We start from the raw sequence: 49,890 nt of genomic DNA, 5'->3' as shown, positions 1-49,890 counted from the left end.
ATCCCGGCCCCGCAAAGCCGCCGCCCATCATCCTTAGGGATGACGACAGCCCTTTTCCGCCTCCCTAGCATGACCTGGCAGTCCGCGACCGGCGGACTGCATCCCCTCGTCATCCAGGAGCCTCCCCCATGGCAGAGACGCCGGATTCCAGCCCGAATCCACCCGCCAGCCTGAGCGCAAAGGAAAAGACCGCGCTCGGCTTCGATACCCGCATCACCCGCCGCGATTTCCTCGGTGCCAGCCTGCTCGGCGCCGGCGGCGCCCTGCTCGGCATGGCCGCCCCCGGCCTGATGCGCAGCGCCCACGCGCAGACTGTGCCGGTGCCGCTCACCGGGCTGACGCGCGAATGGAGCGGCTGGCGCAGCGACGCCGGCATCGGCATCGGCGACTATGCCCGCGCCAACGGCAACACCTGGAACGTGGTGAACGACTCCAAGGCGGCGCTGCGCAACCGCGAGATGGATGCGCTGATCGCCGGCGCCGCCGACTCCGGCGAAAGCTACGACCTCATCGTCGTCGGCTGTGGCATCGCCGGCCTCTCCGCCGCCCACGTCTATCACAAGGAAAGGCCAGGCAGCAGCGTGCTGATGCTGGACCAGCACGCCATCTTCGGCGGCGAGGCCAAGCAGAACGAGATCGAGGTGGACGGCACCCGGTTGATCGGGCCGCAGGGCTCCACCGGCATGGTGTTCCCGCTGCAGCGGGCCAAGGCCTTCGGCTTCTACAGCGGCTTCTACGAGGAACTGGGCTTTCCCGAAGCCTTCGACTTCCAGGAGCCGCAGAACCTGCGCAGCGACATGCTGATTCCGCGCGACGTCTGGTCGCCGATGCACATCGGCTGGGAGCAGTCGGACATCGGCTATTTCTTCGAAGGCCAGGGCTTCGTCAAGAACGCCTGGCACAACGGCTGGAGGGACGCGCCGCTGCCCGAGGCGCAGAAGCAGGACCTTACCCGCCTGGAACTCAGCCACACCGCGCCCCGCCGCGCCGACTGGGCGCAGTGGCTGGACTCCATGACCTATCGCGACTACCTGAGCAAGGTGATGGGGCTGGGGCCGGAGGTGAGCAAGTACATCGACCCGGTGGCGGCGGCCATGGGCTGCGGCGAGGGCGCGGACACCATCTCCGCCTTCTCCGCCTACAACTTCATGCAGCCGGGCGTGGTGAATTACAACCGCGATCCCGCCCAGGGCAAGGGCGATGGCACCGACGACCTCTACCTGGTGAGCTTCCCCGGCGGCAATGCCACCATCGCCCGCCGGCTGGTGAAGCACCTGATTCCGGACGCCTTCGCCGGCGAGCGCCTGAGCGAGCTCATCCTCGGCAGGCTCAACTGGAACGCGCTGGACCGCGCCAGCCAGCCGGTGCGCATCCGGCTGTCATCCACCGTGGTCGCCGTCAGCCACGACGGCCCGGCGGACTCGGCCAAGGGCGTCACCGTCACCTGGCTGCGCGAAGGCAAGCTGTACAAGGCCCGCGCCCGGGCGGTGATCATGGCCGGGCAGCAGCATGCCAACAAGCACGTCTGCCGCGACCTGCCGCGCGCCTATTACGACGCCATGGCCACCTTCCACCACGCGCCCATGCTCACGGTGAACGTGGCCCTGCGCAACTGGCGCTTCCTCGACAAGCTGGGCATCGCCTCCGCGCGCTGGTTCGAGGGTTTCGGCTGGTGGACCAGCCTGCGCCGCAACGTGCTGGTGGATGGCCGCGAGACCATGCCGCTGGACCCGGACAAGCCGGCGATGATGGTGCAGTACAACCCCTTCATCGTGAATGGGCTGAACGACGTCGCCCAGACCTGCACCGCCGCCCGCATGCAGCTCTTCCACCTGCCCTATGCCGACATCGAGGCCGGCGTGCGCACCCAGTTCCAGAAGATGTTCGGCGCCGCCGGTTTCGACGCCAGGCGCGACATCGCCGGCATCGTCGCCAACCGCTGGGGCCACGCCTACGTCACCGCGCCGCCGGGCTTCTTCTTCGGCAAGGACGGCCAGCCGGCGCCGCGCGAGATCATCCGCACCCGTTTCAACCGCATGGCCTTCTGCCACGCGGAACTCACCGGCGCCCAGATGTGGGAAACCGCCGCCGAAGAAGGCGACCGGGCCGCCAAGCAAATCCTGGAGATCATCTGATGAAGCACACGCTTTCCCGCGTTTTCCGCGTTTTCCGCGTTTTCCACCCTCCGCGCCTCGCCGCCAGCCTGCTCGCGGCCAGCCTCCTCGCCACCACGCTGCCGGCGGGCGCCGCAACGGCAAGCGCCGAACTGAAAGCCTTCCAGGCCGCCATCCGCTCGCTCTACGACCTGAAGGAAAAAGCCTTCGCCAGCCAGGATGCGGATGCCATCGTCGACCGCTTCTACGCCCCGGATGTGATCTCCACCGGCGAGGAAACGCCGGTGAAGGTCGGCCGCGAGCAGTTGCGGCCGATGTACCGCGAGCTGGTGAAGTACGGCGATGTACGCATCGAGTCGGTCCACACCAAGGTCAGCGGCAACATGGGCTGGGACTGGGCCAACTTCCATGTGAAACCGCGCGACCCCGCGGAGAAGCCCTTCACCTTCCGCATCCTGTTCCTGTGGGAGAAGGTGGACGGCAAGTGGATGTCCGCCGGCGACATGTATGTGCACGGCACCATGCAGGACCGCCCCTGACAGCGGAGCGGGCCCGGCCGGCCGCGCCTCAGAGCAGCGCCGGCCGGCGCGCCTGCACCCAGCCGGTGGCCTGCTCGTAGGCATGGCCCAGCTGCAGCACGGCGAGGTCCGCCTGGGCCTTGCCCATCAGCTGCACGCCCATCGGCAGCCCCTGGGCGTTGAAACCCACCGGCACGTTCAGAATGGGCAGGCCGGCCAGGGTTCCCCCCGTCACGACCTCCATCCAGCGGTGATAGGTGTCCATCCGGCGGCCGGCGATCTCCGCGGGCCAGTGCTGGCCGGCATCGAAGGGGAAGACCTGGGCCGAGGGCAGCACCAGGTAGTCGTAGCGCTCGAACAGCTTGCGCAGCGCCTCGTACCACTTGCTGCGCTGGACGGTGGCGCGCCACACATCCGCGCCGGTGAGATTGAGCCCGCCCTCTATCTCCCACACCGCTTCCGGCTTCAGCAGCGCGCGCTTGGCCGGGTCGTTGTAGAGCGGCGTGGCAAGCCCGGCGACCAGCCAGTGGCGCAGCGTGAGCCAGGTCTGCCACAGCTGCTCCATCGGATACTCCGGCATCGCCTCCTCCACCGTGCAACCCACGGCCTCGAAGCCTTTCAACCCCTGGCGGCACAGCTCCAGCACGCCAGCCTCCATCGGCAGATAGCCACGGAAGTCGCCCAGCCAGCCGATGCGGGTGCCACGGAAATCCCGTTGCAGCGAGCCGGCGAACACCGCCGGATCTTCGCTGCTGGACATCGGCACCCGGGCGTCGTGGCCGGCCTGCACCGACAGCAGCATCGCCAGATCCCGCACCGTGCGCCCCATCGGCCCTTCGTAGCCGAGTTGCTGGAAGAAGACCTCGCCGGTGGGGCCGAAAGGCACTCGGCCCTGCGACGGCCGGAAGCCGAACACATTGTTCCAGGCCGCCGGATTGCGCAGCGAGCCCATCATGTCGCTGCCGTCGGCCACCGGCAGCATCCGGGCGGCCAGCGCCACCGCCGCGCCGCCGCTGCTGCCGCCGGCGTGGCGGCTGGGATCGTAGGCATTCAGGGTGGTGCCGAACACGGTGTTGTAGGTGGCCGAGCCGAGGCCGAACTCCGGCGTGTTGCTCTTGCCGATGAGGATGGCGCCCTGCCGGCGCACCCGCTCGACGATGATGGAATCCTGCCGCGGCACATAGTCCTTGAACAGCGGCGAGCCCTGGGTAGTGGGAATGCCGGCGGTGGCGGTGAGATCCTTGGGCGCCTGCGGCATGCCGTGCATCCAGCCGAGGTACTCGCCACGGGCGAGCTGGGCGTCGCGCTCGTCGGCCTGCCGTAGCAGACCGTCGCGCTCCTGCAGCGATACCAGCGCATTCACCTTGGGGTTGATGCGTTCGATATGGTCGAGGAAGGCGCTCATGACCTCGCGGCAGGACACTTTGCGCGCCTTGATCCAGGCCGAAAGCGCCACCGCGTCCGCCATCACGATGTCGGACGGCGCCTGGGCGGCCATCGCGGTGCCGGCCGCACCGAGGCCGCCGGGAAGCAACGCCGCCGCGCCCAGCAGACCGGCGTTGCGCAGGAAGTCGCGCCGGCTGCCGGCGGCCGGGTCATGGGGCTGGTCGTCAGGCTGGGGAAAACTCTCGGGAAACAGCTCATCGCGCGTCTGCATTTTGTTCTGGTCTCACCGGATTGGGGGTGAGGACGATTCTAGGAAAGCGCCCGCGCAGGCGTTATCCAGAAACAGCAAGGGCCGCAAGTGGCTGAGCGGGTAGGCAGCAAGCCCACGGTCAGCCCCCCTTGGGCAGTGTTTGCCTGCTTTTGCGGACGAAAGCACCCATCGGGCTGAGGCAATGGCGCATTTGCCAACGCAAGTCCCTGCTGCAAACCCATTGCCAAAGCCCTCGCCCTGGCCAGATTCGGCAAGCCTTCAGCTTCAAGCGCGAAAACGTTCTTCCCTCAGCCATGCCGTCACGCCACTCCGGCGAAGCGAAAGCCCGCCCCCGTGCGGGGCATGAAAGCAGAGAAAGGCACCGTTTGAGGGCATTACCTCCCCTGCCCGAACCACCCCAAGGTGACCCTTCCCATCGCCTTGGAACCCGCAATTCCCCATGAACACTCGCTTTCCAGCCGGCCAGACTCAGCGGGCCAGCAATTGGCACAGCTTCTGCTACTACCGATCTGACTGGTCTGACCAGTCCGAACTGTCAGACCGCAACCGAAGGCACCCATGCCCAGCATCTCCGCCATTGCCGCCCAGGCGCTGCAGCGCCGCATCGCCGAGGGAGAATTTCCCAGCGGCTCCGCCCTGCCCTCGCAGCGCGAACTGTCCGACCAGCTGGCGATCAGCCGTGCCTCGCTGCGCGAGGCCATTTCCACGCTGGAAGCGCTGGGGTTGGTGCGCTCGCAGCCGGGCAAGGGCGTGTTCGTGACCGCCGGCAGCCGGCCGGACCCGGCGCGGCCGCTGCCCGGCGCCGGCTCGATGACGCCGCAGGCGCTGATCGAATTCCGTCTGGCGCTGGAGCCGGCATGGGCGGCGCTCGCCACCCGCCACATGAACACCGAAGGCCGCCAGGCGCTGGAAGACATCCAGCGCGGCATGGAGGACGCGCTGCGGGTGGGCGACCTGGTGATGGCGGCGGACTGGGATCTGCAGTTCCACCTGCAGTTGGCCGAGTCCTCCACCAACCCGGGGTTGATCACCATCGCCCACCAGTTCCGCGAGCAGATCGGCCACAGCCTGCGCCTGCCCTTCTCCAACCCCGGCGGCATCTGGGAGCCGGCCGATGAACACCGCGAGATCCTCGCCGCCATCGATGCCGGCGATGCCGCCGCCACCGCCGCCGCGATGCGCCGCCACCTGGCCGCCGCCGCGCGGCGGGTGGGCCTGGAATTGCAGATCGAATGAGTCTTTGAAGATACACGCCGTTCCCAGCAGACCGAAACCGTAGAACGCAGCACAGCCCGCAATAACCCACCTCTGCACTTCCTCCCGGAGATCCACCATGACCACCAGCCGCCGCCCCTTCCTCCGCAGCCTCTGCGCCCTCGCCGCCGGCATTGCCGCCAGCGCCACCCTGGGCCTGGCCAGCGCCCATGCCGACGTGCTCGCCAACGTGCACAAGAACGGCACCCTGCGTGTCGCCGTGCCGCAGGATTTCCCGCCCTTCGGCAGCGTCGGCCCCGACCTGAAGCCGCGCGGCTACGACATCGACATGGCCAACCTGATCGGCAAGGAGCTGGGCGTGAAGGTGGAGCTGATCCCGGTGACCAGCACCAACCGCGTGCCCTTCCTCACCACCGGCAAGGCCGACCTGGTGATCTCCAGCCTGGGCAAGAACGCCGAGCGCGAAGCGGTGATCGACTTCTCCACCCCCTACGCGCCCTTCTTCAACGGCGTGTTCGGCCCCACCGACGTCAAGCTGGCGCAGGCCGGCGAGCTCGCCGGCAAGACGGTGGGCGTGACCCGCGGCGCGGTGGAAGACCTGGAGCTGACCAAGATCGCCCCGGCCAACACCACCATCAAGCGCTTCGAAGACAACAACGCCACCATCTCCGCCTACCTCACCGGCCAGGTGCAGTTCATCGCCACCGGCAACGTCGTCGCCGCCGCGGTGAACGACATGACCAAGCTGCGTCGCCTGGACGCCAAGTTCCTGATCAAGAACTCGCCCTGCTACGTCGGCATCGCCAAGGGCGAGACCGCGCTGACCGCCAAGGTGAACGAGATCATCGCCAAGGCGAAGCAGGACGGCAGCCTGGACGCCATCGCCCAGCGCTGGCTGAACGCCCCGCTGCCCAAGGACCTGTAAGCGCCTGCGCCCCGCCGCCGCGGCTCCCGGGCGGCGGTAGCGGGGCAAGCAGCCCCGACAGCCCCGACCCGCCCCTCCCACAGCGCCCCGCGCGGCCACGAGCCGGCCCGGCGCCGGCCATGGAGACCCTGGATGGCCTATCAGTTCGACTTCGCCCCGGTGCTGCAGCACACCGACCTGCTGCTCACCGGCGCCGCCTTCACCCTGGCGCTGACCGCCGTCGGCGCGGTGCTGGGCATCGGCCTCGGCATCGTCGGCGCGCTCTGCCGCGCCTGGAAGATCAGCCCCTTCGACCGCCTCTTCGGGCTCTATGTGGAGGTGATCCGCAACACCCCCTTCCTGGTGCAGCTCTTCTTCATCTTCTTCGGCCTGCCCTCGCTGGGCGTGAAGATGACCGAGTGGCATGCCGCCGTGATCGCGATGGTGATCAACCTCGGCGCCTATTCCACCGAAATCATCCGCGCCGGCATCCAGGCCACGCCGCGCGGCCAGATCGAGGCCGCCTCCTCGCTGGCGCTCACCCGGCTGCAGACCTTCCGCCACGTGGTGCTGCGCCCGGCGCTGACCCGCGTGTGGCCGGCGCTGGTGAGCCAGGTGATCATCGTCATGCTCGGCTCCTCGGTCTGCTCCCAGATCGCCGCGGAGGAACTCACCTTCGCCGCCAACTTCATCCAGTCGCGCAACTTCCGCGCCTTCGAAACCTACTTCGTCACCACGGCGATGTACTTCGTCATGGCCCTGCTGATCCGCCAGCTGCTGATGCGGCTGGGCCAGCGCTTCATCGTCGGGAGGCCGCGCTGATGTTCGTCCAATTCACCACCTGGGACATCGTCCGCAACCTGCTGGAAGCCGGCAGATGGACGCTGGCTCTGTCGCTCATCGCCTTCGTGCTCGGCGGCCTGGTCGGCCTCGCCATCCTGTTCGCCCGCATCTCCAAGAACCGCCTGCTGCAGGCGCTCACCAAGGGCTACATCGAAGTCTTCCAGGGCACGCCGCTGCTGATGCAGCTCTTCATCGTCTTCTTCGGCCTGTCGCTGGTCGGCCTGGACGTGTCGCCCTGGATCGCCGCCGCCGTCGGCCTCACCCTGTTCACCAGCGCCTACCTCGCCGAGATCTGGCGCGGCTGCGTGGAGTCGGTGCCGCGCGGCCAATGGGAGGCCTCCGCCAGCCTGGCGTTGTCCTACACCCAGCAGATGCGCTACGTGGTGCTGCCGCAGGCGCTGCGCATCGCCATCGCGCCCACCGTCGGCTTCTCGGTGCAGGTGGTCAAAGGCACCGCGGTGACGTCCATCATCGGCTTCGCCGAACTCACCAAGACCGGCTCCATGCTGGCCAACGCCACCTTCCAGCCCTTCCTGGTGTTCGGCCTGGTCGCCGCCGGTTACTTCATCCTTTGCTACCCGCTCTCGCTGTACGCCAAAAGCCTGGAGAGGAAATTCCATGTCGCTCGTTAAGATCACCGGCCTGCACAAGCACTTCGGCGCCAACCACGTCCTCAAGGGCATAGACCTGGAAGTCGCCCAGGGCGACGTCGTCGCCCTCATCGGCCGCAGCGGCTCCGGCAAGAGCACCCTGCTGCGCACCATCAACGGCCTGGAAACCATAGACAAGGGCGAGCTGGTGGTGGACGGTGCCGCGCTGCACGACGGCAAGGGCGACCTGCGCGCCCTGCGCCAGAAAGTCGGCATGGTGTTCCAGCAGTTCAACCTCTTTCCCCACCTCACCGCCGGCCAGAACGTCATGCTCGCGCCCACGGTGGTCAAGGGCAGCTCCAAGCGCGAGGCCGAGGACATCGCCAAGGAAATGCTGCTGAAGGTCGGCCTCTCCGACAAGTTCAGCAGCTTCCCCGACCAGCTCTCCGGCGGCCAGCAGCAGCGCGTCGCCATCGCCCGCGCCCTGGCGATGAAGCCCAAGGTGCTGCTGTGCGACGAGATCACCTCGGCGCTGGACCCGGAGCTGGTCAACGAGGTCCTCGCCGTCGTCCGCCAGCTCGCCAGCGAGGGCATGACGCTGATCATGGTTACCCACGAAATGCGCTTCGCCCGCGACGTCGGCAACAAGCTGATCTTCATGCACCAGGGCCGGATACATGAAAGCGGCGATCCGAAGACGGTGTTCGCCGCGCCCCAGACGCCGGAACTGGCGGGCTTCATCGGGGCAGTGCAGGAAGCCTGAGGGCGGGTGTTCCGCTGAATGAAATCGGGCCGCGGCGAGGAGACTCGCCGCGGCCCGATTTCATTCAGTGCCAATGCCGTGCTCAAACCGGCTAACGTCGGATCTAAAGAGCGAAGAAGCTCAAATCCGGTTGAGCCAAGGGTCGGGCTGCCTTAGCGAATACCCTTCCGTTCCATGTAAGGAACCAAGGCGCGCGTTGTCTCTGGCGAGCGCTCGAAGTCAGCAACTCTGTCATTAAGCAGTTGCGCTAGGCCGTAACAGGCACGCTCAGGCGGGACGATAGCGTTGTCAAGGTTTGCACCGTCCAACTGTCGCATTACTCGCCGATTGGCTTCCTTCACTGCGGTCAGCAAGATCATCTGGGAATACTCCTGTTTGGCCGATTCGCCACCAACCTGGAGATAACGATCGCCGAATTCGTTCAGCACGCTTGAGGCACCACGAATGAACGCATCGTTTCTTGCTCTCCATTTCTCGGCCTCCTCCTGTGCCTCGCCTCCCGTAGCGTTGCTCAATCGTGCGCACAATTTCCCGGCGAAATCATGCATAAGGCTACGAACCATGACCGTTACGGCATCTGTCTCCAATAATTGTGGAAGATCATCAGTAAATCGGTTGAAGGAAACCGTTTGAGCATGAACACTGGAAATGAAAAGCCCAATAACAACGAATGCATACCGAATGCGCATGTGCGACCTAACCTAGCGTTAACCAACGCCGCGCAGCTTTATTGCGCAGCGTCCAATGACCAAAGGGAGCGCCTTGACCAAGATTCTGGGCAACAAGCGCTAGAAAATTACAAACTACTCTGACCTGCTAGAGAGAAATTTAAAGGAGAGGTAGCAGGGACCGCCGATGAGCACGATCAAGGAATAACGACCCAGTGCATTGAATCCAAAAAGATAAAACAAAAGACCTGCAATGAACCAAGCTCCAATCGCAAGCCCCAGCCATTCATTTCGAGTGAAAGGAGAGGTTTTTTCTCTGGCGTTGTTGACACTGTCTGACCTTTTACGTGAGGGGCACCGAAACATAGTCATCGGCCTTCCAGTATTTCAATAGCCGCAAGATGCTCGCGTGCGCCCTTGGCCACCCGGCAATTGACCGGGACATCCTTGTCACCCGCCCTGATCTGCCCTTCCACATGGAGGATGTTTCCCCTCTCGTAATGGCGCCCACTCCACTGGTCGAAACGTCCTTACCGGCAAAGTGGGCCTGGGCTTCCTCTTTGCACCATTGCATCAACTCGCTGCCGTGCAGGAACTGGATTTCCGGTTTCCTTTCGGCGGAAGCCGATGACGAGATGATGAGCGCCACAATTGCTGACGCGAGTCGCAGTTGAGTTGTCATCCGGTTTCTGGCTGGCACAGGGAGGCTTCCGTCATGGAGCTGCAAGGCTTTGCGTTAACCCGGGGAGCATAAACCATATGACTATCCTTCCCGGATGACGTAGATCATGACGCGAGCCTGCCGCTGGGCCGCCTTCAGACGAAGCAGCCGTATTGCAGACATGAAAAACGGGCCTTACGGCCCGTTCTCGTCCAAGCATTCGCCGCCACCGCCACATCAGCGGCGGGTGGTATCAGCTTTCAGCCCAGGTCCAGCAAGCGCCCCAGGTTGTCCAGCGAGAACATCTGCGCGTACAGCCGGCCCAGCGTGCCGGTGCGGATAAGCATGCGCAGGTCGTCGGCGCGCAGCTTGTCCAGGCGGCCTTCGTCGCCGCGGAACAGCCCAGTGATGTTCATGGTGTCGCCGCTCTTGCTCACCGCCTGGGCGGAGAACGGTACCAGCAGGCCGAACTTGCTCAGGGTGTCGCACATGCGGGCGGTGCGCAGCAGGTCGGCCTCGAATTCCTGGGTGAGCTTGAGGCGCTCTTCCCACCAGGCTTGCGGCTTGCCGGATTCGTCTTCCAGCGCGCGGCCGCCGTCGCCTTCGGCCAGCGCGCCGCGTTCCACGCACACGACCCGCTCGTCGCGCTGCTGGCCGTTGTCGGTGACCGAGGCCATGCAGAAGGGGTAGCGGCGGATGTAGGCGGGCACGTACCAGCCTTCGCGCCAGCGGCCGGCGTCGTCCACCAGGCGGTTTTCGCCCTGGCGCAGGCCGAGCAGCGCGATGACGCCGAAGCGCTTGCCATCCGGCGTGCCGCTGAAGGCGATGGGGTAGTCGCGCGCGGCGCGGCCCATTTCGCTCATGGAGATGGGCACTGCCTGCACATTGCGCAGGGCGGGCGCGACGATGCCGTCCTCGACCGCGACGCGGTGCTGCTTGAGCAGCGGCACGATTTCGCCGTAGGCGAAGGGCGGCGTGACTTTCATGCCGCCGGCGGTCTGGGTTTCACTCATTGTTCGATCTCCTCGAAAAAAGACCGCCCCGTTGCCGGGGCGGTCCTGTAACGACTTCCAGTCTGGACGCTCAGTTCCGGTTACGGCTGCGACGGTTCTCGTCGTCGTCCGCGTTGGCGTCGCCGCCCTGCTCGCCGCCGCCGCTCACGCCATTCTGGCCGTTCTGGCCTGCACCGGCGCCGCCGCCATAGACGCCCATGTTCACACCGTCACCGGCGAGGAACAAGTTGCCGCCCAGCGGCGTGGTGCCTTCCGGCGGGATGCCGGTGGTGGCGAGCGCCAGGGTGGTGTCCGGCATCTTGCTGACGGAGTGCAGCGAGTTGTCGGTGCGATCCACGTAGCGGTCGATGCTCACCTTCTCCGCGCGCGGCACGTAGATCGCGGTGCGGCCGTTCGGCACGCTCCACGGGCTCATGCCCTGGTCGTGGTAGTAGGTGATGCCGGTGGTGTCGAACACCATGGTGGTGTCGGCCAGCACGATGTTGCTGGAGCCGGCGACGTGGATGTCGGCGGTGTGCTGGGTGACGTCCGTCCAGTTCGCCATTTCCGGGATGCACCAGTCGGAGCCGTTCGCCCAGTTGCTGCGGTCGAAGCTGCCGCCGATGCGGATCTCGGCGCCGTAGCCGGCGAACTTGTTCAGCGTGCCGGTGGTGTAGTTCACCCCGATGATGGCGTCGTGGTCGCGGGCGGAGTTCACTCCGATGATCTCATCGGTGCTGAACGGCGCCAGCTGCACGCGGCCGTTGCCCTGCGACAGCTCGGCGGTGCCGCTGTAGTTGAGCTTGTCGGACACCAGCACGATGTGGGCTTCTTCGTTGGCCGAGTCGGCCTTGGAAACCAGCTTGCCCGACACCACCAGATCACCCGCGGTGGCAAGGCCGATGCCGGTGCTGCCGCCGACAGAGTGGGCGGTGGTGACACCGTTCACCGTGATCTTGCCGGCGTAGGCCGCCACCGTGGCGTCGCCGCTGCCGGTGTTGTTGGCGGTGACGTTGCCATTGAGCTGGACTTCCGCCTTGCAGCAGTCGCCCGCCTTCATGTAGATGTCGGCGTCGCCGGCGTGGTTGCCCAGGCTTTCCGCGACCATCATGGTGCCGGCGGCGACCTTGATGTGGGCGGTGGCACCGCTGGTGACGAGTTCGATGGACGAGTCGCCGCCGGTGGCGCGCACCAGCACGTTGCCGGTGGATTCGATGCCGGTGGCGGCTTGCACGTCCAGGCCAGCCGAACCGCCGGCCGCCACCACGTCGGTGTCGCCCAGCAGCACCGAGCCCGCCTGCGCCTCGAGATGGACGTCCGCCGTGCCGCTACCGCTGTTGGTCACGCTGAGGTCGGCGCTGCGGCTGTCGATGTTGCCAGTCCCGGCGGTGCTGGAAAGCGCTGCGATGGAACCCACGGCATCGATCACGCCAGTGCCGTCGAACACCACGTTGTTGCCGACCACCAGCGCCCCGGCGTTGTTGCCCTGGCTGTGGATGTCGAAGTTGGTGACGCGGACCTGGCCGCCGGCGACCTTCAACACCGCCTTCTGCTGGCCGGCGAGCAGCGTCTGCGAGCCGCCCAGCACCACGCTGGCGAGGTTGTCGCCGCCGTCCACATTGACTTCGACATCATCGCCGGAGGCGACGATGGTGCCGGTGCTGCCCTGGGTCAGCGAGGTGCCGATGTCGTCGATGCTGACCTTGGCTTCGCCGGACAGCGCGGAGACTTCCAGCATGCCGTTGAGAACCAGGTTGTTGGCGCCATCCAGCGTCACCTTGGCATCCGCGGCCGCCGAAGCGGCGAGCACGTGGCCGCCCTGGGCGACGGTGATGTTGCCGCCTTGGGGCACCAGGCTCAGGTTGGCATCGCCGCTGCCGGCGTTGGCCTGGACCAGGCCAGCCACTTGCACGCCGGCACCGGTGAGGGTGGTCGTGGCGGTCGTGCCACCGTCAGCGACGATCTCGCTCGCCGCGCCCTGCGCCACGCCGGTGGTGCCGGTGATGGCCACTGCCGCGGAGCCGGAGCCGGTGGCGCCGACGTCGCCGTTGATGGTGGCGCTGCCGTCCGCCGTCAGCGTCACCGCGGCATAGCCGTCGGGTGCGCTGGCGCTGATCCCGGCACCGTTGCCCACCAGCAGGTTGCCGGCTGCGGTGGCGCTGACCACCGTGTTGCTGCCGGAACCGTTGCCGTTGACGCTGACCTCGCCGACGAAGCTGACGTTGCCGGCGTTGCTGGTAACCGTGAGCTCGGCGAGGCCATTGACGCCACCGGTAGCCAGATCCACCTGCCCCAGCGTGACGTTGCCGTTCGCGTCCACCGCCATGCTCGCGCCTGCACCGCTGGTGGTGGCGCCATTGCCGACGTCCAGCGTACCGGTGCTGGTGTCGAGCGCGCCCACGGTGGCAATCGACAGCAGGGCACCGGTGCTGCCAGCGCTGTTGGCGCTCACCGAGCCGGCCCCATCCAGCACCAGGGTGCCGTTGGCGTTGTTGCCGCTGATGAAGGCGGAAGCGTTGCTGAAAGCGCTGGTGGCTTCGAAATCGGCGATGCTGCCGGAAGCGCCGATCACGTCCAGCGTCGCGGAACCACTGGTGGCCACGGCCTGGAGCGTACCGTTCAGGTCGAGCACGCTGTCGCCGGCGTGCACTTCCAGCAGGCTGTTGGTGGCAGCGCCGGCACGCAGCACGCCGGCCGCACCCTGCGACAGCACGCCGCCGTCGGCCTCGATCGAGAGCTGGGCGCCGTTGTGGGTCGAGTTCGCCCGCAGCGCGCCATCCAGCACGCCGCCGGTAGCCGAACCGCTGGACAGGCTGGCAAAGCCGTGGCTGTTGGCCAGCACCAGCGCGTTCGCCAGCACGTTCACGTTGCCGTCGGCGGAGCCAAGGGAGACGGTGGCGGTGCCGCCGGTGGCGAGCGAGGTGGCGGTCACTTCGCCGCTCACCGTCAGTCCATCCGCGCCGGACAGGTTGACGGTGACGGCGCCGTTCGTGCCGTCACTGCTAACGCTGAGGTCGCCGATGGTTGCGGTGCCGGTGGCCGCCAGCGTTGCGTTCGCATGGGCGGACGACAGCGTGCTCTGGTTACGCACCTCCAGGGAAGCCGCGGAGGTGTCGAGGTCGCCGGCCACGCTGGCGGACAACCCGGCGAAGGTACCCACGCCGTTGCCGTAGACGCGGCCGATGCCATTCAGCGTCAGATCGCCACTGGTGGTGGTGAAGCTGGCCGAGGCCGCGCCATGGTCGGAGCTGACGGCGAAGTCGGTCACCGTGGCGTCACCGGCGTTCAGGACGAGGCTGGCGGTGGAGCCGGAGCCGGTGGCACCCACGGTCGTCACCAGGATGTCGTCCAGCGTCACCGAGCCGCCGGCCGTGATCTGGGCGCGCGCGCCGGTGCTCGCGGTGGTCGAGTTGTTGCTGACGGCGATGACGGAGCTCGAGGCATCCAGGCCGCCGGCGGCGTTCACCACCAGGGCGGCGCTTTCGCCGGCGGTGGTCTTGTTGCCGGTCACCGTCACCGAGTCCACCAGGGTCAGCGTGCCATCGGCATCCTGGGTGGTCAGCGAGGCGCTGGCGCTGCCCGCGGAGGCGGTGCTGGTGAGGACGTCCACCACGCCGGAGCCCACGTTCATCGTCAGGCTGGCGTTGCTGGTGCCCAGGGCTTCCACGCTGCGCAGGTCCACCGAACCGGTCGCCGCGGTGTTCACGTTGGCGGTTGCGGAGGCGGCGGTGGCGCGCGCCGTCTTGCCGGCGAGTTGCACGATCTCGCCGCCGGCATTGGTGCTGTTCAGGGTGACGGTGGCCGCGGAGGCGCCGGTCGCCAGCACGTCTTCGTTCAGCGTCAGCAGGTCGCCGCCGCCCACCACGGTGGTGGCGCTGGCCTGGTTGGTGACGCTGGTCGCATTGCTGCGGACCACCGCGTTGATCTCGGTGGTGCCGTCGCTGGAGAGCTGGACGGAGGCGCTGGTGCTGCCGGCATTGCCGCCACCGACCGCGGTCGCGTTGCTGGTGCTGCCGGAGGTGGCGCTGATGAGTTCGTTGACGGTGAGGTTGCCGTCGCTGCTGATGGTGATGCTGGTGGTGGCGTTGCCGGTGTAAGTGCCGTTGGAGGTGCCGTTGTAGCCAGCGCTGTCCGCCGTCGCCGTCACCGTGTTGTTCAGCAGGAGGTTCCCGCCGCTGGACATCTGGATGACGCCGTTGGTGGTGGTGGCATACGGGTAGTTGTAGTACGGGTAGTAGGGGCCCAGGTGCCCGTAGCTGGCGGCATCCACATCCACGGTGGTGGTGCCGTTGATGGTCATGTCGCCGCCACTGGCGAAGGTGATGGAGGCGTTGGTGCTGAACGAATCGCTGGTGTTGCCGGCGCCGTCCGCCACCGCGCTGGTCGCGCCGTTGACGGTGAGGTCACGCCCCGCATCGACATCGACCACCGCGGACACGGCCGACTCGGAGCGCACCGCGTCTTCCAGGGTGATGTCGCCATCCGTCGTCTGCAGCGCGATGCGGCTCAGCGTGTTGTTGGTGCCGGCGGCTTCATGGGCGGTCAGCGTGCCGGCCACGATGATGTCGTCCAGCGCGGAACCGGTGAGCTGTGCATTGTGGCCGGCGGCGACGCTGATGCTCTGCAGCAGCAGGCTGCCGGCGGAGGCTTCCAGCGTGGCATCGGCATCGCCGGCGGTGTAGCTGTTGTTCACCGTGATGCTGGTGCCGGCGGCCTGCACGACGTTGCCGTCCAGGCTGGTCAGGGTGAGCGCCACCGGATTGGTGCTGTCGCCGCCGCTCACCGTCACGTTGCCGTTGACGTTGATGTTGCCGCTACCGCTGCTGCCGCCGTTCTGGCCGGCGGTGACGGTCATGGTGGCGCCGGCCAGCGCGGTGTCCACCTGAGCGAACTCGGTGAAGCTGGCGGAGGTGTTGCTGTTGCCGTTCAGCGTCACCGCCTGGTTGTCGCCGGAGCTGATGGTGGTGGTGGCGGTGGAACGGGCGGCCGCCCAGCTCCTGTCGAAGCTGTCGCTGTAATTGACTTCGCGCGCGCCGCTCACCGACGCGCCGACGTTGCTGGAGTCCTGGTGGCCCCAGTTGGTGTCGGTGTAAGAGGTGGAGCTGGTGCTGGAGCGATTGACGATGGCAACGTCCAGGCCGTTCGTGGTGACGCTGCCGCCCGCGTTCACGTTCAGCGACGCGGTAACGCCCGTCTGCCCGCTGTAGCCGAGTTGGGTGGAGGCACTGGCGCTGTGGCTGTCGGTATAGGAGGAGTAGGACGGGCTGTTGCTCGCCGTGCTCGGGCCATCGTTGTAGGTGAAGCTCCACACGTAGTTGCCGGTGGCCGAACCCTTGACGTTGGTGATGGTGTAGTTGTTGTAGGTGCAGGTCGGGTTGCAGTTGCTGGAGACCGACTGGTTCTTGGTGGTGTAGTTGTACTGCAACACCATGTCGTTCCAGGACTCGACCTCGCTGTAGGAGGCGGTGGCGTAGCCGTCCGCCTTCACCGTGGTCAGGCCGCCCAGGGTGACGGCGCCGCCGGCGGTCACGTTGGCGGTTGCGGTGGCCGCCGTCGGGCGCCAGAAGTTGTGCGTGGTCGAGGTCGCGGTCTGGAAGTAGCCGCCGGCGTTGCCGCCGGTGAAGGCGGTGTTGTTGTCGGTGGCCGTCACCGTGGTGGTGCCGCCGATGGTCAGGTTGCCGCCCGCCCCCACGTTGAGGGAGCTCTCGATCTTGTGATCGCCCTGGTCGACCAGGGTCCAGGGATCGCTGCGGTCAGCGTAAGTGCTGTAGTAGCTGGTGGCCGCGCTGCCCGGGGTGGTGTAGTTGTAGTGGTAGTAGCCCACGCCGGTGGCGCTGGACACCAGGTCGCCGGTGATGTTCACCGCGCCAGCGGCCTGCAGGTCCACCGAGGTCTTGACGCCCGCGGCAGCCGTGTTGCTGACGATCAGGGAAACATCGCCATCCACCGTCAGATCGCCGGTGGTGGCGTCGGCGTTGATCGCGTAGGCGGCGTTGCTGCCGTTCGCCGCGCTGTTGGCGACGGTCAGGTTGCGGGTGGCGATGCTGCCGGCGGTGAGGTCGATGTTGCTCTTGGACGTCAGATTGCCGACGTCGATGGTGCCGACGCCAGCACCCGCGCCCACGCCGTTGCCATCGGTGACGGACAGCACCAGGTCGCCGCCGATGTTGATGGTGTCGCTCTTGTTCTGGAAGGTGATGCTGCCGGTGGCGCCGTTCTGCGCATTCACCGCCAGCGTCAGGCCGGCGGTGCCGGTGCCGGTGAGTTCGCCATCGCTCAGCGCTTCCATGGTGATGGAGGCGGTGTTGCCGGCGCCGGTGTTGCTGGCCTGCAGCACCACGTTGCTGGTGCCCACCAGCGCGGACTCCAGGTCGGTCTCGTAGAAGGTTGCGGCGTCGCCGCTGCCGCTGCCGCTCTTGATAGTGATCTCGGTCGGATCGACCAGCAGCCAGCCGGCGGTGCCCGCCACCGCGGTCAGGTCCAGCAGGCCACGGTAGACCACCTTGTTGCCGGACAGCTCGACGAAGCCGCCATTGCCGCCTTCCGCACCGCCCTTGCCGACGATGGTGGCGCCACTGTTGAAGCGGTTGGCGCCGTCGGCCCAGGTGTAGACGGTGCCGGCGTTGGAGCTGCCGGTGGCGGCGCCGCTGATGTCGATCACGCTGCCGGCGGCATGCACGATGTCGCCATCGGCCACGATGTCCACATGGCCACCGTTGGCGCCGGCCTGGGCGGAGACATCCAGCTTGCCGGCGTTGGCCACGCTGCCGCCCTCGCCCACCAAGTAGACGATGCCGTCGCGCTCGACGGTGCTCTGGGCCTGCACCAGGCCGGTGTTGTTCACCACCATGGAGGCGAGGTCGCCCGCCACCTTGGCGGTCATGATCACCCGGCCGCCGTTGGCGAGGATGCTGCCGGCGTTGTCCACGCCGGCGAGGTGGGCCACGGTGGCTTCATCCACCGCGTAGCGCACCAGGCTGTTGCCTTCCAGCTCCAGCGTCAGCGCGTTGCCGGAGGCCAGCAGCGCGGTGCCCAGCTGGGCATCGACCACGCCGCCGCTGGCGTTGGAAACATAGTCGCCGGCCAGCACCACGTAGCCGCCGTTGGCGGCGTTGATGGTGCCGGCGTTGACCACCCGCGCGTCGGAGCCGCCCTTGACGAAGCGGTAGTTGCCGGCGAGGAAGTCGGCGTCGCTGATGTTCAGCGTGGTGGCGACGATGCCGGCCACGTTAACCACCGAGCCGGCGCCGAAGAAGATGCCATTGGGGTTCACCAGGAAGACCTGGCCGTTGGCGGACAGGTTGCCCAGGATGGAGGACGGATCGGCGCCCACCACCCGGTTCAGCGCGATGGCGCTGCTGCCCGGCTGGATGAACTGCACGTAGCCGTTCTGGCCGATGGAGAAGCTGTCCCAGTTGATGATGGCCTTGCCGGTCGTCTGCTGGATGACGGTGTGGTTGGCGTCCGGCGCGGTGATGGTGGCGCCGCCGGAGACGACGTTGCCGCCGGTGGGCATCTGCGCGAAGGCGAGCGCCGGGATGGCGGCGGCGACGCCGGCCAGGGCCTGGGTCACCGGGTTCAGGCGAAAGACGCGGACGGCCGGGTGGGTTTCTTTTTGCATGTTTGTGCTCATTGCGGAATTCCTTGCGGTCGTGCGCGCGTCAGAACGCGCCGTTGAGGCTTACCCAGAGACGGCCGTAGTTGCGGTCGTCGCCCGGGTCGGTCGACGTGACGGGCACGGCGGCCATGATCTGGGCGTTGAAATGCTCGCTCGGCTGGATGGTGAAGCCGACGCCGACGCTGGCGAGGTTGCGGGCTTCGGCGGTGCCTGCGGCGGCGTACTTGCGCGCGGTGCGGCCGCCATCGACGAAGGCGGAGATGAAGCCGGGGGCGGTGCCCAGGCTCACCCGGTAGCGCGCCTCCACGCTGCCGAAGATGCCGCGGTCGCCGAGCACGTCGGCGGCCGGGTAGCCGCGCACCGAGGTCGGGCCGCCGAGGCTGAAGCGCTCAGCGTCGATCAGCGCGTCCGGCGACCACAGGCCGGCTCCGGTCAGCTTCAGATCCCAATTGGTGGCGAGGGGCATCAGGTGGGTGGCCTCGCCCTCGATCTTGAATTTGTGCGCGTCGTTGCGGGTGCCCTTGTCGCTGTCGCGGAAGTTGCTGCTCACCCGCATGCTGGCGGCGGTGTAGCTGAAGTCGTCGTGGATGCGGTTCCAGGCCACGCCCAGTTCCAGCACGGTGACATCGCTGTCGGACAGGCGCAGGTCGTCGGTGTATTGGCGGCCGGAGAAGCTGCGCACCGCCACGGTGCCGAACAGGTTCTCGCGCTGGCTGCGCAGGAAGGGGTGCAGCACGGTGGCGGAGGCGATCTCGCTCTTGCCGTTGAGGTCGAGGTCGCGCAGATCACCGCCGATGCGGTAATCCACCGTGGTGTAGCTCAGCGCCAGGCGGGTGCCGTAGATGTTCAGCGGCAGGCTGTAGCTGGCGCCGTACAGGCGCAGCAGGCCGCCGTCGGAGTAGCTGGTGCGCACGCCGATCTGGTCGCCGATGCCGAGGGGGTTGTTCAGCGCCAGGTTGGCGTCGATACGGCCCTCGCCCACTTCCTTGCGGCCGTAGTTGTTCAGGCTGACCTGGCCCTCAACCGGCTTGTCATCCACTTGCACCGCCAGGTTGGTGCCACCGTAGAGGGCGCCCTGGGTGAGCACCGCGGAGGCGGTCACGCCCGGCAGGTCGTCGATGGCGAGCATGCGCTCTTCCACCGCGTCCAGCTTCACCGGCTTACCGATCAGCGGCGCGGCCCAGCGTTGCAGCAGGGATTCGCTGTAGGTTTCGTTGCCTTCGAAGGTGACCGAATCGGCACGGCCTTCGATGATCTCTATGGTCACCGCGCCACCTTCCACCTTCTGCGCCGGCAGCACCGCGCGGGCAACCGGGTAGCCGCGCTGGCGGTAGTAGGCAGTCAGCTCGTCGGCAACTTTCTGCAGTTCGAAGAGGTTGTAGGACTTGCCGACGCGCTCGGCGACCACGCCCTGGAGTTCGGCGGCGTCGATGGCGGAGTTGCCGGTGATCTTGAAGCTGCTCACCGCGAAGCGCGGCGCGTTCGGATCGAGATTGCGGGCGCCTTCGACCGGCGTCACCTGTACCGGCGCATCGCGTCGCGGCTGGGGAATCTGCGGCGCCTCCTTGGGCACCGTCTCCATGATCGCGCCGGGCGTCAGCGTCGTTTGCGCCTGCGCCAGGCCAGCTCCCAGGCTACCGAGCGCCGCAGCCAGTACACCCAGGCGACATCCCACACTCCTCGACTTTTGCTTCACAACGAACCTCTCGCCCTTTCCCGATCCGCCGGGCAAGAGGCAGGATTCAGGAGATTGTTAACAAACGGTGGGCGATTGTAGGAAGCGGGTCGGGGCGAAAAGCTGTCAACTCCTTACATGGGGCGTGCTAAATCGAGCTCCGGCGTCAACAAAAGCGGCGGGACCAGGCGCGACGACCCGGCCTCAGGTGCTTTCGATGAGTTCGGCGGTGAGGTAGCCGCGGCCATGCTCGGTACGGATCGGCAGCTCGTGGCCGGCCTCGTCGCGGCAGCGACGGCGCAGCCGGCTTACCAGGGTGTCGAGGCGGCGCAGGTCGTAGGAGAACCAGTCCTCGCCGAAGGCTTCCACCACCTCGCGGCGGGTCACCACCCGGCTGCCGCCGCGCGCGAGCAGCGCAAGGAAATCGAATTCGCGGTTGGAGAGCACCAGCTTGGCGTTGTCCGGGGCGTACAGGCAGCACTCGTGCGCCACCAGGCGCCAGCCCGCCGGCAGGCGGCGCAGCAGGGCGGCCACATGGGCGCTCAGTTCAGGCAGCTTCACCGGCTTCACCAGATAGTGGTCCGCCCCGCCCTGCAGGCCGGCGATCTTGTCGTCCACCGAGCCGCGGGCGGTGAGCAGGATGATGCCGGTGGTAGGCGAACTGCGGCGCAGGGAATCGGCCACGCTGATGCCGTCGCCGTCCGGCAGCCCCCGGTCGATGACGGCGATGTCCAGCCGGGCGCTGGCGGCCACCAGCTCGAACTCGGCGATGGAGCCGGCCGTCAGCACGGTGTGGCCGGAGGCGGAGAGGTGGGCCTCCAGCTCTTCGCGGAGGTCGGTTTCATCCTCCAGCAGCGCAAGCAAAGCCATGAGTGGGCGTCTCCCTTGTCGTAATCGCGGTTTATCGGCCGATAATACCTGCCCCGCGGCGCAGGACGTCCATCCCCGTCCGCCCGCGGCGCTCTTTCAGCCCCGCTTCCAGCAGCCTTTCCGCGCCTTCCGTCCATCCCCCGTCGCGCCGCCCGCCTTCCCACGACGATGCTCCCCGCCCTGCTCCGTTTCCTGCTGTTGTTCGGCCTGCTCGCCGCCCTGCCCGGCGGCGCCAGCCTCGCTGCGCCCGGGGAGCGCGCCGGGCAGATTCCGCTGGACGGGCATGTCGAGATGCTGCGGGACGCCAGCCGTCAGCTGACCGTGGAGGAAGTGGCGCAGCGGCCGGATGCGCTGCGCCCCGCCTCGCCCACCTTCAACCTCGGCTATATCGCGGACGCGGTGTGGCTGCGCCTGCGGCTGGAGGGCATAGAGGAACTGCCCCGGGTGTTGCTGCTGGAGGTGGATTTCCCGCTGGTGGACGACGCCCGCCTCTACCTCCCGCTGCCGGACGGCAGCTTCCGCGAACTGCGCCGGGGCGAGAACGTGCCGGCGGACGAGTACCCCTACCGCCTGCGCAACCCGGTGTTCCAGATCGAGCTGGAAGACGGCCTGCTCGACGGCACCCCGCCCACGCTCTACCTGCGGCTGGTCTCGCGCAACTCGCTGGCGGCGCATCTGCGGCTGTGGGAGCCGCTGGCGCTGCTGGACTCCAGCAGCACCATCTCCGGGCTGCTGGGCACCTTCGTCGGCATCGCGCTGGCGCTGTGCCTGGCCGCCAGCTTCGTCTGGTATTACACCCGCAACCCGGCCATCGGCTGGTACCTGGCTTATGCGCTGCCCAGCGCGTATTCGGTGATCCACAGCCTGGGGCTGTCCTCCCCCTTCTTCCGGGTGGACCTGGCGGACACCGGCGATGCCCTGCTCGGCATCTCCATCGCCCTCTCGCTCGCGGCCGGCGCCTCCTTCGGCGCGCGCCTGCTCAACATGCGCAGCTACTTCCCCAATGCCGCGCGCATCTACGAATACAGCTCGTGGACCGCCGCGGTGCTGGGCTGCATCGGCTTCGCCCTGGGCGAATTCGGCCGGGTGATGCCGGTGATACAGGCCGGCGCGGTGCTCAGCATCACCTTCATGCTGAGCGCGGCGGTGAGGCTGGCGGTACGGCGGGTGCCAATGGCCGGGCTCTACCTTTTCGCCTTCGCCATCCTCTACGGCGCCATCTACGGCCGGCTGCTGATGAACCTCGGCCTGCTGCCCAGCCATCCCTTGTTCGAGCATGGCTACATCGTCGGCGCCGCCATCCACCTGCTGCTCCTCAGCGCCGGCTTCGCCAAGCGTTTCCACGACCTGCAGGTGGAACACCGCGCCGCCCAGCAGAGCGCGCTGGAGGCCGCCCTGTCGGCGGAGGCGATGCTGGAACGCCGGGTGCGGGTGCGCACCCGCGAGCTGAACGAAGAGATCGCTCACCGCCTCGCCACCGAGCAGGCCCTGCGCGAGAGCAAGAACCGGGTGGAAGCCGCGCTGCAGGTGGAACGCCATGCGCGCGAAGAACAGCACGAGTTCCTGATGATGGTGTCGCACGAGTTCCGTACGCCGCTGGCCATCATCGACGCCAGCAGCTACATGCTGCGCGGCACCCAGGCCAACCTCTCGGCGGACAACCTGCGCCGGGTGGACAAGATCCAGGCCGCCTCCGACCGCATGGCCGACCTCATCGAACGCTTCCTCAGCAACGAACGCATCCTGATGGAGGAGCGCGAGCTGCAGCCCAGCACCTTCCCGGTGGACCGCTTCGTCGCCGACTCGCTGGACGCCATCGATCCGCAGCGGGAGCGGGTGGAGGTGGAGCTCGCCAGCGCGCCCGATACCCTTACCAGCGACCGCAGCTACCTGCGCATCGTGGTGGACAACCTGGTCACCAACGCCCTCAAGTATTCTCCCGCCGGCGCCAAGGTGGGCCTGCGCATCGCCAATGGCGGCAGCACGGTGGAGATCAGCGTCACCGATGCCGGCCCCGGCATCCCGGAAGCCGAGCAGGCCAACGTCTTCCTCAAGTTCGTGCGCGGCCGCAATGCCGGCGGCACCGCCGGCGCCGGGCTGGGGCTGTACCTGGTGAAGCGCATCGTCGGGCGGCTGGGCGGCAACATCACGCTGGAAAGCCAGCCCGGCGCCGGCACCACCTTTACCCTGCGGCTGCCGCTGGCGTCGCCGGCCAGCCACTGAAGCACAGCGCCACGGCACCGGGAACCTCCGGCCGGGGTGGCACGGTCCTACCGGACGCTGCCGGCTCCCCACCGGCCCTCGTCATCGCCCGGGCAAGCGAAAGGGAAATATTGCTGGCCGGGCCGGCCGCCCGGTGCCACAGGGAGCGGGCACCGGCGGGCAACCGCCTGGAGCCGGCTCCAGGCGGTGCCCAACGCCAGCCAGCCCCCTCCCCCCACTACCTCACGGAAAACGATGCTACGCAACCTGAAGGAACTCTTCGCCAGCCTCACCGAAACGCCCGCCCGCGAGCAGGGCGGCCCCTCGGAGCACACCTTGCAGCTGGCCACCGCAGTGCTGCTGATCGAGGTGATGCGCACCGACGCCAACATAGACCGCGCCGAGCGCGAGACCACGGCGGCAGTGCTGCGCGAGCAGTTCGGCCTCAGCGACGATGAACTCGAACGCCTGCTGGAACTGGCCGGCGAGAAGGCCAGCGAGGCGCCGGACTTCTACGCCTTCACCTCCCAGCTCAACAAGGGCTACGACGCCGCCGAGAAAGTGCGCATCGTTGAATACCTGTGGCGGGTGGCCTTCGCCGACGGCCACCTCAGCCACCACGAGCAGCACCTGCTGCGCAAGATCGCCGACCTGCTCTACCTCAAGCACGGCGACTACATCGCCGCCAAACAGCGTGCCCGCGAGGCCCTGGGCATGCCGCCGGCGCAATGAGGGCGGCGCCCCGGCCGCCCCGGGCCGGGAAACTTCTCTCGCGGTTCAAAACAAATCCATTACAAACTCGCTTGGCACAGGCGCCGGCGAGCCGGTAAAAAACCGCCCATGTCCACGCCCGACCACATCCTCGTCGTCGACGACGATCCCGAGATCCGCGAGCTGCTGTCCGACTACCTCGGCGCCGCCGGATACCACACCCACACCGCCGCCAACGGCGAGGAAATGATGCGCATCGCCGAGGGCTGCCGCATCGACCTCATCGTGCTTGATCTGATGCTGCCCGGCGAGGACGGCCTCACCCTGTGCCGCAACCTGCGGGTGCGCAGCAACGTGCCGGTCATCATGCTGAGCGCCCGCGGCGCGCTGCTGGACCGCATCGTCGGCCTGGAAATGGGCGCGGACGACTACCTGCCCAAGCCCTTCGACCCGCGCGAGCTGCTGTCGCGCATCAAGGTCATCCTGCGGCGGGCGCGCAGCATGCCGGTGAGCGGCGAGCTGGACAGCGCCCCCATCCTGCGCTTCGCCGGCTGGCGGCTGGACACCCACGCCCGCCAGCTGCACTCGCCCACCGGCCTGGTGATCGGCCTCGGCGGCTCGGACTACCGGGTGCTGCACACCCTGTTGCGCCACCCCAACCGCACCCTGTCGCGCGACTTCCTGGTCGATCGCGTCTATGGCAAGGAGCGCAGCCCCTTCGACCGCGCAATCGACGTCTGCGTCAGCCGCCTGCGCAACCACCTGGAAGACGACGCCCGCAGCCCGCAGCTGATCAAGACGGTGCGCAACATCGGCTACCTGCTGGCCGCCGACGTCATGCAGGAGGACACCTGAGCGTGCGCCGCTGGTGGCCGCGGAGCGCGCCTCGGCTCTGGCCGGATTCGCTGTTCGGGCGGCTGGTGCTCATCCTGGTCGCCGGCTTGCTGGCCGCGCAGATGCTCACCAGCACCATCTGGTTCGAGATGCGCTACAGCCAGGTGCTGGAAATGCCCACCCGGCTGGTGGGCGCCCGCAGCGCCGATCTGCTCGCCTTGCTGGACACCACCGCGCCGGCAGACCGCCCGGCGCTGCTGGCTGCCTTCTCCCGCCGCGGCTTCCATGTCGCGCTGCATCCCGGCCCCCTCGCGCATGCCGACCCGCCACTGCCCGAAGCCGCGCCGGCGCGCCGCGACAACCTGCAGCGCCTGCTCGCCGGCGTGCTGGAGAGCCGCTACGGGCGGCCGGTGCCGCTGGTCGTCGAAGAGATCAGCCTGCGCGACGAGGAAGGCCAGGAGGCCGGCCCGCTCACCCTGTTCACCGCCAGCCAGCCGCGCGGCCACTACCATTTCGATCTCGGCCTCGCCGACGGCCAGTGGCTCGCGGTGGAGGCGGAGGAAAGCCAGGGCGGCGGCAACACCCAGCCGCTGGCCGCGCTGCTGGACTACATCACCCGCATCTACGCGCTGCGCATCGTCGTCGTCGTGCTGATCGCGCTGGTGGCGGTGCGCCTGGTGCTGCGTCCGCTGGCGCGCATGTCCGCCGCCGCCGACGCCCTCGGCCGCAACCTGGACAGCCCGCCGCTGGCGGTCACCGGCCCGGTGGAAGTACGCAAGGCCGCCACCGCCTTCAACCTCATGCAGCAACGCCTGCGCGCCGGCATCGCCGAACGCACCCGCTTCCTCGCCGCCGTCTCCCACGACCTGCGCTCCCCCATCACCCGCCTGCGCCTGCGCGCCGAACTGCTCGCCGACGAATCCCTGCGCGCCAAGTTCCGCAAGGACCTGGACGACATGGAGGGCATGGTCACCGCCACGCTGGATTTCATCCGCGGCGCCGAAACGGATGAGCTGCGCCAGGAGATCGACATCGACTCGCTGCTGCAGGGCCTGCAGGCGGACATCGAGGAATCCGGCGGCCAGGTCAGCATCGCCGGCCACGCCCGCGCCCCGCTGCGCGGCCACGCCCGCAGCCTGCGCCGCTGCATCGCCAACCTGCTGGAGAACGCGGTGCGCTACGGCGGCAGCGCCCGCGTGCAGGTGGACGACGCCGCCGAACGCCTGCGCCTGCGCATCGCCGACAAGGGCCCGGGCATCCCGGAGGACATGCTGGAACAGGTCTTCGAGCCCTACTACCGCCTGGATTCCTCACGCAACGCCAGCTCGGGCGGCGTCGGTCTCGGTCTCTCCATCGCCCGCACCGTCGCCCTCGCCCACGGCGGCAGCCTCACGCTGCACAACGCCGCAGGCGGCGGACTGGAGGCGGAACTGGTCTTGCCACGACAAGCAGCAGCCCCGCAGGACACGCCGCCCTCATCCTGAGACCGCGCGCGGTCAGCCCGCCGCCCCCCTGGCGCAACGCAGGCCCGGACGCACGACCATTGCGGCTTTCTCTCTTCCCCACGGACGGAATCCAGAGGAAGGGCGAGACCGGGGAGACCCAGCGCAGCCTTCCCTGCCGCGCGCCGCTTGCCGCAGCGCCGCATAGCCCCTAGATTCGGTCTTCCCCAACACGCAGCAGGCCGCGCCCCGGCGGCTTGCGCACGAATAGAACATGTTCCTCGATCGCCTCACCTTGGAGCGCCGGCAGGTCTGGCTCTACCTGCTCGCCATCGCCGCCGGCCTCGCCATCGGCAGCGCCTTTCCCGCCGCCGCCGCGACCTTCGAATCCCTGCTGTGGCCGGTGCTTGCCTTACTGCTGTACGCGACCTTCGTGCAGGTGCCGCTGCTGGAACTGCCGGCGGCCTTTCGCGACCACCGCTTCACCGCCGCCGCCCTGCTCGGTAACTTCGTGCTGATGCCGCTGGCGGCCTGGGCACTGGCCCAGTGGCTGCCACCGCAGCCGGCGCTGCGGCTGGGCGCGCTGCTGGTGCTGCTGATGCCCTGCACCGACTGGTTCATCACCTTCACCCAGCTCGGCCGTGGCGACACCAGCCGCGCCCTCGCCATCACCCCGGCCAACCTGCTGCTGCAGCTGGCACTGCTCCCCTTCTACCTGTGGCTGATGCTAGGCAGCGAGGCGGCTGCCGCGCTGGGCGGCGGCGAACTGCCGGCCACCGCACTGCTGTTGATCGTCGTGCCGCTAGTGCTCGCAACCCTGACCGAGCGCTGGGCGCAGGCGCGGCCGGCGGGCGCCGCGCTGCGCGATCGCCTCGCCTGGTTTCCGGTGCCGCTGCTGGCGCTGGTACTGCTGTTGATCGCGGCGGCCCAGGTGGGCGCGGTGCGCAGCGCCCTGCCGCTGCTGCCGGTGGTGCTGCCGGTTTTCCTCGCCTATCTGGCGCTGGCGCTGCTGGCCGCCGCCCTGCTTGGCCGCGCCTTTGGTCTGCCGGCCGCGCGGCGGCGCACGCTGGCCTTCGGCTTCGGCACCCGCAATTCCTTCGTCGTGCTGCCGCTGGCCCTGGCGCTGCCGGCCGGCTACGAGGCGGCGGTGGTGGTCATCGTGTTCCAGTCGCTGGTGGAGCTGCTCGGCATGGTCGCGTTCCTGCACTGGGTACCACGCTTGTTTGCCGGGGATGAAGCGGCGGGCGCGCCTTCCTGAAGCTCACCCGCCCCGGCGGCGAAATCCGCGCAGGCCTGGGGCCTCGCAGCCACCCGTGGCGGATCAGGCCTCCGCCTCCGGCGGAAACACGAAACCCCCGTCCGGATACAGCCCCACGGTGAGATGGCCACTCGCCGCCGGGCAAGCGGCGCTGGGCATCTGCGCCTGCCAGCACACCCTGCCGCCCCTTCCATCCGGCAAGGCCAGCGTCAGCTGGGAGTAGGCGCCCAGCATGTGGGCCTCCACCACCTCGGCGACAAACCCGCCGGGTGTGCCGGCCGCAAGCGGATGGATGGCCTCCGGCCGCAGCAGCACTTCGGCCTGGGCGCCTTCCGCCAGGCCAGGCGCGGCGATCTCGCCCAGCGGCGTGGCCACCCGGCCAGCGCGCACGCAGCCACGGTAGCGATTCACCTCGCCGAAGAAGCCGGCTGCGAAGGGCGTGCCCGGATGGCGGTACAGCTCGGCCGGCGAACCTGCCTGCAGGATGCGGCCGGCGCGCATCAGGGCAATGCGGTCGGCCATGAACATCGCCTCGTCCGGGTCGTGGGTCACCATCACGCTGGCGACGCCGCCCTCCTTCAACAAATGGCGGGTTTCGGCGCGCAGGCGGTGGCGCAGGCGCACGTCCAGGTTGGAGAAGGGCTCGTCCAGCAGCATCAGCCGTGGCTGCGGCGCCAGCGCGCGGGCCAGGGCGACGCGCTGCTGCTGGCCGCCGGACAGGGCATGTGGCGCATCCTGCGCACGGTCAGCCAGGCCGACCTGCGCCAGCATCTCCAGCGCCCGCGCGCGGCGCTGTGCCGCCGGCCGGCCGGCGAGCCCGAAGGCGACGTTGTCAAGCAGGCTGAGGTGGGGAAACAGGGCGAAATCCTGGAACACCATGCCCACGCCGCGCTTCTCCGGCAGCACATGGCGGCGGGCGTCGGCGATCACCTTGCCATCCAGGGCGATGCTGCCGCGCTGCACCTGCTCCAGCCCGGCCAGCAGCCGCAGCAGGGTGCTCTTGCCGCAGCCAGAGGGGCCGACCAGGCAGAGGATCTCGCCGGGCGCGAGGCTGAGCGAGACGTCGCGCAACACGCTGGCATCGCCGAAGCTGTGCCACAGGCCGTCGGCGGCAAGCCGGTGGCTATCGCCGGCGCGTGCGGTGGCGGCAGACGGACGAGCACTGAAAGGAAGATCGGGCATGTTCATCGGGGGAGTCTCATACCGAGGGCACCGCCGCCGCGGCGCCGGCCTGGGGCGCGGTGGCGCTGCCCTGCCCCACCCGCGCCAGCAGCACGATGGGCAGCAGCCCGGCGAGCACGATCAGCAGCGCGGCGATGGCGCCGCTCTCGTAAGTACCGCGGGCGGCCTCGCCGTAGAGGTGGGTGGCCAGGGTTTCGAAGTTGAGCGGCCGCAGCAGCAGCGTGGCCGGCAGTTCCTTCATGCAGTCGACAAAGATCAGCAGCATGGCCGCCGCAATCGCCGGCCAGCCCAGCGGCAGGTGAACCCGCCGCGCTACCCGGCCGGCGCTGGCGCCCAGCGAGCGCGCGGCATCGTCCATGGAGTGCGGAATCTTGCTGAAGCCGGCTTCGATGCCGCCGCTGCCCACCGCCAGGAAGCGCGCCACATACGCGTAGGCCAGCGCCGCGCCGGAACCGGACAGCAACAGCCCGGTGGAGAGGCCGAAGAGGCTGGTCGAAGCGGAGTCGATGAACGCATCGAACCAGGCCAGCGGCGCCAGCAGACCGATGGCCAGCACCGTGCCGGGCACGGCGTAGCCTAGGCTGGCGCAGCGCACCAGCGCGTTGGCGAAGGGCGTGCGCGCCAGCCGCAGGGTGTAGGCCAGCAGGAAGGCCAACGCAGTGGCAGCCAGCGTGGCGATGGCGGAGATCAGCACGGTGTTGAAGGTTTCGCGCAGGATGATCTGTTCCAGCCCGGCGTAGCTGAAGCGCTTGGCGGCCTCCACCAGCAGGTAGCCCGCTGGCACCAGGAAGCCCAACAGCACCGGCAGCGCGCACACTGCCGCCGCCAGCAGGCCGCGGCCGGCGGACAACCGCCGCGGCGCCAGCCGGGCCGCCTGCCGGGCACCGGCGGCATAGCGCTGGCGCCGCCGCGCCCAGCGCTCCAGCGCGATCAGCGACAACACCACCGCCAGCATCACCAGCGCGATCTGCGCCGCGCCGGCGAGGCTGGAGCGATTCACCCAGGTCGAATAGATGGAAACGGTGAAGGTGCGCACGCCGAGGAATTCGGCGGCGCCGATGTCGTTCAGCGCTTCCATCAGCGCCAGGCTGGCGCCCACCGCGATGGCCGGCCGCGCCAGCGGCAGCGCAACGCCGAAGAAGCAGCGGAAGGGGCCGGCGCCCAGGGTGCGCGAGGCGTCTATCAGCCCGCTGGCCTGCATCTGGAACAGCGCCCGCGCCGGCAGATAGACGTAGGGATAGAGCACGCAGCCCAGCAGCAGGATGCAGCCCCACATGGAGCGGATGTCCGGCAGGCGGAAGTCCCGTGGGTTGCTGTAGCCCAGCAGCTCGCGCAAGCCGGTCTGCAGCGCGCCCACCGGATGCCACAGGTCCAGGTAAGCGAAGGCGACGATGTAGGTCGGCACCGCCAGCGGCATCAGCAGCGCCCAGCCCAGCACCCGCCGGCCCGGAAAATCGTAGGCGGTGACCAGCCACGCGGTGCCGCTGCCCACCAGCACCACCAGCACGCCCACGCCGGCGAGCAGGATCAGGCTGTCGCGCAGCGCCTGCGGCAGCACATAGGCCAGCAGATGCGGCCACAACTCGCCGGAGCCCTGCAGCGCATGGCCGGCCAGCGACAGCACCGGCAGCAGCACCAGCGCCGCCACCAACGCGCAAGCCAGCAGCCAGCCAAGGCCCGCGCCGCCGGCGGTGAACAAAAGCGCGTGGCGCCGCGCCGGCGCCACGTCTTCAGCGGTAGCGGCGGAGTGCCCCGCCGCGCCCAGGATCTCAGTTGTCGAAGCCAACCTTGTCCACCAGCAGGCTGGCCGCCTTGCGATGCTTGGCGATCTCCACCAGCGGCAGCGCATCCACCTTCAACGTACCGATCTTGCCGATGATGGGATCGACCGCCGCGCCCTGCTTCACCGGGTACTCGAAGTTGGCCTTGGCATAGATCGCCTGGGCTTCGTCGGACACCAGGAACTCCAGCAGCTTCACCGCCTGCTCCTTGTTGGGCGCGTGCTTGGCGATTGCCGCGCCGGCCACGTTCACATGGGTGCCGCCATTCTTGAAGGTGGGCAGCACCACATCGATGGCCTCGCCCCACTTCTGCTGCTCCGGCCCGCCGGCGCCGCTGCGCATCAGGCCGACGTAATAGGAATTGGCCAGGCCGAAGTCGCACAGCCCGCCCATGATGTCGCGCGCCACCTCGCGGTCGCCGCCGCCCGCCTTGCGCGCCAGGTTGGCCTTCACGCCGCGCAGCCAGCTCTCCGCCGCCGCCTCGCCATCGCGCGCGATCAGGTGGGCAATCAACGCGGTGTTGTAGGGATGCTGGCCGGAGCGCAGGCAGACCTTGCCCTTGTACTTCGGCTCCGCCAGCTCCTCGTAGGTGAAGCTGGAGGGCCCGCCCTTCACCTCGTACAGCGTGCGCGCACGCATCGACAGCGCGAACCAGTTGCCCGCCGGGTCGCGCAGATTCGCCGGCACCGCCGCCTCCAGCGCGGCGGACTTCACCGGCTGGGTCACGCCCTTCTCGGTCATGTCCACCAGCGCATTCACATCCACCGCCATCAACACATCCGCCGGCGACCGCGCCCCCTCGCTGGCCACCCGCTCCGGCAGCCCATCCTTCATGAACACCGTATTCACCTTCACCCCGGTCCTGGCGGTGTAAGCCTGCAGCAGCGGCTGAACCAGCCCCGGCTCACGAGTCGTGTAAAGGTTGATCTCCTCGGCCACGGCCGCTCCAGAGAAGAAGGCACTGGCGCAGGCGGCGCCCAGCGTGGCACGGCGGAACAGTTGCACGGCTTTCATCAAGGTGTCTCCAACGTTGTACGGAAAGCGGAAGCTCAAAGGCCGCCATCAGACCGATCGGAACGCGAAAGTTCAACTTAATGATAATTGTTGTTAAGTAGATTGACAGGTTTGGTGATGAAGGTGGGTTGCCATCCGGATAGCGGAGAAGCCATCTTCCGCACAGAAACAAGACCGTCAGCCGCTGTTACACTCCATCCGTTCAGCATGGAAGGTGACCGGTTTGTCAAAACGGCGATACCTGCCGGGTTTCACTTCGGATTTAACGCTGTATATAAATTGGAGGATGGATAAAACCATCTACATACCAAAGCCTTACGCTCGCGGGGCTGGCTGAGTTATACCGCAAGCTTAAAGATGAGTCCGCAGAACTGCGGGCTAAAACACGTTAGGCATTTAAAATGAGCTTTGACATCATCATCCTCAAGCCGTCGGAAGCATCGGTAACTGATCTCACCGAGGTTGAAGAGGTCGACACCCTTGGTAGCTTCGAGGCAGTGTCGCAAATATTTAACGCCGCATTTCCGGGCTGCATGGACGGAGGGTTTCTTTGTGGTGACGACTACTCGGTTGAGCTTTCACTCAGTGGGCAGCCTGTTGAGTCGGCACATCTAACGCTTCGTTTTGGGCAGTCATGGGACACTCAAGGCGAGGCGCATTTTGAACAACAGCTCACTAGCACTTGTGGCCCATCCGGGTGGGTTGCCTTCGCAGTTTCCGACAACTCGCGCATTACCCCATAAGCATGCCTAACCTGACGCTCAACCTCGCTCCCTTCGGTCGCTGGACGCTGCGCGATAAGTCCGCGCAGCGCCGGTTAGCTCTACGTTAGGGATTTTGCATGCGAAGACTATTTTTTCTTCTCTTTACAGCCATAGGCTTCGGCACACAAGCCACTGAGAAGGAAATCCAAATGCAGCAACAGTTTGGTCCGTCTCGTGCCTTCTCTGTAATGGTGCCCACCGATTGGTCTGTTGGGAAGGGAGAAAACTTCTCCGCTAACGCCCCAAACGACGGTCCGTCTCTCGGCGGCACCGCATATCGTATTGAACGCCGCCCCCCTTTGTCCGAGTTCTCAAACGCACCTTACCAGGGCATGGAGAAGATGGGCGTTTTGCCATAGGCGGCGTGATCGCACGGCACGGCCTAGCAGACGCGGGCAAGCTTGTTGACCAGCGCGCAGGCGGCCTTGTTGTGATGAGTGTGCTGCTGCACCGCAGTTGCCCAGGTACGCAGGCTGTCCAGGGGGCGGCTCGCGTCGCGGGCCTCGGCCCGGGAGTACGGCGCGGGCGCCATGGGTGAGCAGCATTCTCAAATGCCGTTCTCCCCGCTTCGAGATGCGGTCACGCGTGCGGCTTCGAGAAGCGCCGGCCTCAGCGGCATCTGCCTTGTTGCGCCGGACATAGGCACGGATGCAGGCTGCGGGCAGCAGGCGAACCAATCCCAGTCAAATTGAGCCAGCGTGCCCAGTGATGCGCAGAGCCGCAAGCCTCCATGACGACGAGACATTCCGGTTGGCGAACCAGCGCTCGAACTAGCCGCGGGTGAGGCGGTGATTGTCGATCACGTGGCAGGACGAATCGGCGACGGCGAGTTGAAAGAGGTGCTTGGCCAGGTCAACCGCAACGGTAGTAGCATCCACGATGGACATCTCCTTCCGAGGGCCGATCCCCATGAGCATCGGTGCGCCTATTGGGCGCGGAAAAGGAGGAGCCATCCATCCCATCTTCAAGTGGCAGTTGTCGGCAAGCCGCGAACTGACGCTCATGTCGAACGTTACCAGTGGAATATTTTCCAAGCCCAATCTTATGGACAATTACTTCGAGAGCCCCTTCAAAGGCAGACAGCTTTCCGAGCATGTAAAAAATCCCAACATTAAGGTTGGGCGGTACAGCTATTACTCTGGCTATTATCACGGCCATCCGTTTGACGATTGCGCACGATATCTGCTGCAGGACGGCGACAATGTTGACAAGTTGATCATCGGCAGTTTCTGTTCTATCGGCACTGGTGCATCGTTCATCATGGCGGGCAATCAAGGCCATCGGTACGACTGGGCATCCTCTTTTCCCTTTTTCTACATGAAGGAGGAGCCCGCCTTTTCGAACGCTGTCGATGCCTTCCAGAGAGCAGGCGACACCGTGATAGGCAGCGACGTCTGGATCGGTGCCGAGGCCATGATCATGCCTGGCATCAAGGTCGGGCATGGCGCGGTGATCGGTAGCCGCGCCTTGGTCACGAAAGACGTGGAACCATACGCCATCGTCGGCGGAAACCCGGCAATTGAAATAAAGAAGCGGTTCCCGAATGAGGAAATATCCCTGCTTCTCGAGATGGAATGGTGGAATTGGCCTATCGAGGATATAGAAGCGGCAATGCCCTTCTTGTGCTCATCCAATATCGTTGGTCTACACAGTTACTGGCGGAGTCTTTTCACCTGAGAACTCAAGGAAATGGCCGGACGAACCGGCCACTTCTTTACGCGAAAATATTCAGGCGAGTAAGCGGATTTCCCCTCAATACCTGAACCGCGCCACCAACCCGTTCAAGTCATCCGCCACCTGCTCCGCTGACTTGGCGGAATCCGCGGTGCTTGCCATTGCCGCGCTGGTTTCCTCGACCATCTGCGCGATGCTCTCCACCTGTTGGGCTATCGCGGTGCTGGCGGCGCTTTGTTCTCGCGTAGCCAGGGCGACGTCGCGGATGCGGTTCAGTGTGGCGCTGGCGCCATCGCGGATGGCGCGCAGGGAGGAGGCGGCTTCGCGGGCGAGGCCGACGCCCTGCTCCACTTGCGGCAGTACGGCGTCCATGGCGGCGACGGCGACGCCGGTTTCGCCCTGGATGGTGCCGACCATGTCGCCGATCTGCAGGGTGGCGGCGGCGGTGCGTTCGGCCAGGCCACGCACTTCGTCGGCGACGACGGCGAAGCCGCGGCCCTGGTCGCCGGCGCGGGCGGCTTCGATGGCGGCGTTCAATGCCAGCAGGTTGGTCTGGGCGGCGATGTCGCGGATGACACCGGTGACGGTGCTGATTTCGCCGGCGCGTGCTTCCAGCTGGCGGATGGCGGCAGCGGCGGCGCTGACGCTGTCGGCGATCTTGCCGATCTCGTCGGCGGCCTTGCTGACGGTGCGTTCGCCGGTGCTGGCGTTCTCGGCGGCGGCGGCGGAGCTGTCTTCGGTGTCCTGCGCGCTCTGGGAGATGTGGTTGATGCTCACCGTCATCTCCTCCACCGCGGCGGCCATGGCCGAAGTTGCATCCGACTGTGTACGTGCCGCCAGCGCCACCTGATCGGCCGCTTCGGCAATATGGCCGGCGTTGCCGACCAGGGTGCGGGCATTGCTGCCGACGCCGGTGACCATGCCGCGCAGGCCTATCAGCATCTTGTCCAGCGAGGCCAACAGGCTGCCGGGCGCTACCTTGCCGACTTCGGCGGTCAGGTCGCCCTCGCTGGCCCGCTCCATCAAGCGCATCGCCACCAGCGGTTCGCCGCCGATCTGACGCAGGATGGCGCGGGTGATGGCCCAGGCCGAGGCACCGACCAGCAGGAACACCACCAGCACGCCGGCGCCGACTTCCAGCAACTGGTCACGGAGCATGGCGTCGAGGTCATCCAGGTAGAGGCCGGTGCCGACCGCCCAATCCCACGGCTGGAAATAGGCCAGATGCTGCAGCTTGGGCACCTGCACATCGCTGCCCGGACGCAGGCTGAAGGTCTCTACGTAGCCGCTGCCGGTGGCAGCGCCAACCAGCTGGCGCACGATGTACTGGCCGGATTTGTCCTTCCGCTCCCAGTGGTTGCGGCCTTCGTAGTCGGGCTGGGTGGCGTGCATCACGCCCATGCCCTTGCTGTCGTAGACGTAGAAGTATTCGTTGCCGAGGTAGCGCATGGAGCGCAGCACCTCCTTCGCGCGCTGCTGGGCTTCTTCCCGGCTGAGCTCGCCTTTCTGTTCGCGGGCCTGCATGTCCTTCACGACCGACATTGCCATGTCCACCGCGGCATGCAGGGTGGCCTTGCGGTCTTCCAGCATCTGGCCGCGCAGATGTATCACCTGCACGCCGGCCAGACAGACCAGGCCCGCCAGCGCCACTCCCACGAGGGCGATCAAACGCCCCCTCAAGCCCAGTTTCTCGAACATGATGCAGCTCCCTCCACCGGTAGGCGACGATGATCCAAGACTAGTCCATGCGGCGGCGATTGCCGGGCGCGTACGCGAGCGGCGGAGCACCCTCTCCGCTGCCGTTGCCAGCCCCTTACAGGCTGGCCGGAGCGCATCCTGAACGTATTGCTTATGGACTAGCTATGAAATAGTTCCGCGGCACCATCCGGTTGGCGGAAGAAGGAAAAGCCTGCGCAGGTAGCGGCAACCCGACCGCCGGATGCAGCCGGCAGGCCAGCGCAATGACGCTGGAAAGCGGTGTGGCGGGAGAGCCCCTGGGCACGCGCATCTTCGCGCGCTGTCGCTGCCGCGCGGAAATGACATCCGGCAGAGCCGGCGCGGGTGGCCGGCCTTGCCCCGAGGCTCAGCAGCGGAAGCGCTCCACCATGCCGTTGAGGTCGTCCGCCACCCGCTCGGCGGACTTCGCGGAGTCGGCGGTGCTGGCCATGGCCGCACTCGTCTCTTCCACCATCTGGGCGATGTTCTCCACCTGCTGGGCGATGGCGGTGCTGGCGGCGCTCTGCTCCCGGGTCGCCAGCGCGACGTCGCGGATGCGGTCCAGTGTGCTGGCGGCGCCTTCGCGAATGGCGCGCAGCGAGGCGGCTGCGCCGTGCGCCAGGCCGACGCCATGCTCAACCTGGGGCAGCACCGCGTCCATCGCGGACACGGCGGCGCCAGTCTCGCTCTGGATGGCGCCCACCATGTCGCCGATCTGCACGGTGGCGGCGGCGGTGCGCTCGGCCAGGCCCCGCACCTCGTCGGCCACTACCGCGAAACCTCGGCCCTGCTCGCCGGCGCGGGCGGCTTCGATGGCGGCGTTCAGCGCCAGCAGATTGGTCTGGGCGGCGATATCGCGGATGACGCCGGTGACGGTGCTGATCTCGTCCGCCCGCGCCTCCAACTGGCGGATGGCGGCGGCCGCGGCGCTGACGCTGTCCGAGATCTTGCCGATCTCCGCCGCCGCCTGGCTTACCCGCTGCTCTCCCTCGCTGGCCTGGTCGGCGGCGGTGGCGGAGCTGTCTTCGGTGTCCTGCGCGCTCTGGGAGATGTGGTTGATGCTCACCGTCATTTGCTCCACCGCGGCGGCCATGGCCGCGGTGGCGTCGGACTGGTTGCGCGCCGCCAGCGCCACCTGGTCGGCCGCTTCGGCAATGTGGCTGGCGCTGCCGATGAGGGTGTGCGCGTTGGTGCCGACGCCGGCCACCATGCCGCGCAGCCCGCTCATCATGGTCTCCAGCGAAGCCAGCAGGCTGCCGGGCGGCACCCGGCCGACGCTGGCGGTGAGGTCGCCCTGGCTGGCGCGCTCCATCAGGCGCATCGCCAGCAGGGGCTCGCCGCCGATCTGGTTGAAGATGGCGCGGGTGATGGCCCAGGCCGCCAGCCCCACCAGCAGGATCACCAGCAGCACGCCGATGGCGGACTTGATCAGCTGGGCGTGGAAAGTGCGGTCCAGGTCATCGATGTAGAGACCGGTGCCCACCACCCAGTCCCAGGGCTGGAAGTGCTCCAGGTAGTGCAGCTTGGGCACCTGCTCGTCGCTGCCGGGGCGCACGGTGAAGCTCTGCACGTAGCCCTTGCCATTGAGCGCGGCATCTATCAGCACCCGCATCACGTACTGGCCGGATTTGTCCTTGCGATCCCAGTGGCTGCGGCCAACGTAATCCGCCTGTATCGGGTGCATGACGCCCATGGCCTTGCTGTCGTACACATAGAAGTACTCGTTGCCGAGGAAGCGCATGTCGCGCAACACATCGGTGGCGCGGCGCTGGGCCTCCTCGCGGCTCATCTCGCCCTTGGCCTCGCGCGCCTGGAAGGATTTCACCGTGGAAATGGCGAGGTCCATACTCGCCTTCAGCGTCGCCTTGCGGTCGTCCATCAATTGGCTGCGCAGATGCAGCGCCTGCACGCCGGCCAGGCCAACCAGCCCGACCAGCGCAATTGCGACAAGTACGAGCAGCCGCCCCTTCAAGCCCATATTTCGAAACATGATCTGGCCCCTCCGCGTGAGCCGGGTAAATGCGTATCGATGCGTGCATCGATGTTGTCAGCGTCACCAGCGGGGGCCGGCGATCCGGAACAGAGCCTGTGCATGCATCCGCTCTGCCCCGTCGTCTTACGACCGGAACCGGCAAAACCTGAACACCATATGCCGCGCAAGAAACGGGGTATAGCACGAATCTGCCTCGCCTCCCTGGCCGGAAATGGCGATTTGGCGCGGCTTCCGCACTGTGGCACCAGGAGATGACAGGGACTTTGATCGAGGGCAAACGGAGCGTGCCCGCCCGCGTGGAAGACGATGCGCCGACAGCAGGGGACGCTCGATTCCCGGCAATGGCGGCAGCAGCGGTTTTCACCCTCCGCTCCGGCAACGCAACGGCACCACCAGCCCTTCCGCCTGCTCAGGCCCAGGGCACGCGCCTGGCCGGCCGAGGCCGGCACGGCCAGACCTGGGGAGCCGTACCCGGAACGGGTCGACTTCCAGAACATGCGCATCTACGATCGTATGGATATTGCCTATCCGGAAGCGATTTCCGCGTCAGTGAACTGGCTGAGGGCAGTGGACAAGGGCAATGGCAGGGCGGATAGCCAGGTGAAGGACGGGCACTTCGCTCGGACGTGGACGGCCGCGGGCGCACTCACTGCCTAGGATTGCTGCAGGCGACCCATGAAGGTCCATCTCTTGCAAGAGAACAGGAGACTTCCGCGATGGCAAACGCATTCGGCAGGGTACTGAACGTGGCGGGCGACCTGGCCGCCAGGGGCGGCCCCGTGCCCATCAATCTCCCGGGTTATCCGGCGGTCTATCCGTCGATCTCCCCACAGAGCCTGATAAACGCCCAGGAATACTCCATGTTCCAGACGCCGCTGGCACATCAGCCTCCCGCCGTGCCGCTATTCACGCGATTGGCGAGCGGCGGCTGCGTGCCCATCTGTGCATGTGAGATCAATGCGGCAGGACAAGTCCTGTGGACCTATCTCGTTCATGCCCACGGCTTCAACTACCCGATCAATGTCGTCGCCAATGCCTTGAATCCGATGCATGTGTTCATCTGCATGAATGTCTATTCTGGCACCCACTCGCCGTGGTCCGCCCTTAACCAGCAAGGCCCGTTCTTCGCCGCGCTGGACCCGATGAACGTCATTCCGAACGTAAACGCCCTGCTGATCTACTCGGACCATACGGACCTGGTCCTGACCAAGCAGGGCAGAGTCGCCGTATCGATCCAGTAGCCCGCCACCCGCTCAGCGCGGCAAGGCCAGCGCCACCTCGTTGGACTTGAACACCGCCACCACCTCGGCGCCCACCTCCAGCGGATGCTCGCGCAGATTGCGGGTGGTGAGCGTGGAGATGACGCTGTCGCGGCGGCCGTCGGCCGTCACCACTTCGATCTCCACCTCGGACAGCACCTCGTCGGTGCGTATCGCCACTACCTTGCCGCGCACCTGGTTGCGGGCGTTGAGCGCCTGCACGGTGAGCAGGCGGTCCAGCACCCTGCCCTCCAGCGCGGCGTATGCGGCGTCGCCGCGGGAGCGCGGGCGCGGCAGCTCGACACGTTGGTCCAGCGCGATGCGGCCGTCCTCGATCAGCACGATGCGGTCGGCCAGCGCCACCGCCTCGCCGACGTCGTGCGTGACCAGCACCGCGGTGAAGCCGTGCTCCCGCCACAGCTGCTCGATCAGGCGTTGCATCTCGATGCGGGTGAGCGCATCCAGCGCGCCCAGCGGCTCGTCCAGCAGCAGCAGGCGCGGCCGGTGCACCAGCGCCCGCGCCAGCGCCACCCGCTGGCGCTGGCCGCCGGACAAGCGCGTCGGCCACTCCTCGGCGCGATCGGCCAGGCCAACCTGGGCCAGCGCCTTGCGCGCCGCCTCCCACACCGCCCACTTCTTGCCCGGCAGGCCGAGGGCGACGTTCTCCACCACCTTCTTCCAGGGCAGCAAGCGGGCGTCCTGGAACATGATGCGGGTGTCGTCGTCCAGCCCGCGCACCGGCTTGCCGTTGATGCCGAGCGCGCCGCCATCGGCCTCATCCAGTCCGGCCAGCAGGCGCAGCAGCGTGCTCTTGCCGCAGCCGCTCTTGCCGACGATGGCGACGAACTCGCCCGGGCGGATGTCCAGGTCCAGCGCGCTCAGCACGGTGCGCTCGCCGAAGCGGCGCTCCGCGCCCCGCACCTGCACCGCCGCGCCATTGGCCGGGCGTAGGCCCTGCTCCGCCACGCGCTCGAATTCCTTGCTGTCGATTCCACTCATGGTCTTGATTCCTCGGCCTCAGGCGGGCTGGTAGGCGCTGTTCCAGCGCAGCCAGGTGCGCTCCAGCAGGCGGGCGGCGACGTCGGCAAGCTTGCCGAGCACCGCGTAAAGGAGGATGGCGAGCACCACGATGTCGGTCTGCAGGAACTCGCGCGCGTTCATCGCCATGTAGCCGATGCCGGAGGTGGCGGAGATGGTCTCGGCCACGATCAGCGTCAGCCACATGAAGCCCAGCGCGTAGCGCACGCCGACCAGGATGTTGGGCAGCGCGCCCGGCAGGATCACCTGGCGGAACAGCGTCCAGCCGTTGAGGCCGTAGGAGCGGCCCATCTCCACCAGCGCCGGGTCCACCGCGCGGATGCCGTGGAAGGTGTTGAGGTAGATGGGGAAGAACACGCCCAGCGCGACGAGGAAGAGCTTGCCCTCCTCGCCGATGCCGAACCACAGGATGACCAGTGGAATCAGCGCCAGGTGCGGCACGTTGCGCACCATCTGCAGGGTGGTGTCGAACAGGTTCTCCGCCAGCCGGTAGCCGCCGTTGATGAGGCCGAAGAAGAAGCCGATGCCGCCGCCGATGGCGAAGCCGGTGGCGGCGCGGGCGAAGCTGGCGCCCAGGTGGGTGAAGAGTTCGCCGGACAGTGCCAGTTCATAGCCGGCGCGCAGCACCGCCCAGGGCGCCGGCAGGATGCGGGTGGACAGCCAGCCGATCTGCGCCGCCAGTTGCCACACGGCAACGATCAGCACCGGCACCAGCCAGGGCAGCAGGCCGCGCCAGCGCTGGCGGGCCGAGGATTTGGGTTTGCTCATGGTTCGGGCTCTCTAGTCAGGGGAATTCGTCCAGCGTTGCGAGGCGATGCTTTATCGGACGGCGATGCCGGCCCCTCTGGCCGGCAGCCACGCCGATCGAGGCGGAATCGCGGGCAGCGGAGCCCGTCTCGGGCCATCCCGCCTCCTCAACCCGGCGTCCAGATCCTCACCTCGGTCGCCGCCACCTTCTTCGGCAGCAGCTTCTCGGCAAAGAACGCATCCGCGATCCGCTGCTGCTCGCCCAGCTGATCCGGCGCTACCGCGCGCAACTCGTAGCTGCGACGGCTGTTGGCGAGTTCCACCGTGTCGGAATCCAGGCCCCACACCGGCGACAGCAGGGCCGCGGCTTCCTTCGGGCTGGCCTTGACCCAGCGGCCGACGTCGCGCAGTTCCTCGAACAGCACCGCCAGCACGTCCGGCCGCGCTTCGGCGAAGGCGTCGGCGGCGAGGTAATAGCGCTTGTACTGCGCCACCGCCGGCTCGCCGGTCAGCAGGCGCACCTTGGACTGGCGCTGCACGCCGGCGAGGAAGGGGTCCCAGATGGACCAGGCGTCGATGGCGCCGCGCTCGAAGGCGGCACGGCCATCGGCCGGGGTCAGGTAGGCGACCTCCACGTCCTTCACCGTGAGGCCGACGCTGGCGAGCGCGGCGATCAGCAGGTAGTGGGCGCCGGCGCCCTTGGCCAGACCCACCTTGCGGCCCTTGAGATCGGCCAGGCTGCGGATGGGCGAGGCTTCCGGCACGACGATGGCCTGCGCGCCGGGCGACGGCGTTTCCTGGGCGACGTAGGTGAGCCGGGCGCCGGCGGCCTGGGCGAACACCGGCACGGTGTCGGCCACGTCGGCGCTGAACTCCAGGCTGCCGATGTTGAGCGCTTCCAGCAGCGGCAAGCCGCTGGTGAATTCGTACCACTCCACCTTCAGCCCCAGCGGTGCCAGCCGGCGCTCCAGCGAGCCGCGCGTCTTCAGCACCACCGCCAGCGTGGAGGATTTCTGGTGGCCGATGCGCAGCGCCTTGCCTTCCCAGGCGGCGGCGCGGGCTACAGGCACAGCGGCGGGCAACAGTGCCAGCGCGGCGAGGCCGCCCAAGGCCTGCAGGGTCTTGCGCCGGCTGGCGTGGGGGGTTCCAGGCGTATGCGGCTTGTGCTCCGGCAATGCGTCTTTCTTTTTCATTTCAATGTCCTGTGGGGAAGCGCGGGCAAGACGGCAGGCGCCCTGCCCGGTTTCGTGGCGCCCGGCTCAGCTGGCCGAGGCCTTGGGATAAAGGTCGTTGGCCACCATCTCGCCGAAGGGGCTGATCAGCGTCGGGGCCTTGCGCAGGCCGTCCGGCAGCGTGCTCTCGGCACCGGCGAGCTTGATGTGGGGGAAGACCAGCTCGGCGAAGCGATAGGCCTCCTCCAGGTGCGGGTAGCCGGAGAGCACGAAGGTGTCGGCGCCCAGCGCGGCGTATTCCTTCAGCCGCTCGGCGATGATCTTGCCGTCGCCCACCAGCGCGGTGCCGGCGCCGCCGCGCACTAGGCCGACGCCGGCCCACAGGTTGGGCGCCACTTCCAGCTTGCCGCGGTCGCCGCCATGCAGTTCGCGCATGCGGCGCTGGCCCTCGGAATCCATGCGGCCGAGCGAGGCCTGGGCGTTGGCGATGGTGTCATCGTCCAGGTAGCGGATGAGTTCGTCCGCCGCCTGCCAGGCTTCGGCCTCGGTTTCGCGCGGGATCACATGCAGGCGCACGCCGAAGCGCACCTGGCGGCCTTCCTTCTCGGCGCGCTTCCTCACGTCGGCGAACTTGCGCGCCACCTCTTCCGGCGGCTCGCCCCAGGAGAGATAGAGCTCCACATGCTTTGCGGCGGTGTCGTGGGCGCGGTCGGAAGAGCCGCCGAAAAACAGCGGCGGATGCGGCTGCTGCAGTGGCGGAAAGAGTTGGCGGGCGCCCTTCACCTTCACGTACTTGCCGTCGTAATCCACCGTTTCGCCGGAGAGCAGGCGCTTCCACACGTCGAGGAATTCGTCGGCATGCGCGTAGCGCTCGTCATGGCCGAGGAAGATGCCGTCGGCTTCGAGGTCGGAGGCGTCGCCGCCGGCCACTACGTTCACCAGCAGCCGGCCTTCGGAGAGGCGGTCCAGCGTGGCAGTCTGGCGCGCCGCCACCGTTGGCGAGATGGTCGCCGGCCGCAGCGCCACCAGGAATTTCAGCTTGCGCGTTACCGGGATGAGGCTGGAGGCGACGATCCAGGAATCCTCGCAGGAGCGGCCGGTGGGGATCAGCACCCCGCCGTAGCCCAGGCCGTCGGCGGCCTGCGCGATCTGCTTGAGGTAGTTGTGATCCACCGCGCGGGCCTGGTGGGCGGTGCCCAGGTAGCGGCCGTCGCCATGGGTGGGAAGGAACCAGAAGATGTTGAGCGGCGTGTCCTGACTCATGGAAGTCTCCGGAAAACGGGTGATCGGTCGGGCTCTCGGGGGCGGGGAGAGGGAAAGACACAGGGCGCGGCGCGCGCGGCTTGCACCGGGCACCGCGCCGGCTGGCATCAGGGCGCCGGCCGCCACACGGCGGAGGCCACGTCCAGCTTCTTGGGAATGAGCTTGAGTTCGAACAGCGTGTCGGCCATCTGCTGCTGGTGCTTCACCACGTCCTCGGTCAGCGGCTTGACGCCGTAGCCGTAGCGGGAAACGGACACCGCGGCGACCTCCACCGGCAGGCCGATCTGCGGCGCGACGATGGCGGCGGCGTCGCGCTGGTTCTTGCCCACCCAGGTGCCGGTTTCGTTGATCGCCACCAGGGCCGAGGCCAGCACTTCCGGATGCTTGTTCACGAAGGGACGGGCGGCGATGTAGAAGTTGTAGTTATTCACGATGCCGTTGCCGTCGGCCAGGATGCGGGCGCCGATCTGCGCCTCGGCGGCGGCGCCGAAGGGATCCCAGATGGCCCAGGCATCCACCGCGCCTTTCTCGAAGGCGGCACGGGCGTCGGCCGGCGTGAGGAAGGCGACTTCCACGTCGCCGTAATTCAACCCGCCGCTCTCCAGCGCCTTCACCAGCAGGTAATGCACGTTGGAGCCCTTGTTCAGCGCCACTTTCCTGCCCTTCAGCCCGGCCAGCGATTTGATCGCCGAATCCTTGGGTACCAGGATCTTCTCGGCGCGCGGCGCCGGCGGTTCGTTGCCGACATAGACCAGGTCCGCCCCGGCGGCCTGGGCAAACACCGGCGGCGTCTCGCCGACCACGCCGATGTCTATGCTGCCGACGTTGAGGCCCTCCAGCATCTGCGGGCCGGCGGGGAATTCCGTCCAGCTCACCTTCACGCCCTCCGCCTTCAGGCGCTCGTCCAGGTTGCCGCGCGCCTTGACGATGGACAGGGTGGAACCCTTCTGCCAGCCGATGCGGATCTCCTTCTGCTGCGCCTGGGCGGGCACGCCGCCCAGCGTCGCCACGGCAACGATGGCGGCGGAAGTCTTGAGGGCCAGGCGCAGCAGGCGCCGGCGGGGGGAAACGGTCTTCATCTGGATGAACTCCTGTACGAGCGCTGCTCGATGGGATGGCTGGTTTTCTGCGGGAATCCCCGGTGCGCGGCCCTGCGGCCTTCAGCCGCTGACCGGCAGCGGGAAGGCGGACTCGACCGCGACTGCGCTGCGCGGGCCGGCGAGCGGCCAGCGGAAGCGCAGGGCGGCATCCTCGAAGCGGTCCAGCGCCTCGTGCAGCCGGGCCTCGGCCTCGCTGGCGATGCGCAGGCCGTCCGGCGCGTATTCCAGCTGGCTGTCGGCGATGAACACGCCGTTCAGCACCACCCGCGCATCCAGCGCCGCCAGCACCGGCTTCAGCGCGTACTCCACCGCCAGGGTGTGGGCCACCGAGCCACCGGTGACCACCGGCAGCACCACCTTGCCGGCCAGGCCCTTCTGCGGCAGCAGGTCGAGGAAGGTCTTGAGCGCGCCGCTGTAAGCGGCCTTGTAGACCGGCGTGGAGATGACCAGCGCCTGGGCGCGTTCCACCTTGGCCAGCGCCGCCTGCAAGGCCGGCGTGTCGGCGCGGGCGAAGAGCAGGTCTTCCGCCGGCAGCTCGCGCACCGCCAGGCTGTCCACCCGCTCGCCGCTGCGGCCCAGGCGGGCGCCTATCCATTCCAGCAGCGCCCGCGAGCGCGAGGAGGCGGCCGGGCTGCCGGCCAGCGTCAGAATGCTCATGGCGTGCTCCTCAAACCTTGGCGATGGACACTTCGGTGGACTTCACCAGCGCGATCACCTCGCTGCCGAGCTGCAGCTGCAGCTCATCCACCGAGCGGGTGGTGATCACCGAGGTGACCAGGCCGTGCGGCGTCTCGACGTCGATCTCCGAAACCACCGGGCCGCGGATGATCTCCTTGATGCGGCCGCGAAACTGGTTGCGCACGTTGATGGACTGAATGGACATGAATGGCTCCTTGGTCGTCGGGGTGGTTCCGCGCCGCCCCGCCTGCTTCCGGGCAGGATTCGGGCGGCGGGGAGCGTTCAGGCGGGAACGCGGAAAGGAAATGCGGAAGGGGATACGAGGACGGGGACGCGGGGCGGGAAGACAGGCCGGACCGCGCTCGGCGGCCGGCGAGCCCGGCGGCGTCTAGTTCGCCCTGCCCTTGCGCTGCAATTCCACCGGGCAGCCGCTGGCGGCGCAGTCGGCGGCGGTGGGCACCATCCGGGCGAGCTTGTCGCGCATGTCCACCAGCGAATGGCGGCAATACACCACCGGCAGGCCGCGGCTGGCAGCCTGGCGGCGCACGCTGTAGAGCAGGTCGTGGTTGATGCGGTCGCAGAGCACGACCACCAGGCGGGTATCGACGGGAATCGGCCGGCGCTTGTCGCCCACATGGCGGCCCGACCAATGCTCGGTGCGGCTCACGCCCAGGTGCGCCGCCCGCTCCAGTTCCGCCCGGATGGCGTCCACCCGGTCGGCTCCAACTACCAGTGCCCTCATTGCCTTCTCCCGAATCGCGGCTACCCGGTCCGGGTATCCCCTTGCGTCGTCGGGATAATTTGCAGAAGGCCTCTTATAACTTCCAATACTATTTTTTGCGTTGCTTATTCATCCCCGCTGCAGAGCAAGGCTGCCGGCATGGCGCTGAAAGCAGGCCCGCACAGGGTTTGCCGGGCGCGCCTGCGGGCTTGCGACACGCCGCCTAAACGCCGGCCGGGTCGAAGCTGTCCGCCCGCGCCATTTCCCAGGAGCGCTCGTAGAAGCGCCCTTCCACCCTGCCCTCCAGCAGTTCGCCAGGCTTGAGAAAGGTGTGGAGCTGGGCGTAGAGGCGGATTTCGCTGGCGGACAGGCGCTGCACCAGGTGGTTGGCGTCCAGCTGGGCGGGATGAGTGAGGCCGGCGGCGGCCAGCATCTCGGCCAGCGCCTTCAGGGTGTTGCGGTGGAAGTTGAACACCCGCTCCGCCTTGTCCTCCACCACCAGCGCGCGCTGGCGCAGCTTGTCCTGGGTGGCGACGCCGGTGGGGCAGCGGTTGGTGTGGCAGGACTGGCTCTGGATGCAGCCGATGGCGAACATGAAGCCGCGCGCCGAGTTCGCCCAGTCCGCGCCGAAGGCCAGCGCGCGGGCGATGTCGAAGGCGCTGACGATCTTGCCGCTCGCACCAATCTTGATCTTGTCCCGCAGGCGCAGCCCGACCAGGGTGTTGTGCACGAAGAGCACGCCTTCGCGCATCGGCACGCCGAGGTGGTCGGTGAATTCCAGCGGCGCGGCGCCGGTGCCGCCCTCCTTGCCATCGACCACGATGAAGTCCGGCGTGATGCCGGTCTCCAGCATGGCCTTGGCGATGGCCATGAACTCCCAGCCGTGGCCCAGGCAGAACTTGAAGCCGGTGGGCTTGCCGCCGGATAGCTCGCGCAGGCGGGCGATGAACTGCAGCAGCTCGATGGGCGTGGAGAAGGCGCTGTGGGCGGCCGGCGACACGCAGTCCTCATCCATGGACACGCCGCGGGTGGCGGCGATTTCCGGCGTGATCTTCTTCTTCGGCAGGATGCCGCCGTGGCCGGGCTTGGCGCCCTGGCTGAGCTTGACCTCCACCATTTTCACCTGCGGCTCGCGCGCCTGGCGGGCGAAGGCCTCCGGGTCGAAGCTGCCGTCCGCCTTGCGGCAGCCGAAGTAGCCGCTGCCCAGTTCCCAGATCAGGTCGCCGCCGTGCTCGCGATGATAGGCGCTGATGCTGCCCTCGCCGGTGTCGTGGGCGAAGCCGCCCAGGCGCGCCCCCTTGTTCAACGCGCGGATGGCGTTGGCGCTGAGGGAGCCGAAGCTCATCGCCGAGATGTTGAAGATGGAGGCCGAGTATGGCTGGCTGCACTGCGGCCCGCCGATGGTGATGCGGAACGCCGCCGGATCGCGCGGCGGCGCCGGCCGTATCGAGTGGTTGATGAACTCGAAGTGGTTGTCATAGACATCCACCAGCGTGCCGAAGGGCTTGTCCGCGCCCTCGTTCTTCGCCCGCGCATAGACCAGCGAGCGCTGGGCGCGGGAGAAAGGCAGCTGCTCCCGGTCCGCCTCCAACAGGTACTGGCGGATCTCCGGCCGGATCGCCTCCATCAGGTAGCGGATGTTGCCCAGCACCGGATAGTTGCGCCGCACCGCGTGGCGCTTCTGCAGCAAGTCCCACACGCCGATCAGGCTCAGCAGCGCGCCGGTGAAGGCGAATGGCCACAGCCAGTCGTGCTGCAGGAAGGGCACGCAGGCCAGGGTGAACAGCACACAGCAGGCGAAGAAGGCATAACGGCTGAGCAAGGACATCGGCGGCTCCCGGAGGCGGCAAGGCGGTGCAGCGAATAGTAGCCGCCGCGCGAGCCACGCATCCGGGCGCCGTGCAGGCAGGCGCCCCCGCAGGCGCCGGGCTGCAGTGATGCGGCGCGTCATCCCCGGCCGCGCGCCGGCAAGCCGCCGACCGCGCGCACCTTCCTCCAGCTCATACGGATGGCATGCAGAGGGCGCCGCCTCACGTCTGCCAGCGTGGAGATCCACTGCTGGCGCGGCTTTCGGCGCCCCGCCCCATATTTCCAATAGTGATTAAGAACACATTTATTATTATTTCAGCCGTCAAACTTCCGCACTAAACTCCCGACCTTTTCGCGCCTGTTCCATTGGGGAACATGCGGCGAGACAGCAAAAACCAAGGGAGCAAGCATGCAAAGCGGACAACGCACCGGACAACGCCTACGCGCCGGCCTCGCCGGCCTCATCCTCGCCCTCGCCGCCGGCAGCGCGCTGGCCGAATCGCTGAAGGTGGGCTATCTGCCGGTTACCGGCCACGCCAAGTTCTTCGTCGCCCAGGAACAGGGCTTCTTCAAGGAAGAGGGCCTGGACGTGGAGCTGGTGGAATTCGTGAACTCCGCCGACGGCCTCAACGCGGTGGTGGCCAACAAGCTGGACGTGGGCGCCTTCGGCACCGCCGCCCCGCTGGTGCACTACGCCCGCGGCTCCGAGCTGAAGATCATCGGCGGCATCATGGGTGAAGACGCCGCCATCATCGTCAAGCCGGAAAACGCCGGCGCGATCAAGACCGTGGCCGACCTGCGCGGCAAGAAGATCGCCACCATCCGCCTCGCCACCGGTGACGCGGTGCTGCGCGCGGCGCTGAAGGACGAGAAGCTGAACTGGAAGAACGACGTCCAGATCTTCGAACTGAAGAACCCGCCGGCGGTGCTGGAAGCGGTGAAGTCCGGCCAGGTGGACGCCGGCGTGGTGTGGGGTCCGCATGACATCCGCGCCGAACGCCAGGGCTTGAAGGTCGTCATCCGCTCCTCCGACGTGCAACCGGGCCACCCCTGCTGCCGCCTGGTGGTGAAGTCCGACCGCGCCGCCAAGGGCGACACCTGGGACCGCTTCCTGCGCGCCATCCTGAAGGCGGAGAAGTTCGCCGCCCAGAACCGCAAGGAAACCATCGATTCCATCCAGAAGTACGTGAAGCTGGACCGCGACATCCTGGAACAGGGCTACTACTCCCCGCACCTGGATCAGACCACCGATCCCAATGTGAAGGGCACGCAGAAGTTCTGGACCACGCTGGTCGAAGCTGAATTCGTCGATGGCACCCGTCCGCTGGAACCCATCTTCGAAACCGGCCCCTACCACCGCGCACTGGAAAAGCTGGCCAAGGAAAACCCGAAGGATCCGTACTGGAAGGAAAAGCTCCAGGCGGAGAAGGCCAGGAACGTTCTGTGAGCACCCGCGGCGGACACGGCGGCAACGACCTGCATGTGGATGGGCTGGCCTTCGCCTACGGCGAGCAGCTCATCCTGCAGGGCATAGACCTGACGGTGGCAGGCGGCGAATTCGTCGCCCTGCTCGGCCCCAGCGGCTCCGGCAAGTCCACGCTGCTGCGGCTGCTGGCCGGGCTGGAGAAGCCCGGCCACGGCCGCATCAGTGCCGGCGGCCGCGAGATCGCCGGGCCGGGTCCGGACCGCGCGGTGGTCTTCCAGAACTACTCGCTGTTCCCCTGGATGACGGTGGGCGACAACGTGGCCGAGGCGGTCGCCAAGGCCCATCCCAAGCTGGACCGCGCCGAGCGCCGCCGCCGAGCGTGGGAGCAGCTGGACCGCGTCGGCCTCGGCGACGCGGCCTCCCGCCATCCCTTCGAACTCTCCGGCGGCATGCAGCAGCGTGCCGCCATTGCCCGCGCGCTGGCGCTGGAATCGCCCTTCCTGCTGATGGACGAACCCTTCGGCGCGCTGGACCCGGTGAACCGCGCCCGCCTGCAGGATCTGCTGGTGGAAGTGTGGGAGCGCGGCCAGCCGCGCCGCACGGTGATCTTCGTCACCCACGATGTGGACGAGGCCCTGCTGCTGGCCGACCGCGTGGTGGTGATGGGCGCCTCGCCCGGCCGCATCATCGCCGAGCATGCGGTGCCCTTCCCGCGCCCGCGCCGCCGCGCCGCTCTGCTGGGCGACGACAGCTTCCACGCCCTGCGCGAACGCATCACCGACGCGCTGGACGCCGACACCCTGGCCCACCTGGACCCGGCATGAGCACCCGCCGCGCCCCTGCCTCCGACCAGCGCCGCGCCCTTCCCGGCGGCGGCACTGTACGGCGGGCACGGCCCGCGGCACCGTTTCGCCCCGACCGGCAGCTCCGGCCACCCGTTTTCATGCAGCTGCCGGCCATCGCAGCTGTCGCAGCCAAGGAGTACTGAATGTCATCCGAGCAGAACACGCTCGCCGCC

Annotated in this window: 39 protein-coding genes; 18 read left to right on the top strand and 21 right to left on the bottom strand. The window is 67.7% G+C overall.

Going from position 1 to position 49,890, the window contains the following annotated elements; all coding sequences use genetic code 11:
* Nucleotides 1–128: 128 nt before the first annotated feature.
* Together GRF61_RS10460 and GRF61_RS10455 are read left to right on the top strand one after the other, a co-directional pair.
* Nucleotides 129–2,135 (top strand): NAD(P)/FAD-dependent oxidoreductase, encoded by a 2,007-nt coding sequence (locus GRF61_RS10460; protein WP_169150595.1) that lies wholly within the window; start codon nt 129–131, stop codon nt 2,133–2,135.
* Nucleotides 2,135–2,653, top strand: a complete 519-nt coding sequence (locus tag GRF61_RS10455; protein WP_169150594.1) for a nuclear transport factor 2 family protein — start codon at nt 2,135–2,137, stop codon at nt 2,651–2,653. Before GRF61_RS10460 ends, GRF61_RS10455 begins: the two co-directional genes overlap by 1 nt.
* Before the next feature lie 28 nt (nt 2,654–2,681).
* Here GRF61_RS10455 and GRF61_RS10450 read toward each other — a convergent pair whose 3' ends face one another.
* Nucleotides 2,682–4,289 carry an amidase gene (locus tag GRF61_RS10450; protein ID WP_211165883.1) on the bottom strand — a complete coding sequence of 536 codons (1,608 nt, stop codon included), beginning with the start codon at nt 4,287–4,289 and terminating at the stop codon, nt 2,682–2,684.
* 558 nt (nt 4,290–4,847) lie between these two features.
* Here GRF61_RS10450 and GRF61_RS10445 point away from each other — a divergent pair.
* The 5 genes from GRF61_RS10445 (at nt 4,848) to GRF61_RS10425 (ending at nt 8,604) form a co-directional block, all read left to right on the top strand.
* Complete coding sequence (locus GRF61_RS10445) at nt 4,848–5,525, top strand: FCD domain-containing protein (RefSeq protein ID WP_169150593.1); 678 nt, start codon at nt 4,848–4,850, stop codon at nt 5,523–5,525.
* A gap of 97 nt (nt 5,526–5,622) precedes the next feature.
* Nucleotides 5,623–6,429: a transporter substrate-binding domain-containing protein gene (locus GRF61_RS10440; protein ID WP_169150592.1), complete on the top strand. Its 807-nt coding sequence runs from the start codon at nt 5,623–5,625 to the stop codon at nt 6,427–6,429.
* A gap of 132 nt (nt 6,430–6,561) precedes the next feature.
* Nucleotides 6,562–7,230: an amino acid ABC transporter permease gene (locus GRF61_RS10435; protein ID WP_169150591.1), complete on the top strand. Its 669-nt coding sequence runs from the start codon at nt 6,562–6,564 to the stop codon at nt 7,228–7,230.
* Nucleotides 7,230–7,883 (top strand): amino acid ABC transporter permease, encoded by a 654-nt coding sequence (locus tag GRF61_RS10430; protein WP_169150590.1) that lies wholly within the window; start codon nt 7,230–7,232, stop codon nt 7,881–7,883. Before GRF61_RS10435 ends, GRF61_RS10430 begins: the two co-directional genes overlap by 1 nt.
* Entirely contained in the window at nt 7,870–8,604 is a 735-nt protein-coding gene (locus GRF61_RS10425) for an amino acid ABC transporter ATP-binding protein (RefSeq protein ID WP_169150589.1), read from the top strand. Before GRF61_RS10430 ends, GRF61_RS10425 begins: the two co-directional genes overlap by 14 nt.
* Nucleotides 8,605–8,756: 152 nt before the next feature.
* On the opposite strand, the gene GRF61_RS10420 is transcribed toward GRF61_RS10425, so the two are convergent.
* The 5 genes from GRF61_RS10420 to GRF61_RS10400 all read right to left on the bottom strand — a co-directional run bounded on the left by GRF61_RS10420 (nt 8,757) and on the right by GRF61_RS10400 (nt 21,088).
* Nucleotides 8,757–9,293 (bottom strand): hypothetical protein, encoded by a 537-nt coding sequence (locus GRF61_RS10420; protein ID WP_169150588.1) that lies wholly within the window; start codon nt 9,291–9,293, stop codon nt 8,757–8,759.
* 900 nt (nt 9,294–10,193) lie between these two features.
* A complete protein-coding gene (locus tag GRF61_RS10415; protein WP_169150587.1) occupies nt 10,194–10,946 on the bottom strand; it encodes a SapC family protein in 753 nt (250 codons plus the stop codon).
* 70 nt (nt 10,947–11,016) lie between these two features.
* On the bottom strand, nt 11,017–18,558 hold the full coding sequence (locus GRF61_RS10410; RefSeq protein WP_169150586.1) for a filamentous hemagglutinin N-terminal domain-containing protein: 7,542 nt from the start codon (nt 18,556–18,558) through the stop codon (nt 11,017–11,019).
* A 28-nt stretch (nt 18,559–18,586) separates the two neighbouring features.
* Entirely contained in the window at nt 18,587–20,218 is a 1,632-nt protein-coding gene (locus GRF61_RS10405) for a ShlB/FhaC/HecB family hemolysin secretion/activation protein (protein WP_169150585.1), read from the bottom strand.
* Between the two features lie 204 nt (nt 20,219–20,422).
* On the bottom strand, nt 20,423–21,088 hold the full coding sequence (locus tag GRF61_RS10400) for a response regulator transcription factor (protein WP_169150584.1): 666 nt from the start codon (nt 21,086–21,088) through the stop codon (nt 20,423–20,425).
* Nucleotides 21,089–21,256: 168 nt separating this feature from the next.
* Between GRF61_RS10400 and GRF61_RS10395 the strand changes: the two genes are divergently transcribed.
* From GRF61_RS10395 to GRF61_RS10375, 5 genes are all read left to right on the top strand, one after another.
* A complete protein-coding gene (locus GRF61_RS10395; RefSeq protein WP_211165882.1) occupies nt 21,257–23,311 on the top strand; it encodes a sensor histidine kinase in 2,055 nt (684 codons plus the stop codon).
* 234 nt (nt 23,312–23,545) lie between these two features.
* Nucleotides 23,546–24,022 carry a TerB family tellurite resistance protein gene (locus GRF61_RS10390; protein WP_169150583.1) on the top strand — a complete coding sequence of 159 codons (477 nt, stop codon included), beginning with the start codon at nt 23,546–23,548 and terminating at the stop codon, nt 24,020–24,022.
* Between the two features lie 108 nt (nt 24,023–24,130).
* Nucleotides 24,131–24,856, top strand: a complete 726-nt coding sequence (locus GRF61_RS10385; protein ID WP_169150582.1) for a response regulator transcription factor — start codon at nt 24,131–24,133, stop codon at nt 24,854–24,856.
* A gap of 2 nt (nt 24,857–24,858) precedes the next feature.
* The gene (locus GRF61_RS25040; RefSeq protein ID WP_211165881.1) at nt 24,859–26,319 is read left to right on the top strand and encodes an ATP-binding protein; all 1,461 of its coding nucleotides are present in this window, start codon (nt 24,859–24,861) and stop codon (nt 26,317–26,319) included.
* A gap of 232 nt (nt 26,320–26,551) precedes the next feature.
* Entirely contained in the window at nt 26,552–27,535 is a 984-nt protein-coding gene (locus GRF61_RS10375) for an arsenic resistance protein (protein WP_169150581.1), read from the top strand.
* 63 nt (nt 27,536–27,598) lie between these two features.
* Here GRF61_RS10375 and GRF61_RS10370 read toward each other — a convergent pair whose 3' ends face one another.
* The 3 genes from GRF61_RS10370 to GRF61_RS10360 are packed head-to-tail and all read right to left on the bottom strand — an operon-like array spanning nt 27,599 to nt 31,512.
* On the bottom strand, nt 27,599–28,723 hold the full coding sequence (locus tag GRF61_RS10370) for an ABC transporter ATP-binding protein (RefSeq protein ID WP_211165880.1): 1,125 nt from the start codon (nt 28,721–28,723) through the stop codon (nt 27,599–27,601).
* Between the two features lie 10 nt (nt 28,724–28,733).
* Nucleotides 28,734–30,503 (bottom strand): iron ABC transporter permease, encoded by a 1,770-nt coding sequence (locus GRF61_RS10365; RefSeq protein WP_211165879.1) that lies wholly within the window; start codon nt 30,501–30,503, stop codon nt 28,734–28,736.
* Nucleotides 30,487–31,512, bottom strand: coding sequence for an extracellular solute-binding protein (locus GRF61_RS10360; protein ID WP_169150579.1), 1,026 nt, complete (start codon nt 31,510–31,512; stop codon nt 30,487–30,489). Before GRF61_RS10360 ends, GRF61_RS10365 begins: the two co-directional genes overlap by 17 nt.
* 401 nt (nt 31,513–31,913) lie before the next feature.
* Here GRF61_RS10360 and GRF61_RS10355 point away from each other — a divergent pair, with 401 nt between their 5' ends.
* Nucleotides 31,914–32,255: a hypothetical protein gene (locus GRF61_RS10355; RefSeq protein ID WP_169150578.1), complete on the top strand. Its 342-nt coding sequence runs from the start codon at nt 31,914–31,916 to the stop codon at nt 32,253–32,255.
* 332 nt (nt 32,256–32,587) lie between these two features.
* Here the strand turns inward: GRF61_RS10355 and GRF61_RS24765 are convergent, their stop codons facing one another.
* A complete protein-coding gene (locus tag GRF61_RS24765) occupies nt 32,588–32,953 on the bottom strand; it encodes a transposase (RefSeq protein ID WP_248281190.1) in 366 nt (121 codons plus the stop codon).
* Nucleotides 32,954–33,320: 367 nt separating this feature from the next.
* Here GRF61_RS24765 and catB point away from each other — a divergent pair, with 367 nt between their 5' ends.
* On the top strand, nt 33,321–33,953 hold the full coding sequence (gene catB, locus GRF61_RS10345; RefSeq protein ID WP_169150596.1) for a type B chloramphenicol O-acetyltransferase: 633 nt from the start codon (nt 33,321–33,323) through the stop codon (nt 33,951–33,953).
* A gap of 75 nt (nt 33,954–34,028) precedes the next feature.
* On the opposite strand, the gene GRF61_RS10340 is transcribed toward catB, so the two are convergent.
* Both GRF61_RS10340 and GRF61_RS10335 read right to left on the bottom strand, forming a co-directional pair.
* Nucleotides 34,029–35,648 carry a methyl-accepting chemotaxis protein gene (locus tag GRF61_RS10340; RefSeq protein WP_169150577.1) on the bottom strand — a complete coding sequence of 540 codons (1,620 nt, stop codon included), beginning with the start codon at nt 35,646–35,648 and terminating at the stop codon, nt 34,029–34,031.
* Nucleotides 35,649–36,033: 385 nt separating this feature from the next.
* Entirely contained in the window at nt 36,034–37,656 is a 1,623-nt protein-coding gene (locus tag GRF61_RS10335; RefSeq protein WP_169150576.1) for a methyl-accepting chemotaxis protein, read from the bottom strand.
* A 309-nt stretch (nt 37,657–37,965) separates the two neighbouring features.
* Between GRF61_RS10335 and GRF61_RS10330 the strand changes: the two genes are divergently transcribed.
* Nucleotides 37,966–38,316: a hypothetical protein gene (locus GRF61_RS10330; RefSeq protein ID WP_169150575.1), complete on the top strand. Its 351-nt coding sequence runs from the start codon at nt 37,966–37,968 to the stop codon at nt 38,314–38,316.
* Nucleotides 38,317–38,375: 59 nt separating this feature from the next.
* The gene (locus GRF61_RS10325) at nt 38,376–38,900 is read left to right on the top strand and encodes a hypothetical protein (protein ID WP_169150574.1); all 525 of its coding nucleotides are present in this window, start codon (nt 38,376–38,378) and stop codon (nt 38,898–38,900) included.
* A gap of 12 nt (nt 38,901–38,912) precedes the next feature.
* Here the strand turns inward: GRF61_RS10325 and GRF61_RS10320 are convergent, their stop codons facing one another.
* The 9 genes from GRF61_RS10320 to GRF61_RS10280 form a co-directional block, all read right to left on the bottom strand.
* Nucleotides 38,913–39,917, bottom strand: coding sequence for an ATP-binding cassette domain-containing protein (locus GRF61_RS10320; RefSeq protein ID WP_169150573.1), 1,005 nt, complete (start codon nt 39,915–39,917; stop codon nt 38,913–38,915).
* Nucleotides 39,918–39,935: 18 nt separating this feature from the next.
* Complete coding sequence (gene ssuC / locus GRF61_RS10315) at nt 39,936–40,724, bottom strand: aliphatic sulfonate ABC transporter permease SsuC (protein ID WP_169150572.1); 789 nt, start codon at nt 40,722–40,724, stop codon at nt 39,936–39,938.
* Between the two features lie 146 nt (nt 40,725–40,870).
* Nucleotides 40,871–41,896: an aliphatic sulfonate ABC transporter substrate-binding protein gene (locus GRF61_RS10310; protein ID WP_169150571.1), complete on the bottom strand. Its 1,026-nt coding sequence runs from the start codon at nt 41,894–41,896 to the stop codon at nt 40,871–40,873.
* A gap of 66 nt (nt 41,897–41,962) precedes the next feature.
* Complete coding sequence (gene ssuD, locus GRF61_RS10305; RefSeq protein WP_169150570.1) at nt 41,963–43,138, bottom strand: FMNH2-dependent alkanesulfonate monooxygenase; 1,176 nt, start codon at nt 43,136–43,138, stop codon at nt 41,963–41,965.
* A gap of 107 nt (nt 43,139–43,245) precedes the next feature.
* Nucleotides 43,246–44,217 carry a sulfonate ABC transporter substrate-binding protein gene (locus GRF61_RS10300; RefSeq protein ID WP_169150569.1) on the bottom strand — a complete coding sequence of 324 codons (972 nt, stop codon included), beginning with the start codon at nt 44,215–44,217 and terminating at the stop codon, nt 43,246–43,248.
* Between the two features lie 81 nt (nt 44,218–44,298).
* Entirely contained in the window at nt 44,299–44,895 is a 597-nt protein-coding gene (gene ssuE, locus GRF61_RS10295; protein WP_169150568.1) for an NADPH-dependent FMN reductase, read from the bottom strand.
* 10 nt (nt 44,896–44,905) lie between these two features.
* On the bottom strand, nt 44,906–45,121 hold the full coding sequence (locus GRF61_RS10290) for a molybdopterin-binding protein (protein WP_133594002.1): 216 nt from the start codon (nt 45,119–45,121) through the stop codon (nt 44,906–44,908).
* A gap of 183 nt (nt 45,122–45,304) precedes the next feature.
* A complete protein-coding gene (locus tag GRF61_RS10285) occupies nt 45,305–45,658 on the bottom strand; it encodes a hypothetical protein (protein ID WP_169150567.1) in 354 nt (117 codons plus the stop codon).
* Nucleotides 45,659–45,860: 202 nt separating this feature from the next.
* Entirely contained in the window at nt 45,861–47,465 is a 1,605-nt protein-coding gene (locus GRF61_RS10280; RefSeq protein ID WP_169150566.1) for an FMN-binding glutamate synthase family protein, read from the bottom strand.
* A 390-nt stretch (nt 47,466–47,855) separates the two neighbouring features.
* Between GRF61_RS10280 and GRF61_RS10275 the strand changes: the two genes are divergently transcribed.
* Together GRF61_RS10275 and GRF61_RS10270 are read left to right on the top strand one after the other, a co-directional pair.
* On the top strand, nt 47,856–48,893 hold the full coding sequence (locus GRF61_RS10275) for an ABC transporter substrate-binding protein (RefSeq protein ID WP_169150565.1): 1,038 nt from the start codon (nt 47,856–47,858) through the stop codon (nt 48,891–48,893).
* The gene (locus GRF61_RS10270) at nt 48,890–49,696 is read left to right on the top strand and encodes an ABC transporter ATP-binding protein (protein WP_169150564.1); all 807 of its coding nucleotides are present in this window, start codon (nt 48,890–48,892) and stop codon (nt 49,694–49,696) included. Before GRF61_RS10275 ends, GRF61_RS10270 begins: the two co-directional genes overlap by 4 nt.
* Nucleotides 49,697–49,890 lie beyond the last annotated feature (194 nt).

Origin of the sequence: Azoarcus sp. TTM-91, from assembly GCF_012911025.1 — a bacterium.
Classification (GTDB): domain Bacteria; phylum Pseudomonadota; class Gammaproteobacteria; order Burkholderiales; family Rhodocyclaceae; genus Azoarcus.
This window is presented reverse-complemented; position numbering and strand designations above follow the sequence as displayed.

Bases quoted from the DNA above. Each gene is read 5' to 3' on its own strand.
- ssuE (WP_169150568.1), bottom strand. From the start codon at position 44,895: ATGAGCATTCTGACGCTGGCCGGCAGCCCGGCCGCCTCCTCGCGCTCG.
- GRF61_RS10355 (WP_169150578.1), top strand. From the start codon at position 31,914: ATGAGCTTTGACATCATCATCCTCAAGCCGTCGGAAGCATCGGTAACT.
- GRF61_RS10410 (WP_169150586.1), bottom strand. From the start codon at position 18,558: ATGAGCACAAACATGCAAAAAGAAACCCACCCGGCCGTCCGCGTCTTT.
- GRF61_RS10445 (WP_169150593.1), top strand. From the start codon at position 4,848: ATGCCCAGCATCTCCGCCATTGCCGCCCAGGCGCTGCAGCGCCGCATC.
- GRF61_RS10390 (WP_169150583.1), top strand. From the start codon at position 23,546: ATGCTACGCAACCTGAAGGAACTCTTCGCCAGCCTCACCGAAACGCCC.
- GRF61_RS10375 (WP_169150581.1), top strand. From the start codon at position 26,552: ATGTTCCTCGATCGCCTCACCTTGGAGCGCCGGCAGGTCTGGCTCTAC.
- GRF61_RS10310 (WP_169150571.1), bottom strand. From the start codon at position 41,896: ATGAAAAAGAAAGACGCATTGCCGGAGCACAAGCCGCATACGCCTGGA.
- GRF61_RS10330 (WP_169150575.1), top strand. From the start codon at position 37,966: ATGCGCCGACAGCAGGGGACGCTCGATTCCCGGCAATGGCGGCAGCAG.
- GRF61_RS10425 (WP_169150589.1), top strand. From the start codon at position 7,870: ATGTCGCTCGTTAAGATCACCGGCCTGCACAAGCACTTCGGCGCCAAC.
- GRF61_RS10430 (WP_169150590.1), top strand. From the start codon at position 7,230: ATGTTCGTCCAATTCACCACCTGGGACATCGTCCGCAACCTGCTGGAA.
- GRF61_RS10360 (WP_169150579.1), bottom strand. From the start codon at position 31,512: ATGAAAGCCGTGCAACTGTTCCGCCGTGCCACGCTGGGCGCCGCCTGC.
- GRF61_RS10455 (WP_169150594.1), top strand. From the start codon at position 2,135: ATGAAGCACACGCTTTCCCGCGTTTTCCGCGTTTTCCGCGTTTTCCAC.
- GRF61_RS10440 (WP_169150592.1), top strand. From the start codon at position 5,623: ATGACCACCAGCCGCCGCCCCTTCCTCCGCAGCCTCTGCGCCCTCGCC.
- GRF61_RS10325 (WP_169150574.1), top strand. From the start codon at position 38,376: ATGGCAAACGCATTCGGCAGGGTACTGAACGTGGCGGGCGACCTGGCC.
- GRF61_RS10415 (WP_169150587.1), bottom strand. From the start codon at position 10,946: ATGAGTGAAACCCAGACCGCCGGCGGCATGAAAGTCACGCCGCCCTTC.
- GRF61_RS10340 (WP_169150577.1), bottom strand. From the start codon at position 35,648: ATGTTCGAGAAACTGGGCTTGAGGGGGCGTTTGATCGCCCTCGTGGGA.
- GRF61_RS10385 (WP_169150582.1), top strand. From the start codon at position 24,131: ATGTCCACGCCCGACCACATCCTCGTCGTCGACGACGATCCCGAGATC.
- ssuD (WP_169150570.1), bottom strand. From the start codon at position 43,138: ATGAGTCAGGACACGCCGCTCAACATCTTCTGGTTCCTTCCCACCCAT.
- GRF61_RS10400 (WP_169150584.1), bottom strand. From the start codon at position 21,088: ATGGCTTTGCTTGCGCTGCTGGAGGATGAAACCGACCTCCGCGAAGAG.
- GRF61_RS10450 (WP_211165883.1), bottom strand. From the start codon at position 4,289: ATGCAGACGCGCGATGAGCTGTTTCCCGAGAGTTTTCCCCAGCCTGAC.
- GRF61_RS10285 (WP_169150567.1), bottom strand. From the start codon at position 45,658: ATGAGGGCACTGGTAGTTGGAGCCGACCGGGTGGACGCCATCCGGGCG.
- GRF61_RS10435 (WP_169150591.1), top strand. From the start codon at position 6,562: ATGGCCTATCAGTTCGACTTCGCCCCGGTGCTGCAGCACACCGACCTG.
- GRF61_RS10335 (WP_169150576.1), bottom strand. From the start codon at position 37,656: ATGTTTCGAAATATGGGCTTGAAGGGGCGGCTGCTCGTACTTGTCGCA.
- GRF61_RS10275 (WP_169150565.1), top strand. From the start codon at position 47,856: ATGCAAAGCGGACAACGCACCGGACAACGCCTACGCGCCGGCCTCGCC.
- GRF61_RS10460 (WP_169150595.1), top strand. From the start codon at position 129: ATGGCAGAGACGCCGGATTCCAGCCCGAATCCACCCGCCAGCCTGAGC.
- GRF61_RS10420 (WP_169150588.1), bottom strand. From the start codon at position 9,293: ATGCGCATTCGGTATGCATTCGTTGTTATTGGGCTTTTCATTTCCAGT.
- GRF61_RS10395 (WP_211165882.1), top strand. From the start codon at position 21,257: ATGCTCCCCGCCCTGCTCCGTTTCCTGCTGTTGTTCGGCCTGCTCGCC.
- GRF61_RS10370 (WP_211165880.1), bottom strand. From the start codon at position 28,723: ATGAACATGCCCGATCTTCCTTTCAGTGCTCGTCCGTCTGCCGCCACC.
- GRF61_RS10280 (WP_169150566.1), bottom strand. From the start codon at position 47,465: ATGTCCTTGCTCAGCCGTTATGCCTTCTTCGCCTGCTGTGTGCTGTTC.
- GRF61_RS10300 (WP_169150569.1), bottom strand. From the start codon at position 44,217: ATGAAGACCGTTTCCCCCCGCCGGCGCCTGCTGCGCCTGGCCCTCAAG.
- GRF61_RS10290 (WP_133594002.1), bottom strand. From the start codon at position 45,121: ATGTCCATTCAGTCCATCAACGTGCGCAACCAGTTTCGCGGCCGCATC.
- GRF61_RS10320 (WP_169150573.1), bottom strand. From the start codon at position 39,917: ATGAGTGGAATCGACAGCAAGGAATTCGAGCGCGTGGCGGAGCAGGGC.
- catB (WP_169150596.1), top strand. From the start codon at position 33,321: ATGGACAATTACTTCGAGAGCCCCTTCAAAGGCAGACAGCTTTCCGAG.
- ssuC (WP_169150572.1), bottom strand. From the start codon at position 40,724: ATGAGCAAACCCAAATCCTCGGCCCGCCAGCGCTGGCGCGGCCTGCTG.